This is a genomic window from Mycolicibacterium septicum DSM 44393 (assembly GCF_000455325.1).
Taxonomy (GTDB): domain Bacteria; phylum Actinomycetota; class Actinomycetes; order Mycobacteriales; family Mycobacteriaceae; genus Mycobacterium; species Mycobacterium septicum.
In genome coordinates, this window is the sequence record NZ_HG322953.1 from 528,035 (window position 1) to 569,806 (window position 41,772).

The 41,772-nt window shown below is 66.8% G+C and carries 37 protein-coding genes and 1 tRNA gene; 19 read left to right on the forward strand and 19 right to left on the reverse strand.

Annotated features, from left to right (window positions below):
• Positions 1-153: 153 nt before the first annotated feature.
• Together TX88_RS29335 and TX88_RS29340 are read left to right on the forward strand one after the other, a co-directional pair.
• A complete protein-coding gene (locus TX88_RS29335; RefSeq protein ID WP_044523221.1) occupies positions 154-2,199 on the forward strand; it encodes an ATP-binding cassette domain-containing protein in 2,046 nt (681 codons plus the stop codon).
• Positions 2,196-3,038, forward strand: coding sequence for an energy-coupling factor transporter transmembrane component T family protein (locus TX88_RS29340; protein ID WP_044523222.1), 843 nt, complete (start codon positions 2,196-2,198; stop codon positions 3,036-3,038). The genes TX88_RS29335 and TX88_RS29340 overlap by 4 nt, the downstream gene beginning before the upstream one ends.
• Here TX88_RS29340 and TX88_RS29345 read toward each other — a convergent pair.
• The 4 genes from TX88_RS29345 to TX88_RS29360 form a co-directional block, all read right to left on the reverse strand.
• Positions 2,928-3,887 (reverse strand): DUF4349 domain-containing protein, encoded by a 960-nt coding sequence (locus tag TX88_RS29345; RefSeq protein ID WP_044524282.1) that lies wholly within the window; start codon positions 3,885-3,887, stop codon positions 2,928-2,930. The two genes, TX88_RS29340 and TX88_RS29345, sit on opposite strands and share 111 nt — an antisense overlap.
• Positions 3,888-3,976: 89 nt before the next feature.
• Positions 3,977-5,302 (reverse strand): ABC transporter substrate-binding protein, encoded by a 1,326-nt coding sequence (locus TX88_RS29350; RefSeq protein ID WP_044523225.1) that lies wholly within the window; start codon positions 5,300-5,302, stop codon positions 3,977-3,979.
• A gap of 76 nt (positions 5,303-5,378) precedes the next feature.
• Positions 5,379-6,191: a carbohydrate ABC transporter permease gene (locus TX88_RS29355; protein ID WP_044523228.1), complete on the reverse strand. Its 813-nt coding sequence runs from the start codon at positions 6,189-6,191 to the stop codon at positions 5,379-5,381.
• Entirely contained in the window at positions 6,178-7,050 is an 873-nt protein-coding gene (locus tag TX88_RS29360) for a carbohydrate ABC transporter permease (protein ID WP_044523235.1), read from the reverse strand. Before TX88_RS29360 ends, TX88_RS29355 begins: the two co-directional genes overlap by 14 nt.
• 202 nt (positions 7,051-7,252) lie before the next feature.
• Between TX88_RS29360 and TX88_RS29365 the strand changes: the two genes are divergently transcribed.
• The gene (locus TX88_RS29365; RefSeq protein WP_044523241.1) at positions 7,253-8,035 is read left to right on the forward strand and encodes a cutinase family protein; all 783 of its coding nucleotides are present in this window, start codon (positions 7,253-7,255) and stop codon (positions 8,033-8,035) included.
• 59 nt (positions 8,036-8,094) lie between these two features.
• Here TX88_RS29365 and TX88_RS29370 read toward each other — a convergent pair whose 3' ends face one another.
• Both TX88_RS29370 and TX88_RS29375 read right to left on the reverse strand, forming a co-directional pair.
• Positions 8,095-9,081 (reverse strand): NAD-dependent epimerase/dehydratase family protein, encoded by a 987-nt coding sequence (locus tag TX88_RS29370; protein WP_044523244.1) that lies wholly within the window; start codon positions 9,079-9,081, stop codon positions 8,095-8,097.
• Positions 9,082-9,192: 111 nt separating this feature from the next.
• Positions 9,193-10,860: a sulfatase-like hydrolase/transferase gene (locus TX88_RS29375; protein ID WP_044523246.1), complete on the reverse strand. Its 1,668-nt coding sequence runs from the start codon at positions 10,858-10,860 to the stop codon at positions 9,193-9,195.
• Between the two features lie 33 nt (positions 10,861-10,893).
• Here TX88_RS29375 and TX88_RS29380 point away from each other — a divergent pair, with 33 nt between their 5' ends.
• The 4 genes from TX88_RS29380 to TX88_RS29395 are packed head-to-tail and all read left to right on the forward strand — an operon-like array spanning position 10,894 to position 15,061.
• On the forward strand, positions 10,894-11,448 hold the full coding sequence (locus TX88_RS29380; RefSeq protein WP_044523253.1) for a P-loop NTPase family protein: 555 nt from the start codon (positions 10,894-10,896) through the stop codon (positions 11,446-11,448).
• A 35-nt stretch (positions 11,449-11,483) separates the two neighbouring features.
• The gene (locus tag TX88_RS29385; RefSeq protein ID WP_044523255.1) at positions 11,484-13,001 is read left to right on the forward strand and encodes a TldD/PmbA family protein; all 1,518 of its coding nucleotides are present in this window, start codon (positions 11,484-11,486) and stop codon (positions 12,999-13,001) included.
• On the forward strand, positions 12,998-14,359 hold the full coding sequence (locus TX88_RS29390; RefSeq protein WP_044523258.1) for a metallopeptidase TldD-related protein: 1,362 nt from the start codon (positions 12,998-13,000) through the stop codon (positions 14,357-14,359). Before TX88_RS29385 ends, TX88_RS29390 begins: the two co-directional genes overlap by 4 nt.
• Before the next feature lie 15 nt (positions 14,360-14,374).
• Positions 14,375-15,061, forward strand: a complete 687-nt coding sequence (locus TX88_RS29395) for a YwaF family protein (RefSeq protein ID WP_044523260.1) — start codon at positions 14,375-14,377, stop codon at positions 15,059-15,061.
• Here the strand turns inward: TX88_RS29395 and TX88_RS29400 are convergent.
• The 3 genes from TX88_RS29400 to speB are packed head-to-tail and all read right to left on the reverse strand — an operon-like array spanning position 15,054 to position 19,090.
• A complete protein-coding gene (locus TX88_RS29400) occupies positions 15,054-16,529 on the reverse strand; it encodes a sodium:solute symporter family protein (protein ID WP_044523262.1) in 1,476 nt (491 codons plus the stop codon). The two genes, TX88_RS29395 and TX88_RS29400, sit on opposite strands and share 8 nt — an antisense overlap.
• 16 nt (positions 16,530-16,545) lie before the next feature.
• Positions 16,546-18,150 (reverse strand): thiamine pyrophosphate-binding protein, encoded by a 1,605-nt coding sequence (locus tag TX88_RS29405; RefSeq protein WP_044523264.1) that lies wholly within the window; start codon positions 18,148-18,150, stop codon positions 16,546-16,548.
• Positions 18,143-19,090 carry an agmatinase gene (gene speB, locus TX88_RS29410; protein WP_044523265.1) on the reverse strand — a complete coding sequence of 316 codons (948 nt, stop codon included), beginning with the start codon at positions 19,088-19,090 and terminating at the stop codon, positions 18,143-18,145. The genes TX88_RS29405 and speB overlap by 8 nt, the downstream gene beginning before the upstream one ends.
• A gap of 270 nt (positions 19,091-19,360) precedes the next feature.
• Between speB and TX88_RS29415 the strand changes: the two genes are divergently transcribed.
• Together TX88_RS29415 and TX88_RS29420 are read left to right on the forward strand one after the other, a co-directional pair.
• Positions 19,361-20,266: an Lrp/AsnC family transcriptional regulator gene (locus TX88_RS29415; protein WP_044523266.1), complete on the forward strand. Its 906-nt coding sequence runs from the start codon at positions 19,361-19,363 to the stop codon at positions 20,264-20,266.
• A gap of 22 nt (positions 20,267-20,288) precedes the next feature.
• Positions 20,289-21,116, forward strand: coding sequence for a carboxymuconolactone decarboxylase family protein (locus TX88_RS29420; protein ID WP_044523273.1), 828 nt, complete (start codon positions 20,289-20,291; stop codon positions 21,114-21,116).
• On the opposite strand, the gene TX88_RS29425 is transcribed toward TX88_RS29420, so the two are convergent.
• The 3 genes from TX88_RS29425 to TX88_RS29435 are packed head-to-tail and all read right to left on the reverse strand — an operon-like array spanning position 21,113 to position 23,772.
• Entirely contained in the window at positions 21,113-22,312 is a 1,200-nt protein-coding gene (locus TX88_RS29425; RefSeq protein ID WP_044523284.1) for a serine hydrolase domain-containing protein, read from the reverse strand. The two genes, TX88_RS29420 and TX88_RS29425, sit on opposite strands and share 4 nt — an antisense overlap.
• A 30-nt stretch (positions 22,313-22,342) precedes the next feature.
• Positions 22,343-23,374, reverse strand: a complete 1,032-nt coding sequence (locus tag TX88_RS29430; RefSeq protein ID WP_110918224.1) for a threonine aldolase family protein — start codon at positions 23,372-23,374, stop codon at positions 22,343-22,345.
• Positions 23,375-23,391: 17 nt separating this feature from the next.
• On the reverse strand, positions 23,392-23,772 hold the full coding sequence (locus TX88_RS29435) for a phage holin family protein (protein WP_044523294.1): 381 nt from the start codon (positions 23,770-23,772) through the stop codon (positions 23,392-23,394).
• A 94-nt stretch (positions 23,773-23,866) separates the two neighbouring features.
• Between TX88_RS29435 and TX88_RS29440 the strand changes: the two genes are divergently transcribed.
• Together TX88_RS29440 and TX88_RS29445 are read left to right on the forward strand one after the other, a co-directional pair.
• Positions 23,867-23,940, forward strand: a tRNA-Ile gene (locus TX88_RS29440).
• Between the two features lie 177 nt (positions 23,941-24,117).
• Entirely contained in the window at positions 24,118-24,825 is a 708-nt protein-coding gene (locus TX88_RS29445; protein WP_044523305.1) for a sensor domain-containing protein, read from the forward strand.
• Positions 24,826-25,073: 248 nt separating this feature from the next.
• Here the strand turns inward: TX88_RS29445 and TX88_RS34635 are convergent, their stop codons facing one another.
• A complete protein-coding gene (locus TX88_RS34635; RefSeq protein WP_110918226.1) occupies positions 25,074-25,229 on the reverse strand; it encodes a hypothetical protein in 156 nt (51 codons plus the stop codon).
• Positions 25,230-25,338: 109 nt separating this feature from the next.
• On the opposite strand from TX88_RS34635, the gene TX88_RS29450 reads away from it, so the two are divergent.
• Positions 25,339-25,920 (forward strand): nucleoside deaminase, encoded by a 582-nt coding sequence (locus TX88_RS29450; protein WP_084622245.1) that lies wholly within the window; start codon positions 25,339-25,341, stop codon positions 25,918-25,920.
• A gap of 16 nt (positions 25,921-25,936) precedes the next feature.
• Here the strand turns inward: TX88_RS29450 and ponA2 are convergent, their stop codons facing one another.
• Together ponA2 and TX88_RS29460 are read right to left on the reverse strand one after the other, a co-directional pair.
• Complete coding sequence (gene ponA2 / locus TX88_RS29455; protein ID WP_044523308.1) at positions 25,937-28,399, reverse strand: transglycosylase/D,D-transpeptidase PonA2; 2,463 nt, start codon at positions 28,397-28,399, stop codon at positions 25,937-25,939.
• Positions 28,400-28,573: 174 nt separating this feature from the next.
• Positions 28,574-29,062, reverse strand: a complete 489-nt coding sequence (locus tag TX88_RS29460; RefSeq protein WP_110918264.1) for a hypothetical protein — start codon at positions 29,060-29,062, stop codon at positions 28,574-28,576.
• Positions 29,063-29,316: 254 nt separating this feature from the next.
• Between TX88_RS29460 and phoA the strand changes: the two genes are divergently transcribed.
• The 6 genes from phoA to TX88_RS29485 all read left to right on the forward strand — a co-directional run bounded on the left by phoA (position 29,317) and on the right by TX88_RS29485 (position 34,207).
• Complete coding sequence (gene phoA / locus TX88_RS29465) at positions 29,317-30,816, forward strand: alkaline phosphatase (RefSeq protein ID WP_044523314.1); 1,500 nt, start codon at positions 29,317-29,319, stop codon at positions 30,814-30,816.
• A 170-nt stretch (positions 30,817-30,986) separates the two neighbouring features.
• Complete coding sequence (locus TX88_RS29470; RefSeq protein ID WP_162563231.1) at positions 30,987-31,331, forward strand: hypothetical protein; 345 nt, start codon at positions 30,987-30,989, stop codon at positions 31,329-31,331.
• Between the two features lie 74 nt (positions 31,332-31,405).
• Complete coding sequence (locus TX88_RS34405; protein ID WP_162563219.1) at positions 31,406-31,546, forward strand: hypothetical protein; 141 nt, start codon at positions 31,406-31,408, stop codon at positions 31,544-31,546.
• 92 nt (positions 31,547-31,638) lie between these two features.
• Positions 31,639-32,496 carry an SDR family NAD(P)-dependent oxidoreductase gene (locus tag TX88_RS29475; RefSeq protein ID WP_044523319.1) on the forward strand — a complete coding sequence of 286 codons (858 nt, stop codon included), beginning with the start codon at positions 31,639-31,641 and terminating at the stop codon, positions 32,494-32,496.
• A gap of 9 nt (positions 32,497-32,505) precedes the next feature.
• On the forward strand, positions 32,506-33,579 hold the full coding sequence (locus TX88_RS29480; protein WP_209447120.1) for an NAD(P)H-dependent amine dehydrogenase family protein: 1,074 nt from the start codon (positions 32,506-32,508) through the stop codon (positions 33,577-33,579).
• Between the two features lie 10 nt (positions 33,580-33,589).
• A complete protein-coding gene (locus TX88_RS29485; protein ID WP_044523324.1) occupies positions 33,590-34,207 on the forward strand; it encodes a TetR/AcrR family transcriptional regulator in 618 nt (205 codons plus the stop codon).
• A 4-nt stretch (positions 34,208-34,211) separates the two neighbouring features.
• On the opposite strand, the gene TX88_RS29490 is transcribed toward TX88_RS29485, so the two are convergent.
• Positions 34,212-35,387, reverse strand: coding sequence for an FAD-dependent monooxygenase (locus TX88_RS29490; RefSeq protein WP_044523327.1), 1,176 nt, complete (start codon positions 35,385-35,387; stop codon positions 34,212-34,214).
• Between the two features lie 79 nt (positions 35,388-35,466).
• Between TX88_RS29490 and TX88_RS29495 the strand changes: the two genes are divergently transcribed.
• The gene (locus TX88_RS29495; protein WP_044523330.1) at positions 35,467-36,027 is read left to right on the forward strand and encodes a TetR/AcrR family transcriptional regulator; all 561 of its coding nucleotides are present in this window, start codon (positions 35,467-35,469) and stop codon (positions 36,025-36,027) included.
• A gap of 69 nt (positions 36,028-36,096) precedes the next feature.
• Here TX88_RS29495 and TX88_RS29500 read toward each other — a convergent pair whose 3' ends face one another.
• The 3 genes from TX88_RS29500 to TX88_RS29510 form a co-directional block, all read right to left on the reverse strand.
• The gene (locus tag TX88_RS29500) at positions 36,097-37,032 is read right to left on the reverse strand and encodes a type IV toxin-antitoxin system AbiEi family antitoxin domain-containing protein (protein ID WP_044523335.1); all 936 of its coding nucleotides are present in this window, start codon (positions 37,030-37,032) and stop codon (positions 36,097-36,099) included.
• 126 nt (positions 37,033-37,158) lie between these two features.
• The gene (locus TX88_RS29505) at positions 37,159-40,011 is read right to left on the reverse strand and encodes an MMPL/RND family transporter (RefSeq protein ID WP_044523347.1); all 2,853 of its coding nucleotides are present in this window, start codon (positions 40,009-40,011) and stop codon (positions 37,159-37,161) included.
• A 140-nt stretch (positions 40,012-40,151) separates the two neighbouring features.
• Positions 40,152-41,772 (reverse strand): ABC transporter ATP-binding protein/permease (locus TX88_RS29510; RefSeq protein ID WP_044523354.1); only part of this gene is annotated, 1,621 nt, incomplete at its 5' end.

The window sequence follows — 41,772 nt, forward strand, 5'->3', positions numbered from 1 at the left end:
AGAGCGGTTTCGTCGGTTACCGTTACATCCTCGGTCGGGGTCGGCATGCCCACCATATTTACATAGATTCACTATGTAGTCTAGTGGCCCAGCGTGCTCTCGGTCACATGACGGGCCCCCGACGGCCGCGATCGCGGCTGGCAGAATCGAACGATGACCGCGAAACCCCCGGCGACGACGCCTCGGCGCGGCCTCACCCCAGGCGAGCTCGCGCAGGCTTCGGTGATGGCGGCGCTCTGTGCGGCCACCGCGATCATCGCCGTGGTGGTGCCGTTCGCGGCCGGCCTCTCGGTGCTGGGCACGGTGCCGATGGGGCTGCTGGCCTACCGCTACCGGCTGCGGGTGCTACTGGCCGCCACCGTCGCCGCGGGCACGATCGCCTTCCTGATCGCCGGCATGGGCGGAGCGATGACCGTCGTCGACTGCGCCTACATCGGCGGGCTGACCGGCGTGGTCAAGCGCCGTGGCCGCGGCACCGGCACGGCGTTCTGTGCCGCCATCGTGGCCGGGGCGCTGTTCGGATCCGCGATCATCGCGGCGCTGACCGTGCTGACGAGGCTGCGCAGCTTGATCTTCGACTCGCTCAGTGCGGGCATCGAAGGGATCGCCAAGGTGCTCGAGCGCATCCCGGTGGTCGACGTGGCGGCCGACCCGATCAGGACCGTCTTCGCGACGATGCTGGACTACTGGCCCGTGCTGATGCTGTTCCTCGGCATCACCAGCATCACCTCGGTCAGCATGATCGGCTGGTGGGCGCTCTCGCGGATCCTGGCCCGGCTGCTCGGGGTCCCCGACGTCCACAAACTCGACGCCGACGGCGAGGAGGACGGGGCGACGATCGCTCCGGTCCCGGCCCGGCTGACCGATGTGCGGTTCCGCTACCCGGGCGTCGAGCGCGACGCGCTGGGCCCGGTGTCGATGGAGTTGCAGCCCGGCGAGCACGTCGCGGTGACCGGCCCGAACGGCTCGGGCAAGACCACCCTCATGCTCATGCTGGCCGGACGCCAACCCACTGCGGGCAGCATCGAGCGGGCCGGCGCCGTGGGGCTGGGCCGCATCGGCGGCACCGCAGTGGTGATGCAGCATCCGGAAAGTCAGGTACTCGGGACCCGGGTGGCCGACGACGTGGTGTGGGGTCTGCCCGTCGGCGCGACCGCCGATGTGGAGCGACTCCTGACCGAAGTGGGGCTCGACGGACTGGCCGAACGTGACACCGGGGGCTTGTCCGGTGGGGAGTTGCAGCGACTCGCGGTCGCCGGGGCCCTGGCCCGCGAACCCTCGTTGCTGATCGCCGACGAGGTCACCAGCATGGTCGATCAACGGGGCCGCGACACCTTGATGAACGTGTTGTCCGGGCTGACCGAGCATCACCAGATGTCGCTGGTGCACATCACGCACTACAACGACGAGGCCGATTCGGCCGACCGCACGGTGCAGCTCAGTGGCAACGGCGGCACCGCAGACAACACCGACATGGTGCAGACCTCCGCGGTACCGGTCGCGGCCGCGCCCGTCGTTCACAGCAGTGCACCGGTGCTGGAGCTGACCGGCGTCGGGCACGAATATGCCAGCGGAACCCCTTGGGCGAAAACGGCTTTGCGTGACATCACGTTCACCGTCAACGAAGGTGACGGGGTCCTGGTGCACGGCCTGAACGGTTCCGGCAAATCGACCCTGGCCTGGATCATGGCCGGGTTGACGGTTCCCACCTACGGCGCGTGCCTGCTCGACGGGGTGCCGGTGGCTCAGCAGGTGGGCTCGGTGGCGATCTCGTTCCAGGCCGCCCGGCTGCAGTTGATGCGCAGCACCGTGGGACGTGAAATCGCCTCGGCCGCAGGCTTCTCGGCGCATGAGGACGACCGCATCGCGGGTGCCCTGGAGATGGTCGGATTGGATGCGGCACTGGCGCAGCGCCGCATCGACCAACTCTCGGGCGGGCAGATGCGTCGCGTCGTCCTGGCCGGGCTGCTGGCCCGGTCGCCGCGGGCGCTGATCCTCGACGAGCCGCTGGCCGGACTCGACGCGGCCAGCCAACGGGGACTGCTGCGGTTGCTTGAGGATCTGCGGCACAACAACGGGCTGACCGTCGTCGTCATCTCGCACGATTTCACCGGCCTGGAGGGCCTGTGCCCGCGCACGCTGCACCTGCATCACGGTGAACTCGCCCTCGCCCCGACAGCTGCCGGAGGTACCCGATGACCGCGCCGACGCGAGGACAGCGCAAGCCCGTCGTGCTGTTGCGCCCGGTCCCCGGCGACACCGTCATCCACCGGTTATGGGCAGGCACAAAACTGCTCGCCGTCGCGGGTATCGGCCTTCTGCTGACGTTCTATCCCGGATGGGTGCCCATCGCGGCTGTCGCGGTGCTGGTCCTGGTGACCGCGAGGCTGGCGCACATTCCGCGTGGCGTGCTGCCGTCGATTCCGTTCTTTCTGTGGATCCTGGTCGCGCTGGGCGGGGCGCTCGCGGCGCTGGCCGGCGGTTCCCCGGTGATCGACATCGGGTCGGTGCAGATCGGTCTGGGCGGCCTGCTCAACTACCTGCGCGTCACCGCACTGGCGATCGTGCTGTTGGGCCTGGGTGCCCTGGTTTCCTGGACGACGAACGTCGCCGACGTCGCCCCTGCGGTGGCCACGTTGGGCCGCCCGCTACGGGTGTTTCGCATTCCCGTGCACGACTGGGCGGTGACGATCGCGTTGGCACTGCGGGCATTCCCGATGCTGATCGACGAGTTCCGCACGTTGTATGCCGCGCATCGGTTGCGCCCCGTCGAACCGGCCGAGACGTTCCGCGCCCGGCGCAAACAACGGGTGTCCAATCTGGTCGATCTGCTGGCCGCCGCCGTCACCGTGGCATTGCGCCGGGGCGACGAGATGGGCGATGCCATCACCGCACGCGGTGGGGCAGGCCAGATCTCGGCGGCACCGTCACGACCCCGGTCGCGCGACTGGATCGCCTTCGCCATCCTCGTTCTCGTCTGTGGCACCGCCCTGGCCCTGGAGCTGACCGTCCTGCCCACCAGCCTGCCCCGCCGCTGACGTCTGCCGGGGACGCGACCTGGTCAGCCGGACGACGGCCACGACGATCACCGCCGCGATGACCACGGCCACCAACCACGGCAGGAGCAGGCCGAACAGCATCACGGCCCCCGATGCCATCGAGACCAGGCCGTGCCAGCCGCGTTCGACCTGACCCCAGAACCCCCGATACTGCGGGGCCGGGCCGCCGATCTGCTCGGCGGTGATGTCGAGATTGACCGTGCTGTAGTCGATCTGGTCACCGAGCTGGGTACGCTGCGCGCGCAGGCTGTCGAGGTCCGCCTGGCGCTGCGACAACGCGTTCTCGGCCTGGATCAGGGCCTCGGGATCCTTGGCGTCCCGCATGATCCCCAGCAACCGGTCCACCGAGGTCTGCAGTGCCTTGATGCGGGCGTCGAGATCGACGCGCTGGGAGGTCACGTCGTCGGCGCGGACCTCGACGGTCTGGACCGTGCCGAGCTTCTTGAACTCGTCGAGGGTGCCTTCGAGTTTGGCGGCCGGGACCCGCAGCGCCAGGGAGATATGTGCACGGCCGGAACTGGAGCCGGCATCCTCGGAGCGGCTGTCGACGCGGCCGCCGGCATCGGTGGCCAGCGATACGGCCTTGTCCGCCACCGCCGCCGGGTTGCCCGCGGTGATCGACATCGACGCGGTCTTGACGATGTCGCGCTTGACCTCGGCGGGTATCGGCGCGTTCTTCATCCCCGGGCCGGCTTCGGGTACCGGGGCCGCCGGAGCGAATCCCGCATCGCTCTGAGGTGCCGCCGGCGCCGAGGAATTGGGGGAGTGCCCGGCCGCGCAGGCCGGCGCGGCAGCCAACAAGGCCGCGGCGAACAGGGCCACCGTCATGCGGTGGCGGCGGGACGCACTGCTGTGCTGGGGCATCAGCCCAATGTAAGCGACGTGCCAGAGGTCAGGGGTCGGTAATTCACGCCGGCTCAGCGCGCTGCTGCCGAATTGGCCGCCCATTGCGCGTCGGCCAGCGACTGCTCGACATCACCGCGGCCCAGGAACATCTCGTCGAAATACGGCTTGAGGGCCTGGTATCCGGCCGGGAAGCCGGCGGCCCCCGGCGCCGGGATGCGCGGCCCGTGCAGCACCAGGAAGAAGGGGCTGACGTCGACTCCACGTGATTTCCAGTAGTTGCGGTAGACCGGCTGGGCCCGCAACACGGCCGGGATGGCGGCGCCTTTGACACCCAGGTATTCGTTGCCGCGCTTGCTGCCCATCCAGGACAACACCTCGCGTACCGCATCGGGGTGACGGGTCGCCGAGTTCGCCGCTGCGGCAATGCCATTGGTGACACTGACCCGGCCCTTGGGGCCGGCGGGCAGCATCGCCACACCCCACCGGAACCGGGCCTGGTTGGCAACGGCGGCCAGGTTGTAGGTACCGGACTGGAACAGGGCCATGCGGCCCTGCAGGAAGGCGTTACGGGAGAAGTCGCCGTTGTTGTTGGTGGCCGCTGCCGGCGGCGCGACGTGATCGTCGTTGATCAGCCGGACCAGATAGGTGAACGCCTCGACGGCCTGCGGGTTGTCGAACGCGAAGCGGTCGCCGATGGTGAAGATGCCGCCCGCAGAGCCGATGTAGTTGAGGTAGATGCCCTGAAGATCGTTGGCGGCGTTGTAGCCCCACTGGCGGATGCGGCCGACGTCGAAACCGTCGGTGCCGGCCGAACGGCCCTGCTCGTCCACGGTCAGTCTGGCCGCCAGCGACCGCAGGGTGTCGTCGGGACCGTTCGACCACCGCAGCGTGGTCAGTTCGGCGAGATCCACTCCCGCGGCGTCGAGCAAGTCGGCGTTGAAGTACACCGCGATACCGGCGTCGGTCAGTTGCGGAACCGCCCAGAGGGCGTCGTTTCGGGTGAACTGGTTGACCACCGAGGGTTCCCAGGACCGGGCGGCGTTGGCGCCCAATGTCTGTCCGATGTCGAGCAGCCGGCCGTTGTCGGCATAACCGGCGAGGTACGCATTGGACAGCCAGAAGATGTCGTCGGCACTCCCGCCGGCCACATCGGTGCGCAGACTGTCGAAGTACGCCGAATAGGCGACGGAGTTGACGCGCACCTCGATGTCGGGGTGTTCCTTGCTGAACTCGGCGAAGGACTCCCGGTAGGCCGCCGCGACCTGTGGGTCCCACAGGCGCACGGTGACCACGGTGCGCCTTTCGGGTTCGGTCGTGTGGCCCAGCAGCACGGCGAAGACGAGCAGGACGGCCATGGTGAGTGCCAGTCCCGCGGCCAGGACGGTGGAGCGACTCATGGTCGCTCCTTGCCGCGAGATGGACGCAATGGTCGATGTCGCGGCGATTTCACAACCATGGCGTTGATTTCGGTGATCATTTGATCCCCGTCACGACGATCGAACGGACGATGTTGCGCGAGAACGCGATGAACAACACGATCAGCGGGACGATCGCCACCGTGGTCGCCGCCATCACCAGCGTCCACTGGGCGTTGTACTGCGTCTGCAACCCGGCCGTCGCGACGGTGAGCACCTGCCACTTGCTGCCGCTCGTGATCACCAACGGCCACAGGAAGTTGTTCCACTGGCTCACCACGGTGATCAACGCCAGGGTCACCAGGATCGGCCGGCTGGCGGGCACCACCACATGGGTGATCACGTCCAGCGTGTGGGCGCCGTCGAGGCGGGCCGCATTGATCAGATCGCCGGGAATGGACCGGAAGTACTCCCGCAACAGGAAGATCGCGTACGGCGAGCCGAACATGAACGGCAGCACCAGTGCCCAGAAGGTGTTGCGCAACCCGGCCTCGGCCATCATCAGGTACAGCGGCACCACGGTCACCGTCGCAGGCACCATCAGCGTGGCGATGTAGACCCAGAACAACGCGTCGCGGCCGGGAAACCGCAGCCGGGCAAAGGCATAGGCGGCCAGCACCGAGAACACCAGTTGGCCCAGCAGGATGACGGCGGTCATCAAGGCGGTCACCACGATGGCGCGTCCGAACCCGGCGTCGGACAGCCCGACGTAGTTCTCCAGCGTCGGCGGCTCGGGCAGTGACAGCGGGGGATCGGTGGCGAACTGCTCGGCCGAGGTGAACGAGGTGAGCAATCCGAGGCCGAAGGGCAGCAGCGTGATGACCGCGCCGAGGAGCAGTCCCACGTAGATCAGTGCGTTACGTGAGGTCATAGCTGATCCTGCGGCGGAAGTAGACGTGCTGGAGGAGCGTGATGCCGACCAGGATGACGAACAGCACGATGGCCATCACGGAGGCGCGGCCCACTGCGGCCGCACCGAACGCCTCGGCATAGATCCGGTGGGCCACCAGGTCGGTGCGACCTTGCGGCCCGCCCGCGGTCAGCGCGTACACGGTGTCGAATACCTGCGCGGCGCTGACAATTCCGGTGACCAGGACGAAGAACATGGTCGGGCGCAGCATCGGCAGGGTGATGTGGCGGAACCGCTGCCAGTCTGTGGCGCCGTCGATCCGGGCGGCGTTGTGGACGTCGGCCGGGATGTTGAGGATGCCGGCCAGGAAGAACAGCGTCACGTAACCGACGTTGGTCCACACCACGACCGCCGACACCACCGGCAGCGCCAGCCCCGGGTCGGTGAGCCAGTCCACCTGCCGGCCCAGCACGGTGCTGAGCGCCCCGTCCGTCGGCGCCAGGATCCATTTCCACAACACCGCGATGGCCAGCGGCGCGCAGATCCACGGCAACACGTACACGGTGCGGAAAAAGCCGGTGCCGGGGAGTCCCCGGGCCAGCAGCGATGCCGCGATCAGTCCCAGCACGGTTTGGGTCGGCACCACCAGCAGTACGAACAGCAGCGTGATCGCCAGGGACCTGGCAAACGACGAATCGGTGAGTACCGACGTCCAATTGTCCAGTCCCACATACTCGATCGGGCCGAGCAGGTCCCACCGTTGCAGGCTCAGCCAGATCACCACCAGCATGGGCAGCAACAGGAACGTGACGACGCCGAACAGGCTGGGGGCGACAAGCGTGTACCCCAGTACGGTGGTGCGGACACGCGAGGTGGCCATCGAGCCATTAAAGCGGTTCGTGACCTTCGGACGCCACGCCGGGCACCCGAGCGCCCATCCTCAACGCCGGAATGCCGTCGTGCAATCCCGGCGCACGCAATTTGCTCAGATGACGTAGATCACTTGACTCCGCCGGAATCGAATTCGCTGCGTTGCGCTTGTAGCAGGTAATCGCAGCAAACAGGGACTGGGGGAGAATCTCATGAGTACACCGCAGCGAGCCCGCACGGGCGCTTCTATCAGCAAGGTGGCACAGTCCACGGTCTTCACGGTCTTCGCGCTGGCCGCCATGGTCCTCGGCTCGCTGGCCGGTCCGATCGCCTCGGCCAATGCCGCCGACGGGTGTGCCGATGTCGAGGTCGTGTTCGCCCGCGGTACCAATGAGGCACCCGGCGTGGGCGCCACCGGTCAGGCATTCGTCGATGCACTCAGCGCCGACCTGCCCGGCAAGACGGTGGACGTGTACGGAGTGAACTATCCGGCATCGCTGGACTTCGGCCAGGCAGCCGACGGCGTCGCCGATGCCAGCAATCGGATCCAGTCGATCGCGGCGACCTGCCCGGCGACCAAGATCGTGCTGGGCGGCTACTCACAGGGCGCCGCGGTGGCCGGTTACACCACCGCCGGAAGCGTGCCCGCCGGGTTCGTCCTGCCCGCCGGTATCAGTGGCCCGATGCCCGCATCGATCGCTTCCCACGTCGCGGCTGTGGCCCTGTTCGGCACACCCGACGAGTGGATCCTGGGCTTGGCCGACCGCAGCGCACCGCCCATCGCCATCGGCCCGTCGTACGCGGCCAAGACCATCCAGCTGTGTGCACCCGGCGACCCGATCTGCTTCCCCGGGGGTCTGAACCGGGCGGCCCACAGCTCCTACAAGGACAACGGGATGGCAATCCAGGCAGCTGATTTCGCGGCCCGCCAGCTCGGGGGTGCGGCACCCTCGGCCCCGATGGTGCAGACCGCAGGCCAGGTCGGCGACAACTGACGCCAACTCAACAACGGCAGGCGGCCGGAAGCAGGTCCTCGACGGACCGCTTCCGGCCGTCAGCCGTTGAGGTCTCGAAATCCGGCGACGGTGTCGGCCAGCGTGATTCGCGGATCGCGGTAGGTGATGCCGAAGTCCCGTTCGCTCGGTGAATCGTCGGAAGCCGGCATCTGCGTGTAGTACTGCATCCCGGCCTCGGTGAACGGTGTCTGGAACGGCAAGAACGGGCCCATCCGGTCGAGTACCTGCCCCGCGACCCGCAGCACGGTGTCGGGAACCGGGACGGCGAACATGGTCTTGTCGCCGACCTCGGTGAGCAGTTTGGCGAGTTGGTCCACCGGAATACGATGCCCGCCAGCCATATAGCGGCGGGGCCCGCGGCCGGGCTCGAGCAGCGCGACGTGCAGGGCGGCCAGGTCACGGCCGTCGACGATGGTCCACGCCGCACTGCGACCGGGGATCGCGCCGAGTTGCAGTGCGGCGGCGACACCCTCGCCGGCCTCGCCGAACTGGTTGCCCACCGGCGGACCCATGACCATGCCGGGATAGGTGATGTTCACCGGCGCACCGGCGTCCTGCATTCCGCGGGCGTAGATCTCGACCTGCGCCTTGGACCGCCCGTAGCCGTCGGTGCCGCCGAACACCGGCAGGTCCGCTTCCAGCGTTTCCACATCGGGATTGAACAGCGCGGTGATGCTCGATACGTGGATGATCGGATCGAGGCCGAGTTCTGCGGCGCCGCCCAGAACGTTCCGCGCACCGTCCATGTTGGTGCTCATCATCTGCGCGGTCTGGCTCGGATCGGTGGCGACCAGTGCCGCGCTGTGCAGGACGGCGTCGCAACCCTCGAGCGCACGCATGACCGAGTCGCGGTCGGTGATGTCGCCGACCGCATGGCCGGAGACGTCGACCCCGAGCTTGGCGACGCTGGTGTGCAGCCGGTCCGGATTGCGCACCAGAAATCGGACGGAATGACCAGCGTCGGCAATCGCTTTCGCGGTCCACCCACCCACAAATCCGGTACCGCCGGTGACCAACACGCGCATGACGCCAACCTCCTAGCGAACCAACGACCGTCGGAAGGACGCTAGTACGTCAGGCGCCGCGGGGAAGCGATTTCAGCTACCGGGTTCAGCCTCCGTGCTGTCTTTATCGGCTCAGCCTCCGCGCAACGTGGCGAGTTCCTTCATATTCGCCAGCCCCTGCTCTTGCGCCTCGTTGAGGAACTCCGGCAGCGGGGCTCGCAGTTCGGGCAGCACCTCGTGGTCGAGCAGTGCCTGCAGGTCGGCCTGCTTGGCACTGCGGCCGGCCTGGTTGTCGAGTTCCTGACGGCCGGAATCGGTTGCATAGTCGTATAATTCGTGCTGGACGGGCCGCGATGTGTCGATGTCCATGCTGCCGGGCTTCCAGTAGGTGTACATGCCGAGCTTGGCATCCTGGGTACGCACGGCCACGATGTGGCTGGGCGCCGACGTCGGGATCTCGGTGGGTGGGCCGTCTGTGCCGAAGAACTTCTTTGCCAGTGGGGATTTCATCAAGGCGGCCATCTCCTCCACCGACATGTCGTCGGTGGCGTGCGCGATCCACGGCCGCCCGGGTGCCGCCGCATCGGCGGCGATCCCGGCGATGTCGGCGCGGCTCGCCAGGTAGGAGTAGCGGGAATCCGACCGCCAGTCCGTGCCGCCGTGCGCGATGGTCAGCAGGAGCGGCGCCAGGTCGGCACTGGAAGTCAGCTGGGTGCGGCTGTCGCCGGGGTCGGGTGTCAGGTGACCCGACGGGTCGCGGATGTAGAGCGGCACTCGGATGCTCTCCTCGTAGACCGCGGCGCCCTTGCCGCGCAGGCCGTGTGACCCGGCGTACTCGCCGTGGTCGGAGGTGAACACGACGACGGTGTTGTCGTCGACGTCCGGCCGCGCCGCCAGAATGTCGAGCACCCGGCCGATCTGGGTGTCCACCTGCTGATGGAGCCACAGGTACATGTCCAGGCAGCGTGCCCACTGCGCGGCTGACTCGGGCCCGGTGTAGTCCATCGCGCCGGTCATCAGCGGTGACATGAAATTCATGTAGTCGATCTGCAACTGCGGCTTGCCGCGGCGGCGCAGGTCATCCGCCGTTTCGAAGTTGACCGGCTTCGCGCTGAACCGGTGCGGAACATCTTCTGGTAGAGGGTTTTTCGGCCACCAGCAGATGTCATGCGGGTTGACCAGGGACACCGTGGTGCACCAGGGGCCCTCGTTCGCGTGGGCGTCTAACCACCCTGCGAACTGATCGACGATCGACGGGTCCTGCTGCAGGCCCTGGTTCGGTGCGCCGTTGGGGGACGGGTAGGTGCCGCCGGAGAAGCCGTGGACGTCCAGGCCGTCAGGGGTGTTGTCGGCCACGCTGCCCAGGTGCCACTTGCCCCACCACCAGGTGCGGTAGCCGGCGTCGCGCAGCATCGTCCCCCAGGTCGGGAACCGGGCCGCCAGCGTCGACTCGGTGGGACCTTCTCCGGTGTACAGGCACCCGGTCTGATGGGAGTACAGCCCGGTGGTCAGCACCCCGCGCGACGGGGTGCACATGTTCGACGCGCTGTAGTGCGAGCCGAACGAGGTGCTGCGGGCGCGCAGCCGGTCGAGGCTCGGCAACAACGCGCCGAGCTGCTGGGTATCGGGGAACCATTGCGGGGCCCGCATCTGGTCGACGATGACGACGAGGATGTTGGGCCGGCCGGCTGTGCCCGGGCCGCGTCTGCCCAGCAGCTCGTAACCGCCGAATCCGACCGCGGCCGCGCCGGCGGCCACTGCCGCACCACCTAGGACTGTCCGCCTGCTGAGCTCTGCCATGTCCTCACGGTATGCCTCGCTACGATCGGTCGGGTGTTGACGGCTCAAGATCCAGTGACCTGGCAGCCGCGGCGCATCGCCGTCGCCGGGGTGACGGGGTCGGGCAAGACGACGCTCGCGACGCGACTGTCGCATCAGTTCGACCTGCCGTACGTCGAGATCGACAGTCTCTATCACGGGTCCGGCTGGGAACCCCGACCCACGTTCATCAGTGACGTCGAGCAGTTCATCGCCGGCGATTCCTGGGTGATCGAATGGCAGTACCGCGCCGTGCGCAGCCAGATCGTGACGCGCGCGGACACGCTGTTGTGGCTGGACCTGCCGACACCGGTGGCCCTGCGCCAGTTGACGCGTCGCACCCTTCGTCGACGCCTCGGCCGCCTCGAGTTGTGGAACGGCAACATCGAACCGCCGCTGCGCACGATCTTCACCGACCGTGACCACATCTTGCGCTGGGGTTTCCGGACCCGAAACAAGCTCCGCGACACCGTCCCTGCGCTGGGATCGCAGGTGCCCCATCTGCACATCGTCCGCTTCACCCGTCACCGCGATGTCGAGGCCTGGTTGCGCCGCGTTGCTCCCGCCTGAACCAAGTCGCCCGGCGGCGCCGCTACCGTAGGGGCGTGACAGCTCAACGACGCGTGGACGCCGACTTCCTGGAGCTGCCCCGGTTCGAGTTGGCTGACGCGGCACTGTCCGCGGCAGCCGCCGCCGGCGCCAGCTACGCCGATCTGCGGATTCACCGCATCACCACCGAGATCATCCAACTGCGCGACGGCGAGTTGGAGATGTCGGTGGTCAACCGCGAGGTGGGTCTGGCGGTGCGGGTGATCGTCGACGGCGCGTGGGGATTCGCCTCCCATGCCGAACTGGCGCCCGAGGTGGCGGCCGAGACGGCCCGGCGCGCGGTGCAGGTGGCCACGACGCTCGCTCCGCTGAACGCCGAGCGCATCGAGTTGGCCGGTGAGCCTGTCTACACCGACGTGACCTGGGTGTCCGATTACGGTGTCGACCCGTTCGTCGTCCCTGCCGCAGACAAGATCGCGCTGCTCGGCGAATACTCCGGCCGGTTGCTGGCGGCCGACGGTGTCGACCATGTGTCGGCGGGAGTGCACGCGGTCAAGGAGCAGACCTTCTACGCCGACACGTTCGGATCCTCGATCACCCAGCAGCGGGTGCGGGTGATGCCGACGATGGAGGCGGTCGCCGTCGACTCGGCCGCCGGGTCGTTCGAGACCATGCGCACGCTGGTCCCACCGACGGCGCGCGGCTGGGAAGCATTGGCCGGCGACGACGTCTGGGACTGGACTTCTGAGCTGGCCGAGCTGCCGACACTGCTCGCCGAGAAGACCAAGGCGCCCTCCGTGGTCGCGGGCCCCACCGACCTGGTCATCGACCCGTCCAATCTGTGGCTGACGATTCACGAATCGATCGGGCACGCCACCGAATACGACCGGGCGATCGGCTACGAGGCGGCCTACGCCGGGACGTCGTTCGCCACCCCGGACAAGCTCGGCACCATGCGCTATGGCTCGCCCGTGATGAACGTGACGGCGGACCGCACCGTGGAATTCGGTTTGGCCACCGTCGGATTCGATGACGAAGGGGTGCGGGCGCAGAGCTGGGACCTGGTGCGCGACGGCGTCTTCGTCGGCTATCAGCTGGACCGGGTGTTCGCTCCCCGCCTCGGGGAGGCCCGTTCCAACGGCTGTTCATATGCCGACTCGCCACACCATGTCCCGATCCAGCGGATGGCCAATGTGTCGCTGCAGCCGGGGCCGGAAGATCTCAGCACGCAGGATCTGATCTCGCGGGTGTCCGACGGCATCTACGTCGTGGGCGACAAGTCCTGGTCAATCGACATGCAGCGGTACAACTTCCAGTTCACCGGCCAGCGGTTCTACCGGATTCGCGACGGCCGGCTGGACGGGCAGCTGCGCGACGTGGCGTACCAGGCCACCACGACCGATTTCTGGGGTGCGATGGAGGCGGTCGGCGGACCGTCGACCTGGCGGCTGGGCGGGGCGTTCAACTGCGGCAAGGCCCAGCCCGGGCAGGTGGCCCCGGTCAGCCACGGCTGCCCGAGCGCCCTGTTCCGCGGCATCAACGTACTGAACACCCGGACGGAGGGCGGCCGATGATCGGCGCACAGCAGGTCGTCGACATCGCCTTGGCCGCAGCAGATCCGGGCACAGAAACGATTGTGCTGGTCACCGAGCGGGCCGACGCGTCGCTGCGGTGGGCCGGTAACTCGATGACCACCAACGGTGAGACGGTCAGCCGCACCATCACGGTGATCTCGATCGTGCGCCGCGGCGACACGGCGCACGTCGGATCGGTGCGCTCCACCGAAGTCGATCCGGCGGTGATCCCGGACCTGGTGGCCGCCGCCCAGCGCGCCGCGGTGGCCTCACCCGAGGCCCGTGACGCCGCACCACCGTTGCCGGGCGCAGGAACGCCTGCCGACTGGGATGCACCGGTGGTGGGCACCGGTGCGCGGGTGTTCACCGGCATCGCCGAAGATCTGGCCAAGGGCTTCGCCGGTTCCGACCAGCTCTACGGATATGCGCGCCATGTCATGGAGACGACGTTCCTGGCGACCTCGACCGGGCTGCGCCGTCGCTACACCCAGCCGACCGGATCGGTGGAGATCAACGCCAAGCGCGACGGGGCGAGTGTCTGGGCCGGGGTGAGCACCCCGGATTTCGTTGACGTGCAGGTAGATTCGATGCTGGACGAGCTGTCGCTGAAGCTGGGGTGGGCGCAGCGGACCGTCGAGTTGCCGGCCGGCCGCTACGAGACGCTCATGCCGCCCTCGACCGTGGCCGACATGATGATCTACCTGACCTGGGCGATGGACGGCCGCGGGGCGCAGGAAGGGCGCAGCGCGCTGTCGGCGCCGGGCGGCACCCGGGTGGGGGAGAAGCTCACCGATCTGGGTTTGACGCTGTACTCCGACCCGTTCGAGCAGTCGTTGGCCTGCCAACCGTTCGTCGCCGTGCCGAGTTCCTCGGAGCGGGTGTCGATCTTCGACAACGGGATGGACATCGGCCGGGTGGACTGGATCCGCGACGGGGTGGTCAACGCGCTGGCCTACCCGCGGGCCGTGGCCGCCGAATACGGCACGCCGGTCGCGGTGCCCGCCGACAATCTGCTGATGACCGGTGGCACAACCGAATTGGCAGATATGATCGCCGGCACCGAACGCGGCTTGCTGCTGACCACACTGTGGTACATCCGCGACGTCGACCCGACCGTGCTGCTGCTCACCGGGCTGACCCGGGACGGCGTCTATCTGGTCGAGGACGGCGAGGTGAGCGCCGCGGTGAACAACTTCCGGTTCAACGAGAGCCCGCTGGATCTGTTGCGGCGCGCCACGGAGGCCGGCATCAGCGAGGTCACCCTGCCGCGCGAGTGGGGTGACTGGGCCACCCGCGCGTCCATGCCGACGCTGCGGATCCCGGACTTCCACATGTCCTCGGTGAGTCAAGCGCAATGAGCTAGGGAGGCCGATGTGCTGTCGGGGCGGCAATTCACGGCTTACGGTCCGTCGCACTGGGCCGCCATCGCCGTGTTTGTCGTCGGGGCGGTGCTGGTGGTCTGGCTCGGCCGCCGTCAGACCGAACGCCAATCCCGGCTGTTCGGCCGCGTCCTCGGTGCACTGACGGCCGCGATCTACGTCGCGATGCTCGCCTACACGCTGATCCCGCCGTCCATCGAACGGTCCGTGCCATTGCGGTTGACCGACCTGGCGACTGTCGTCGGCGCCTACGCGCTGTGGTCGCAGCGACACTGGGCGTTCGTGCTCACCTACTACTGGGGTCTGGTGCTGAGCACGCAGGCGCTGATCTCACCGGTGCTCAAGAGCCCGGATTTCCCGCACTACGAGTTCCTGGCGTTCTGGTCGATTCATCTGCTCGTGGTCTGGGCGGCGATCTATCTGACCTGGGGCCGGGGCATGCGCCCCCATTGGCCTGACTACCGGTTCGTGGTCGTGGTGACGGTGGTGTGGGCCGGAGTCACCATGGCGTTCAACGGAATCGCGGGGACCAACTATGGGTTCCTCAACGCCAAACCCGCCACCGCATCGCTGCTCGATCTGATGGGTCCGTGGCCGGTCTACGTCCTGGTGGCCAGTGCGTTGGTAGCCGTGGTGTGGGCACTCATGACCTGGCCGTGGGAACGGCGCGAGGCTAGGTAGCGGCCACCTCGTCGACCTCGGCGGTGTCGCGCCCGGCCAGTCGGTCGTCCCACACCCGCAGCACCTCGGTGGACGTGCGGGGAGTCGCCAGGCTGACAACAACGTAGGTTATCAGGCTGGACACCAGGCCGTAATAGATGGGCTCGTTGGCCAGCACGTCACCGACGACCGCCATGGTGCCCAGCGTGACGAGCGTGCCGACCGCCATCGCCGCCAACGCACCGGCACCGGTGGCGCGCTTCCACAGGAACCCGCCGAGGATCGGCACCAGCAGGCCGCCGACGAGGATGTCGTAGGCGATGGTCAGTGCACCGACGACGTCGTTGAGCAGCGCGGCGATGATGATGACGATGATGCCGAGCACCGCGACGTAGCGGCGGTCGGAATGCACGTCCACCTCCGGGTTTTCGGCCGCGGCAGGGCTGCGGCCCACCATGCGCAGCAGCAGCGGTTTGATGTCGGTACGGGCCACCGTGGCGGTCGCGATCAGCGCGCCCGATGCGGTCGACATCATCGCGGCGACGGCCGCGGCGAGCACGATGCCGCTGATCCCCACGGGCAGAATCGCTTCCGCGATCTGGGCGTACACGTCGTCCTTGGCCTTGACGTCAGGCATGAAGGTCGATGCGGCCAAGCCGATCAACGCCCCAGCGATTCCGTAGAACACGCAGTAGAGCGCAGCCGTCGTTCCACCCCATCGGGCGACCTGGGGGGAGCGTGCGGTGAACACCCGCTGCCAGATGTCCTGTCCGATCAGCATTCCGAAGCTGTAGACCACGAAGAACGTGATGATGGTGTCGGTACCGATCGCGGTCAGGTCGAACACCGCATCACCGGCGCGCTCTCGGATGCCGTCGAAGCCGCCGGCCCGGTGCCAGGTGAACGGCAGCAGCAGGAAGAACACACCGATCGTCTTGAGGACGAACTGGACCATGTCGGTCAGGGTGATGGACCACATGCCGCCGATCGACGAGTACAGCATGACGACCACGCCGCCGATGATCACAGAAAGCGTTCGGCCCGTGCCGAACAGCACGTTGAACACCGTCGCGTAGGCGATGGTCGAGGTGACTGACAGCATCAGCGTGTAGGCGGCCATGACCAGGCCGGAGGCCGAGGTCGCGTCGACTCCGTAGCGCAGGCTGAGCATCTGCGCGACGGTGTAGACGCGAAGGCGCTGAATGGGTCCGGCGAAGAACAGACTCAGGGCCAGCAGGCCGATGGCGATCGCCACCACCAGCCACATGCCGGAAACTCCCCACTTGTAGCCCAGGCCCACGCCACCGACGGTCGAGGCACCGCCGAGCACGACGGCCGCCATGGTGCCGGTGTACAACGTCGGCCCGAGGCGTCGGCCCGCGACCAGGAAGTCCGCGGAGTCCTTGGTCCGGGACTTCCCCCAGAACCCGAAGGCGAGCATCGCGAGGAGATAGATCACGACGATCGCGATATCGACTGGTTTACCCACGATGTCAATCCTTCGGTCAGAGGTGAGTGGGAGCGAACATCTTCAGCACTGCGGGCAGGACGACCACGGCCGGACCCTCGGTGCCGAATGTGGCGGCCACGATCTCTCCGATGTTGTCGGGCGTGGCGGTGTGCGCGGGGATCCCGAAACTGGCTGCGAGTCGGGCGAAGTCGGGGCGGGCCAGTTCGGTGGCGGTCGCGGTGCCGAACTCGGCGGTCATGTACTCGCGAAGGATGCCGTAGCCACCGTCGTCGACGATCAGCCAGGTGATGTTGGCGTCGTGCTGACGGGCGGTGGCCAGTTCGGCGATCGAGTACATGCCCCCGCCGTCACCGGACACCGCGAAGGTACGCCGGCCGGTGGCGATCGCCGCGGCGAGCGCGGCCGGAAACGCGAAACCCAAACCGCCTGCGCCCTGGGCGGAATGGAACCCACCGTCTTGCGGGTCCCACACCGACCAGGCCCAGTAGCCGGCAATCGTCATGTCCCAGAAGGTGTGGGTGCCCGAGGGCACCGCGGCGCGGAGGTCGGCCATCAGCTGCAGTTCGGTGGACACGTCCTGACCGGCAAGCCGGTCCTGCACAGCCTTTCGCAAGTCGGCCGCCCGGGCGGTGCCCGCGGCGTTGTCGCGCGATTCGACCAGATCGGCCAGCGCGCGCATGGCCTGCGCGGCGTCCGCGTGGATGGCCAGGGCGGGGTGGTTGGCCTCCAGCACGCGCGCCTCGGCGTCGATGTGGATGAGCCGGCCCCGCGGCGCGAAGGTGAAGTAGTTGCTGGTGACCTCACCCATCGCGGTGCCGACGGCCACCAGGACGTCAGCATTCTCCAGCATCTCGGTGGTGTAGCGGTCCTCGATCCACGAGGCGGCCGACAGCGGGTGGTCGAAGGCGATGGCGCCCTTGCCGCCGACCGTGGAAACCACGGGGGCGCCCAGCTTTTCGGCCAGTGCCACCAACGCGTCCGGGCCGCCGGGGGAGCGACGTACGCCACCGCCGGCCAAGATGACCGGCCGCTGCGCGGAGTTCAGCAGTGCCGCGGCTTCCCGGATCAACTCGGACCGTGGGGCACGGTGCGTCGGCGTCACATCGAGTTCGGCCACCGGCGGCACCGTCGTCGGCTCCAGCAGGACGTCCTGCGGGATCTCCACCCAGGTCGGCCCGGCCGGCGCCGAGCGTGCCAACGTGTAGGCGTCGGCGATCAGGCTGGGGATCTCGGCGGCGTGGCGCACGGTGGCAACGCTTTTGGTGACGTTGACCGCGCTGGCCTTCTGATCATCGAGCTGGTGCAGCATGCCGCGGCGCAGGCCCATGCCCGATCGCGGTACCTGGCTGGCGATCACCAGCACCGGCACGCCGGTGGCGTAGGCCTCCTGCAGCGCGCCCAGCGCGGTCAACGCACCGGGACCGGTGGACAGGAACAGCACGCCGACCTCGTCGGTGACCCTGCTGTAGCCGTCGGCGCCGAACGCGGAGTTGTTCTCCACCCGCGAGCTGACGAACGTCAGGTCACTGCGCCGGATGGCGTCGAACAGGCCCAGCGCGTTCTGGCCGGGGATACCGAACACATGCGAGACGCCCAGCGCGGTAAGGGTTTCGACGACGAGGTCGCCGCCGTTACGCATCGGGCCCCAAGGCCAGCAGGGACACCAGGTCGTAGGCGACGTGGGATGCGGCGACACCGGTGATCTCGGCGTGGTCGTAGGCCGGGGCGACCTCGACGACGTCGGCGCCCACCAGGTTCAGCCCGCGGAACCCGCGCAGGATCTCCAGCAGCTCGCGGCTGGTCATGCCGCCGGCCTCGGGGGTGCCGGTGCCGGGGGCGTGGGCCGGGTCGAGCACGTCGATGTCGATCGACACGTAGACGGGCCGGTTCCCGAGCCGCTGCCGGAGTTTGTCGACAACCTCGCGCACGCCTTGGTAGTACACGTCGGACGAGGTGACGATGCCGAACCCGAAGCGGCGGTCGTCCTCGAGATCCTTCTTTCCGTACAGCGGCCCGCGGGTGCCGACGTGCGACAGTGCCTCGGTGTCGAGGATGCCTTCTTCGACGGCGCGGCGGAACGGTGTGCCGTGGGTGTACTCGGCGCCGAAGTAGGTGTCCCAGGTGTCCAGGTGGGCATCGAAGTGCACCAGCGCGACGGGGCCGTGCTTGGCGGCGGCCGCGCGCAGCAAGGGCAGCGCGATGGTGTGGTCACCGCCGATGGTCACGAGTTTGGTGCCGTCGGATGTGAGGTCGCGGGCCGCGCCCTCGATGGTCTCGATGGCCTCGTGAATGTTGAAGGGGTTCACCGCGATATCGCCGGCATCGGCGACCTGGATGAGCTCGAACGGGGACACGTCCATCGCTGGGTTGTAGGGGCGCAGCAGGCGTGAGGACTCGCGCACGTGGGTCGGGCCGAACCGGGCGCCCGGCCGGTAGGAGACACCGGAATCGAAGGGCACCCCGGCCACGACGACATCGGCCTTGGTCACCTGGTCGAGACGGGGCAGGCGGGCGAAGGTGGCCGGGCCGGCGAAGCGCGGGATCTTCGATGCGTCGACGGGGCCGATCGGGGCGGTCATGCTGTCACTTCCTCTGCGGTTGGGCGCGTTCAGGTCTGTCGTCACTCGCGGCGATGACGCATTGCCCGAAGTGAATGTGATGTGCGTTACGGTAAACCCGCAGATCACAGCGTGCAATCGATTCGATCGTGACTATTGCGTCGATAGTTTTGATATGCCTGCAGTGCGCGTCATTAAGATCAGAAGGAGCGTCTTCTGAGCGCTTCAGCGATCTTTTTGCCGGTAGATTTGTGAGGAAAATTCTTCGACGGAATTTCAGGCGGTGCCCCGATGGACGAGGTGGACGAGGCGATCATCAGCCTGCTCGAAGGTGATGGGCGGCTGACTCACCGCGATATCGCCCAGCGCGTGGGCCTGTCGCGATCGGCGGCGGCGGCCCGGACCCAGCGCCTCATCGACGGCGGTCAGGTCGTGATCCGTGGAGTCGTGCATCCCGCGGTGCTCGGCCGTGGCGCCCTGGCCCATGTGAGCGTGATGGTCGACGGGCCGGTTGCGCCGATCGCGGCGAGTCTGGCCCAGCGCGTCGACGTCGCGTTCCTGTCGCTGACGAGCGGTGCGTACGGGTTGATCGCCGAGGTGCGGGTCGGGTCGATCCGAGACATCGACGCTGTGATCGCGGAGTTGCGCGCGATGGCGGACGTCGTGGGTGTCGACACCCTCACCTACGTCGAGGTACTGCGCGACGTCGTCGGCCCGGTCGGTGACGTCAGCGTCGAGGTCGACGATCTGGACCTGGCCCTGCTGCGCGCGCTGCAGGACGACGGACGGGCCTCGTATGTGGATCTTGCCGAGACGGTGGGACTTTCACCCGCGGGAGCGCGACGGCGGGTGGTGCGGTTGGTCGAGTCGCAGGTGGTGCGCATCGGTGCCGTGGTCCGGCACTCCGGGCAGGACCGTCAGAGTGCGCTGGGCCTCGGTATCCGGCTGACCGGAGCGGGGGACGAGGTGGTGTCGGCACTTCGGGGCATGCGGTCGGTCATCTTCGTGGCTCGCACGCTCGGCCGGTTCGACCTGCTGGCCACGGTGCGGGCGTTTTCGGCCGCGCAGTTGGTCGAGATCCTCGACGCCATCCGGGCGCTGCCCGGGGTCGGCGTCGTCGACAGCTGGGTCCACCTGGACGTGGTCAAGGAGAGTTACGCCTCCGGTTTGGAGGTGCTGGAATCGGGGCCCGGGTAATCGCACGACGGCGCCCGTGTTGATGGATACTGCCGGTGTGTCTGCCGATGTGCTCAGTGAGTTGACGGGCCTGGTCGCGGTATCGCCGCCGCGGCTGGCCGATATCAATGCCGCGGTGCGTGAAGTGTGTGCCTCGACGCTGGGGCTGCCGCCCCTGCCTGCCGAGACCCGCGGCGGCGCCGTCGACCCGCTGGTGACCGAGTTCGCCGAGCAGTTCAGCATCGACGTCACGGGCATCAACACCGCGCAGCGGGCCGCGTTCGCCGATCTTCTCGGGCGGGACGTGTTCACGGTGACGACGCTGATCTATGTGGCCGACTTCGTGCCGCGGATGCGTGCCGGGCTGTCCGCCCTGGGCGTGGCCTGGCCCACCGGCCCCGTCGTCTGGGACCACGACACCAACCCGGCGGACCATGTGCTGGACACCTTCGTCCCCGCCGTCGGCCGGCTGCGTGACCTGGACCCGGTGACCTCCGAGATCGTGCGGCTGCGCGGGGCGCGCCAGCACAACTGCCGGCTGTGCAAGTCGCTGCGGGAGGCCGCAGCACTGGAGGCCGGCGCTACCGAGTCCGACTATGACGGCATCGACGACTTCGAGAACTCCGAGCTGTCCGATCGCCACAAGGCCGCGCTGCGCTATGTCGACGCGCTCATCTGGACCCCGGCCCAGGTGTCCGGCGACGAACTACGTCAACACTTTTCGCTGGAAGAGGCGGTCGAGCTGACCCTCGACGTCATGCGCAACGCGTGCAACAAGGTGGCCGTCGCACTGGGCGCCGACGCGGCGCGCATCGACGAGGGCACCGAAGAGTACCGGCTCGGCGCCGACGGGCAGCCGATCTACAGTTAACCCAGGTTCAAACCGGTGTAGACCTGGTCGAGCACGGTGGGCAGCAGCGCGTTGGCCGTGGTCTTACCCTCCGGGGACAGCGTCAGGTTCGTCCAGATCACCAGCGCCACATCGTTATCCGGGTCGAACCCGATGAACGAGTTGAACCCGGGAAGTTCGCCGCCGTGGTAGTACATCGCCGCGTGCGGCCCGAACCGCTGATAGCTGATGCCGTAGCCGTACTGCTGGCCGTCGGGGTGGTCCGGATCCTCGGGGCGCAGGCTCTCGCGCCATCGCTGGGTGAACTGGTCGTCGAAGACCGTGCCGGTGACGAGTGCCCGGATCCAGATGGCCAGGTCGTCGGCGGTGGAGATGGCACCGCCGGCGGCGGTGGCATAGGACGGATTCTGAAGGGTGTAATCGATCGGCTGCAGCGTCCCGGCTTGCGCCGCGGCCACCAGATCCGCCGGATAGGGCTCATCGACCAACGCGTACAACGTCTTTCCGTACATGTAGCCGTGCGAGTAGGGCTCGGGCATCGAGGTGTCGCCGGCGGCAGGCAGTGTGGTGTCGTGCATCCCGAGCGGGCCGAACAAGCGGCGGTCGAACTGCTCGGCCAGGGGGCTGGCGCCGGCCTTTTCTGCCGCCAGGCCCAGCAGCGCGTAGTTGGTGTTGCAGTACTCATAGGTGGTGCCGGGCGGCGCATTCGGTGGATGGGCGAACGCGATGGCCAGCACCTGTGCCGGGGTCCAGGGCCCGGCCGGGTCGGCGTCGAGTTGGGCCGACAGTTGCGGGGCGAACGTGTAGCAGTACAGCCCGCTACGCATCGTCAGCAGATCGGCCAGCGTGATGGCGTTGCCGTTGGGTACGTCGAGGACGTAATCCGAGATCGGATCGTCCAGCGTGAGCTTCCCGTCTTGGGCCAGCAGCAGGATCAGCGCGGCCGTCATGGTCTTGGTATTGGAAGCGATCCGGAAGTGGGTATCGGGTTGTGGGGGTGAGGTCGTGCCCAGTTCGGTGGTGCCGGTCTTGGCGGTGAACGTGCCCTGCGGGGTTTGCAGCAGAGCCAGTGCTCCCGGCACGCGCAGTGCGGTGGCGGCGTTCTCCACGACCGTCTGAAAGTTGGCCGCGTCGATTGTTTTGAGGGCGGGCGGCGCCGGCGCTGAACAGCTCACGAGGGCCAGTGCTGTTGCGACGACGAGGCGCGACGCCTTCATGGCTTCATGGTCCCGCGCCGGGGTCCGGTGCTACACCGTTTTCGATGCCAACAGTCCTAGAACACCGTCGACTTCGGCTTCGGTGGTCGCCCACGAACAGACGAACCGCACGGTGGGCTGCAGGGGGTCGGGCCGATGGACGGCGTAGCCGGACGCGACCGCGGCGTAGGCGGTGGGGTCGAGGTCGACGAATATCTCGTTGGCTTCCGTGGGGGAGGACAGCCTCAGGCCGAGTGCCTGCAAGCCCGCGCTGAGCCGGGCGGCCATCCGGTTGGCGTGCGCCGCCGTCTGCAGCCACAGCCCGTCGTGCAGTATCGCCTCGAACTGGGCCGCGATGAAACGCTGCTTGCTGGCGAGCTGACCAATCTGCTTCTGCACGAAGTGGATTCCGTCGAACAGCTCAGGGCGGCGGACCAGGATCGCGTCGCCCATCAACATACCGTTCTTGGTGCCGCCGACGGTGACGATGTCGGCGTCGGCGATGGCAGCCGGCGCAGAGATGTCCAGCGCGGCAATCGCATTGCCGAGGCGGGAGCCGTCGATGTGGACCAGCAGGTCCAGATCGTGGGCGTGGTCGATGAAGTCCTTGATGGCCTGCGGGGTCCAGACGCGGCCGTTCTCGGTGGACTGGGTGATGGTGACGATGCGCGGCTGCGAGTGGTGCACCGGCCCGCGGCGCGCCACCTGGCTGTCGAGCAGGGCCGGGTCGATCAGACCGTTGTCACTGGGCAGCTTCGTCACCGGAGCGCCGGACAGTCGGACCGGGCCGCCGGCTTCGTCGACCAGCGAGTGCGCGATATCGCTGCACAGGATCTCCTGCCACGGCCGCACTGCGGAGGCCAGCGCGATGATGTTGGCCGCCGTGCCGGTGAGCGCGAACAGCACCTCGGCGCCGGGGGAGTCAAACGCAATCTTGATGGCCTCGGCCGCACGCCGGGTGACGGGATCGTTCCCGTAGGACGCGACGGCGCCGTCGTTGGCCGCGACGATCGCGTCGATCACCTTCGGGTGTGCGGGCGCGGCATTGTCCGAGGCAAACGCATGAGAAGGCACGTCCGCCATGATCCCACCGACGAGCGCTACTTCGAGGCGACCTTCTTCTTGACGAACAGCGCCGGCAACACGACCGTGGCCACGGCCGTGACCAGCCAGACCACCACGGTGGCGGCGATCCAGGAGCCGATGCCGCGGATGCTCAGGCCGTGGGTCAGCACCGAGGCCAGGATCAGCGCGACCAGCGTGGAGACCAGCCCGATGCCGCCCAGGAATGCCGAGGCGTAGCGGCTGGCCATCTTGAGCAAGAACGGCGACAGGATCGCCTGTGCGACGGCGAAGATCACCACCGCGGTGACGAAGCCCCATGCCGACACCGAGACCCCGGGGACCAGCCACGCGGCAACGAGCAAGCCGATGGCCGACGAGCCCAGGAAGATCGCGATGCGCAGCAGAAAGCGGATCATGGGGTGAGCGTAGCCGCGACAAGCCTGCCTGCGGCCCCTGATTGGCGTCTGTGCCTGCGGCGTGTGCGACCATATTGCCGCGCAGATGCGCTCGGGGGCGGTAGCTCAGTTGGTTAGAGCCGGGGACTCATAATCCCTTGGTCGCGGGTTCGAGCCCCGCCCGCCCCACTTAATAGCCTGTTCCACCTCGCGGTTGGTGGTGTTTCGATAACGGTTTCGGAAAGTCTTTGACGATTACGACAAATGTTCTGCGGTAAGTACGCTTTCGCTGTTTCCCTGGATTTATCCATTACGGGTCGACACCACCCTGGCTCGATGTGGCGGCGCAGAAATGGGGGAACGAGAATGCGCACAGCGACCACCGTGATCACCATTGCTGCTGCTTGCGCCCTTGCCGCAGGCTGCGGTCAGTCAACGGAACAAGCGGCCGAGAATACTCCGACCACGCCGATGATCACGTCGTTTCCTCCAACACCGCTCAGACAGAAAACGCTGCCCCGATTGTTGCTTGCGCCCGAACAGATCAACGCGGCAATGGCCGCGGGGGGAATGGCCGTCACGGGTACCGACTCTCGAATGTCAGATGACAGCGGAACGATGGCGCCCCGTGAGTGCCTCGCGGTCGACGGCGCCGCGCAGGCGCCCGTGTATGCCGACAGTGGGTTCACCGACGAGCAAGAGGTGTCGCTGAGCGAGCCGGACGCCCTCGCTCACTATGCCAAGCAGGCTGTGGTTCGATTCGCCGACGCTGATCAGGCCAGGGCCTTCTACAACTCCTCGGTTCAACAATGGCCGGCGTGCAAGCACTACACCCACACGCAGACCGGCACCCTGTGGGACGTGGGGCCCATCTCGACCGACGGCGGTGTACTGAGCACGGTCACCACCCAGTCCAACGCCCAGGCGGGCGGGTGGGCTTGCGGTAGGGCGTTGACCGCGAACAACAACATCGTGGTCGACGTCAATACCTGCAGCGCCAACCCTGCCGACTCGGCTGTCAAGATCGTCAAGCAGATTTCCGCACGGATCGACGCACCGCCGATAATTTCGTAGGCCTGCCCTCCGAGTCGGGCTCTGGTGTATCTGCTTACGAATGCTGTGGCGAGTGTGTAGGTTTCGTCGCCGATCCACGGCGATCGCCGAGTTAACCTACACACTCGCCACCGGATTGGCTCCGACATATCCGGTCACCGTTCCGGAATGACTGCGTAACCGCAGATCGTGAAATCTGTTGCTTATCGGCAGGTTACGGTCCAGGTGGAACGGGGCCGGGAGCCGTCACGCGGGCGTTCGCAAACCCGCTAGAACCAGACTTTTCGCCCACCCACCGGACGCCCGACGGCGCCGAGTATCCACAGGATGATCCCGATCACCAGGAGGATGCCACCGATCGTGTAGAGGATCGAGATCCCGGCGAAGTAGCCGATCAGTAAAAGAACGATGCCGAGCACAATCATGGTCTGTCCGATCCTCTCGAGAGCAACTGAAGTGTTGTCGGCGACAGGAATTGCCAGAACCGTCGATATTCAAACCTACGGCGCTTCGGCGCCGCTAGCATCCTCGACCATGGCGAATCTGCACCGGCGGACGGTGTTGCTCGGGGCTGGGGCGTTGGTCGGGCTGGCCGGGGCGACGGGCGTGGGTTCGGGGCAGGCCCATGCCGAGCCGGCTCCCAGCGATGCCGACCTTGCGCTGCTGCGGCGCACTTTCGCATTGGCGCAGGACGCCCGGCGGAGCGGCAGCGCTCCCTACGGTGCGCTGGTCGCCGATGCAGGCGGCGCTGTGGTCGTCGAGCGCGCCAACACGTCGGCACTCACCGACGGTGACCCGACCCAGCACGCCGAGCTGATGGCCTCCGCGGAGGCATGGCGGGTGCTGGGCAACGACGGGATGAATCACGCGACGCTGTATGCGAGCACCGAGCCGTGTGTGATGTGCTCGGGTGCTGCCTACTGGACCGGGATCGGCAGGGTCGTCTACGGCTTGTCGGCACGCCGGCCGTTCGAGTTCACCGGCGACAACCCGAAGCAAGGCTCGTTCGCACTGCCCTGCCGGGACATCCTTCTGCACGGTCAGCGGGCGATCACGGTGATCGGCCCGCTGCTGGAAGATGAAGCGGCGCAGCCCCATGAGGGTTATTGGCGTTAGCGCCCGGCTCCCGGCGTCACGCAGGGGGCGGCGGAGGTGGTGGCGGCGGCGGTGGCGCCGGCAGGGTTATCGGCGGCAGCCCGGGGATCTCGATGACGTTGGGCGGTGGGGGTGGCCCCAGCTCGTTGAGCGTTGGTGGCGGCGGCAGTTCGGGTCCGGGCACATATACCGGCGGCGGCGGTGGCACATACCCGGTGCTGGTGTTGATCGTGATGATCGAGCCGGGAATGGTCCTGCCGCTCGGCGTCGTCCCGATCACCGAACCCTTGGTTGCGTTGCTGTTGACCGGAGTGGTTCTGTCGGCGACGCGGAAACCGGAGTCCAGCAGGCGTTTACGGGCATCGTCGACCTTCATTCCCGTGACGCTCGGTACCTCGCCGCCCGGGCCACCGTCGACATAGCGCGGGTCGGTGGGAGGCAGGGCGATGGGACCGAAGTCGTCGGCGACGGGACTCATTGCGGCATACCAGGTCAAGGCCGGCTCCGTACCGCCGAACAGGGTGCCGTCGCCGCATTTGCGTAACGGGTACGAACACAACCCCGACGGGTTCGAGGAGTCGTCGAAGACGTAGTTTGCGGCCGCGTACTGGTTGGTGAAGCCGAGGAAGCCCGATGACCGGTGGGCCTCGGTGGTGCCGGTCTTCCCGGACATCGGCAGTTTCCAGCCGACCGAACTCGCTGCGCCGGTGGCGGTTCCGCTCGAGTGATCCTTGCCCAGCGCGTTGGCCAACGTGTTGGCAAGGCCTTCGGGTACCGCCTGGTCGCAGGGGACGGTCTGCACACCCACCTCACGGCCGTTCCGATCGAACATCTTGTCGATCGGGTTCGGTGGGCACCAGGTGCCGCCCGAGGCGAGGGTCGCCCCGACGTTGGCCAACTCCAGCGCGTTGAGCTCGAACGGGCCGAGGGTGAAAGATCCGATGTTCTGCCGCTTGACGTAATCGGCGATGCTCTCGTTGGAGTCGGGGTTGTAATCGCGGGCACTGCCGGGTTCGGCATAGGACCGCAACCCCAATCGGACAGCCATGTCCACCGCACGCGGCACCCCGATCTGTGAGATGAGTTTGGCGAACGCGGTATTGGGCGATTGCGCCAGGGCGTCGGTGACACTCAGTGGGCTCTTGAAACCGTGCGCGTTGCGCACACACCAGGTTTCCCTCGGGCAACCGGGGGTGTCGCTGCTGCCCAGGCCCTTGCCCATGAATGTTCCGGGAACGTCGAGCTGAGCGTTGATGCCCATTCCCATGTCGAGGGCGGCGGCCGTGGTGAAGATCTTGAAGATCGATCCGGCGCCGTCACCGGCCAACGAAAAGGGTTGCGGTTGCACGGTCTGGTTGGCATCGAGATTGAGTCCGTACGTGCGGCTGTCGCCCATCGCAATCACTCGGTGGGTGTCCTTGCCCGGCGTGATCACACTCATCACGCTGGCGACTCCGGGGGCGTTGGGGTCCGCGTACTTCTCGATGGCCGCCATGACACTGTCCTGCACCTTGGGATTGAGCGTCGTGCGGATCAAATACCCGTTGCGCGCGACGTCCTGCATGGTCAGGCCTGCGCGCGCGAGGTAATTCAGGACGTATTCGCAGAAGAAGGCGCGGTCGCCCGCGGCGATGCAGCCCTGCGGAAGCGGGTCGGCCTGGGGGAGCACTCCCAGCGGTGCCGCCTTCGCGGCGCGCAGCTCCTCGGCCCGGTCCGGCAGATAGTCGATCAGGGTGTCGAGCACGAGGTTGCGCCGGGCGAGGGCACCGTCCGGGTTGGTGTAGGGGTTAAGTGCGCTGGTGGACCGCACCACGCCGGCCAACAGCGCGGCCTGCGGCCACGTGAGGTCCACAGCGTCGACACCGAAGTAGGTACGCGCCGCGTCCTGAACCCCGTACGCGCCGTTGCCGAACGACACGAGGTTCAGATACCGAGCCAAGATCTCCCCCTTCGGGAGTGTCTTGTCCATCGCGAGTGCTATCCGGATCTCCCGCAGCTTGCGTGCGGGACTGACCTCGACCGCCGCGCGCCGCTCGGCATCGGTCTTCGCCTTGACCAGGAGGTTGTAGTTCTTGACGTACTGCTGCTCGAGGGTCGACCCGCCGCGCACGTCGTCGATGCCCCGCATGTAGCCGAAGAGCCCGTTCAGCGTTCCCTGGACGTCGACGCCGTTGTGCTCGGCGAAGCGCTTGTCTTCGACCGACACGATCGCCAGCTTCATGGTGTCGGCAATCCGGTCGATGGGCACCACCCACCGACGCTGCTCGTACAGCCATGCGATGGGTTGGCCCGAGGCGTCGACCATGGTGGTGACGATCGGTGCGTCCCCTTTGAGGACCTCCGCGGAATCCTGTGCCACCGTGTCGGATAGCCGCGCCGTCATGATCCCGACACCGCCGACGACGGGGAACATCAACACCGCCGCGAGCAATCCGGCCAGCACACAATGCATGGCCAGGTTGGCAACCGTAGACCGCGACCGCGGAGACGGGCCGGACATGCCCTCTAGCGTAGGGCGATCAACCGTGGTCGATGTATAGATCGCACGCAACACGTTGGCTACGTTGTGATTTCAGAACGCCCGACGGGCGAATCTGATGGGCTGTCGGCGGCCGGCATCCACCGCTATCGGTGTCGCGGTAATCTGCCGCGCAACTGGCGCGAGAGTGCGTCGCTAACGATCGCTGCGACTGCAGTTGGGATTCGCCGGCTTCGCGGGCCAGGTGCACACGTCGATGTAGGTGCTGTTGGCATATCCGCCGCCGTCGAAGACGCCGTAGGCGTCACCGTGCGTGCCGGTGTAGGTCGCCCCGCCGCCTCCGCCACCGCTGGAGGAGATGATGGTGGTGAGCGCCCAGCCCTTGCCCTGCAGCGCGTTCTTGTACGCGGTCATCACGGCGTCCGGAGCGCCGTTGACCTGGTAGTGCAGGTGGATGCCGCCGTCGGCGATGTCGTCGGGACCTTTGGTCTGCTGGACGTCGGCCGGTGTCGGCAACAGAGACGTCAGTGATTCACCGCCCGCGGCCGCGCTGGTGGTGACAGTGGTGGCCGGAGGCGCTGTCGTGGTCGTGGCTGCGGCCTTCTCGGTCACCGGGCTGCACGCCGTGGCGGCCAGGCCGATCGCGATCGCCCCGAAGAGGCAGGTTGTGGTGCGCTTCGTCATGGACATCCCCGTTCCTGTTTGCCGCACGGTATCAACGCGGGCAAAGGTGGTTGGACGATATTGACGCGACCAATTGCCAGGTAGTTCCCATGGCAAATACGTGTCGCGGCTGTTGTGGCAACTGTCGGTCCCGATAGCCCGGCTATCTGTTTGATTGCCGTTACCCGGGTGTCGACTGTCGGGCAAACATCGGTTCACATGCAGCTTCAACCATGTTTGGGCTTGACGGAGATGACGAGGATACGGAGACATGGATGACTCGCAGGCGGTACGTGGTGGCGGCGTTGGTGTGTACGGCAGCCCTGGCTGCGGCCTGCGGTGGAGGCAAGAACGACGACGCGTCGTTGCCGCTGCTCGACCCCGCCGCCAAGGGCACGTTGTCCGAGCGCGGCGGTGCAACCCGCGCCGGCGATGATCGCGCCGCACTGATCGCCGACTCCATCAAGAACTCCGGCGCGAAGAACGTCATCCTGCTGATCGGCGATGGCATGGGTGATTCGGAGATCACCGTGGCCCGCAACTACGCGCACGGCGCCGGCGGCGCCTTCCCGGGGCTGGACGCGTTCCCGCTGACGGGGCAGTACACCCATTACTCCTTGGACAAGAGCGGCAAGCCGACGTACGTCACCGACTCGGCGGCCGGCGGATCGGCCTGGGCCACCGGCACCAAGACCTACAACGGTGCGATCGCGGTGGACATCCACGGCAAGGATCAGAAGACGCTGCTGCAGTTGGCCAAGGAGGCAGACAAGGCCACCGGCGACATCACCACCTCCGAGATCCAAGACGCCACCCCGGCAGTTCAGCTCGCCCACGTCACCGAACGGGACTGCTACGGACCTGACGAGACGACCAAGGACTGCCCGTCCAACGCCCTGGAGAAGGGCGGTAACGGCTCGATCACCGAGCAGCTGCTGGCAACGCGCGCGGACGTGGTGATGGGCGGTGGCGCCGAGACCTTCGCGCAGGTCGCCAAAGCCGGTGATTACCAAGGCAAGACGCTGGAAGTTCAGGCCAAGGAGCGCGGCTTCACCATCGTGCGCAACGCCGACGAACTCGACAAGGCGGACAAGGCCGACCAGGACGCGCCGTTGCTCGGCCTGTTCGCCGATGGCAACATGCCGACCCGTTGGAGCGGACCGGTCGCCGGCAAGGGCGGCTATCTGGAACCGGCTGCCGAGTGCAAGGACAACCCGGACCGCGGTGCCTCGGTGCCCACGCTGGCCGCCATGACCAAGAAGTCCATCGATCTGCTCAAGGGAGACGGGGACGGCTTCTTCCTGCAGGTCGAGGGCGCCTCGATCGACAAGCAGGACCATGCCGCCAACCCGTGTGGGCAGATCGGCGAGACCGTCGATCTCGACGAGGCCGCCAAGGTGGCCCTCGATTTCGCCGAGGAGAACAAGGACACCCTGGTCATCGTCACCGCTGACCATGCGCACAGCAGCCAGATCGTGGAATCCATGAGCGTCGAGGATGTCCATGACGCCGCCACCGAGGCCAAACTGCCCTTCGAGGTCACCCGCGGCGCCATCTACCCGGGTCTGACGCGGGTCCTGCGCACCAAGGACGGCCAGAACCTGACCGTCTCCTACGGCACCTCGGACAACCTCGATGCGATGGACCAGGGTCACACCGGATCCCAGCTGCGCATCGCTGCCTACGGTCCCGGCGCAGCCAACATCGTCGGTCTCAGTGATCAGACCGACCTGTTCTTCACGATGGTCCGCGCGTTGGGCCTGAAGGAGAACTGACCTCCTGCGAGCGCGGCAGCGTCTCACAGCCGCTGTCTGGCAAAGACAAAGGCACGCCATAGGGTGCGATTTGTGACGGTGTCGTGCCCCAAATGTGACCGTTGCAGACCAGTGTTTCCAAAGTGACTCAAGTGCAACAAATGCACTTCACGTCAGATCGGGGAAACCAGATGTCTGCATACAGCACCTTTGGCCGACGACTCGGGTATGCGGCGTTGATCCTCGCGGGTCCGTTGGCGGTCCTGGCGGTGAGCAATGCGTCCGCGGCAGCCGCACCGCGGACGCCGCTCGCCACCGACGAGCAGGCGCCCGCGGTGCCGTTCGACCCCGGCGCGTTGGTCAACGCCATCGATGACTACGCATCGCTGTTGTCGATACTGACCGGCGGTCACAAGGCTCAACCCGGTCTCGGCGCCCCGGTCGGTACCGTCCGACAACCGGCCGGCATCGTGCAACAACCGGCCGGCGCCTACCCGATGATCCCCGGGGTACCGATGTTGCCAGGGGAGCCGTGAACCCGATGCCCCCACGCACCGTGTATCCGATACCAAGCCGACAACGGTCAACCAGAGGAACGGAGTGAGCCGCCGTGTACATCAGCCGAACAGTTGACGCGCGCACCGCGCGGATCGCCCTCTCGCTGATCCGTTGCCCCATCAAGAGCCGGCGGTATCCCGCCAAGCAGGAGCGCTTGGTCACCCCGCAGGAAGCGGCGCTGCTCGCGCGGTAGCCACCGGCGAACCGGTGAGGCCATCCCGCTCCATGGTCAGGCCGGTAGTGCACCATTGCCGCCAAAACATTAAACGTGTAATTTTCTGGCTCGTGGCAGCACTCGAAGGCAAAGTCGCCATCGTCACCGGAACCAGCCGCGGTGTGGGCGTCGGCATCGCGCATGAACTGCTTCGCGCCGGGGCGACCGTCGTGGGGTGCTCACGGTCGGCACTGCCGGAAATTCCGGGGATCGAGGATGCCTGGCGGGATCGGTCTGCCCAGTTGGTCTGCGACCAAGGCGATTACCGCGCGATCGATACCTTCGTGCAGCAGGTGACCGACACCTACGGCCGGATCGACATCCTGATCAACAACGCCGGCGGCACCGTTCCCTCCCCGCACGCCGAGGATGTCCCGGCCCTGGTGTCGCGGATTCAGGGTGCCCCGTCCTCCGATGACGACTTCGAGCGCACCGCGCTGTTCCACGCGTTCGCCGTTCAGATGAACCTCATCAGTCCGATGTGGTTCGCCGTGAGGGTGTTTCGCCAGATGAAGACCCAGGACGGCACCGGGTGCATCGTCAACATCTCCAGCGGTGCGGGACACCCGGCCGGATCGCCGACCTTGGTGTCGTACGGCGCGGCCAAATCCGGCCTCAACCAGCTGACCCGCTCCCTGGCCGAGGAGTGGGGCCCCACGGCACGGGTGAACTGCGTTGCGCTCGGGCCGACGATCACTGAGAACTTCCGCTCCTTCGTACTGCCCAAAGACGATCCGACGGGAACGAAGTACTTCGACGCCGTCCCCATGAAGCGCGGCGGCGAACCGGCCGAGGTCGGCCGGACCTGTGTCTTCCTCGCCTCCGGCGCAGCCGATTTCATCAACGGCACCACCATAGAGATCGACGGCGGCATGCTCCCCGGGGTTCTCTACGAGGCCGGTCTCAAGACCATCACCGACCTGCTCTGAGGAGATCCCTTGTCCCGTCGCGTCATCCAGTTCTCCACTGGCAACGTGGGTCGGCACGCGCTGCGCAGCCTCATCGAACGCCCCGATCTCGAGCTCGTCGGAGTGCATGCGTCCGGTGCCGGAAAGATCGGGCGCGACGCGGCAGAACTGTGCGGCATCGACGGAGCGACCGGGGTGATCGCCACGGACGACATCGACCGATTGGTCAGCCTGAGCGCGGACTGTGTCGTCTATACGTCACAAGCCGAAACCCGCCCTGCCGAGGCGCTTTCCGACATCACCCGGTTTCTGCGGGCCGGCACGAACGTCGTCGGGACCTCCTTCGTCTGGATGGTCGCACCCGATCAGGCCGGGGAATGGTTGAGCGGACCGCTGCGGGAAGCCTGTGCCGCGGGGAAATCGACCCTGTACATCAACGGGATCGATCCGGGTTTCTCCGGGGACACGCTCGTCTACACCGCCCTGAGCCTGGCGGCGCGCGCCACTGCCATCACGGTGCAGGAGGTCTTCGACTACGGTTCCTACGACGACGCCGAATTCACCGGTGCCAGTTTTGGTTTCGGAGAACCTGCTGACCACAGCCCGGTGATGTCCCTGCCGGGCGTGCTTGCCTCCATGTGGGGCGCGCAGGTTCGCGCCCTGGCCGACGACCTGGGTGTGACGCTCGACGAGGTCCGTGAGCGCTGGGAGCCCTGGGTCACCTCTGAGCCCATCGAGTGCACCATGATGAATGTCGACCCAGGGCAGGTGGCAGCGGTCCGGTTCGGCGTCGAGGGGATGCGCGACGGCGCAGCGGTCATCACGATGGAGCACGTCAACCGATTGACCGAGGCGGCGGCGCCGGAATGGCCGTACCCGCCCGACGGCCACCCCGGTGTGCATCGCGTCGTCATCGAGGGCAGTCCCGGCGTCGAGATCAACACCCACGTCGGCGGGCCGGGCGTCGACCACAATGAGGGTGGCGTGATCGCCACTGCGGCGCGCGCCATCAACGCGATCGACACGGTGTGCACCGCGCCGAGCGGCATCCTCGCCGCGCACGACCTGCGCCCGCTGGATCACCTCCGCGGGGTGATGTGGTGACATCGCGACCATGACCGCGCCACGTCGGCCCGCCACCGGAAGCCAGGCCCGTGCCGAACGCACCCGTGCGGCGGTGATCGCCGAAACGGTGCGCTGCATCCTGGACGAAGGATTCACCCCACCCAGCGTCCGGCACATCACCGGGCGGGCCGGGGTGACGTGGGGTGTGGTCCAGTACCACTTCGGCGACCTCGACGGTCTGCTGATGGCCGTGGTGGACAAGGGATTCGGCGATCTGGCCGAAACGCTGGCCGACCTACCCGCCTTCGATGAGGGGATGACGACCCGGGCACGCACCGAGCTGATCGTCGACACCGTCTGGCGCGCATTCTCCAGCCCGGTGTCGATGGCGGCCCTGGAGATCCTGATCTCCACGCGGGGGATGCGTGACAGTTCGGCCAACACCCACCTGGCCGAGCTGATGCAGCATCTCAACCGGCTGGGCTCCCATCTGGCCGAAGGACTGTCCGCGCCGAAGGGCGCCGGGATCGGAAATTTGATCTGGGCCACCCTGCGGGGCCTGGTCGTGGCGCAGATGGTGTGGCCGACGCCGGTCGACTCGTCGAGGGAGCTCGGGACATTGGTCGACGTCCTCGCCGCCTACATCGAGACGGAGCAGCCTTCCTGACGGCTCAGGCGGCCTGGCCTGCGTTCTCGGCGACCCGCTCGGCGTCGTAGGTGTTGATGGCGACGCTGTCGAGGATCGCTTGCAGTTGCTCCGCCTGTGCGTGCGGGGTGAGTTCGGTCGAGCGGTAGATGTGTCCTGCGGCGCGGGCCTGCCGGCGCACGTGGCCGGTGCGGTCGATGCGCAGGTTCTCGTAGTGCCGCAGCCGCGTGCCGATCTCGCCGGGCCGCGCGTCGCGCAAGACGACGGCCAACGTCATCGCGTCTTCGATGGCCTGGTTGGCGCCCTGGCCGAGGTGCGGCGTGACCGCATGGGCACTGTCGCCGAGAAGGGTGATCCGATCCGTGGACCAACGGTCCAACGGTTCCCGGTCGTAGATTCCCCACCGGAACGTGGAATCCATCGCGTCGATGATCGATGACACTCTCGGGTCCCAGCCCCGGTAGGCAGCCGCGAGTTCGGCCACATCGCCAGGGGCGGTCCATGATTCGGTCACGGTGAGGTTGGTGGGGACGAATGCGACGATGTTGATCAGCTCGCCGGCGGACACCGGGTAGGCCAGGAAACTCTGCCGGGGGCCGAGCCACATCGAGCTGGCATTCATGTCGACCACTCCGCGCAGCCGGTCGGCGGGAATCAGCCCGCGGTAGGCCATGATTCCCTCGCTCACGGGTGCGGCCGGGCGCGTCACCTTGCCCTGCAGCCGCGAGTGGATGCCATCGGCGCCGACCAGGAGGTCCGCGTCGACCGTTGTGCCGTCGGAGAATTCGACCCGGACCCCGTCGCCGTGCTCGGTGGCCCCGACGCAGGATCGGCCCAACTGCAGGGCGTCGGCGGGCAGCGCGTCGGCCAGCACTTTCTGGAACTCGCCGCGGTGCAGACACCAGGTGCGTGCCGGGTCCCCGAAGCCGAGCGTCGACGGCTCGCCGGCTATCGGCTCGGCCTGCCAGGTGCGGAACTGATAGTGCGTGACCGGACCGGCGATCGCTGCCACCGCATCGCCCACGCCGAGCTTGTTCAGGATGCGGGATCCGTTCGTGGCGATGGCGACCCCGGCGCCGAGCGCCTTGAGCTCGTGCGCCTGTTCGTACGCGGTCGCGTCGATGCCATTGGCTCGTAGAGCAATTGCGGCGGTCAACCCGCCGATACCCGCGCCCACGACGGCAACTCGAAGTCCGGTCATGAGGCCCTCCTCAATCCGCAACAAATGTACCGATCGGTACGCTATTGACTATAAATGTACCGATCGGTACAGTCAAGGGGTGGCCCGCACAGCAGATCCCGTGAAGCGTGAAGAGCTGCTGAACGGTGTCGTCGGGTATCTCGAACGGCACGGCATCGGCGAGATGTCGCTGGCGCCGATGGCCGAGGCCCTGGGTACGAGCAAACGCATGCTGCTGTACTACTTCGGCGACCGGGCTGAGCTGCTGGCACAGGCCCTGGATGCGAGCCGTCCGCAATTGGGGGAGATGTTCGCCCGTGTCACCACCGCAGACGAATTCGTGGCTGCGGCACGGACCCTGTGGCGGGAACTGACCCGGGGCGGCGAACGCCGCAATGTGCGCCTGCTGTTGCAGGTCCTCAGTCTGGCGGTCACCGACCCCCAGACTTACGGCGAGGCCGCCCGAAACGCGGTCGAAGTGATGATCGCCCCGATCGCGCAAGCGTTGTCCGTGATCGGGTATCCCGCCGACAGCGCCTGCGCGCGTGCCACATTGGTGGTTTCCGGCCTGCGTGGACTGTGCCAGGACGGCCTGGTCACCGCGGACAGGCCGCGGGTCGACGCCGCCGCCGAGCTGTTGATAGCGGCATCAGTTGCCTAGGTCTCGGCGGCGAATATCCAATGCGGCGGATCACTGCTTGATATTGACTGCAATCCGCCGCTTGGACGGCTACGCGGCGCGGTCGAGTCGTGTGAACGCACACCCAGGCCCGCATGGGCGACCGGCTACCGCGATCCCGTGCCGGTGCAGAATCTGAGCGATCTTGGCTGCGGTCTGACACGGCCGGTCGAAGACCTGCCCATAGGACAGCCTGACGGTCGAACGGCCGTCGACCGCGGCATCCAGATCCCGTTCGAAATCCGCATCTCGCCTGGTCGCCGAATCATGAAACGCCCTGCCGTCGAGCTCGACGACGAGCTGTTCTCCGTACTCGGCGTCGCGATAGCAGACGCCGAGCGATGAGGCGGACCGCTGCTGGCGAGTCGCTCGCGGCAGACCGTGAGGACGCTCGACGCGGACAAGATAGCCGTGCTCAAGAACCGAGCAGGTGCCCTCGGCGATGTCGACGAGTGCCGCCCGCAACCAGCGACGACGCCGCAGCCGACCACGCGAGTCGAGGGCTTTCAGCAGCCGCCGCGCAGTGGTGCGCCGAGATTGGCAGGCATTGGCCAGCACGGCTATGGCATCGAGTTCGCGCGCAGAACGGCCGGCGACGTCGAGAGCGGCTTCCTCGTAACGCGTCCGCGGCGGGCCCGCGTTCCACAGCACACGATCATCGAGGTGGGCGACACGGTGAATGCGGACGCCGACCGGCTCAGCCGATGTCGACCGTTGCCGATCGACGGCGACATGGATCGGCAACGATTGCGCACCCAACGCCGATTCGAGGCAAAGGGCGGCCGGGGCCGCGTAAAGCACTGCAGCCCAAGCCCGTTGTATCCAGCTCAGCGGGCCGGTGTGTTCTACATAAACGCCGGCGTGCACCCGCGCCCACTCATTGCGTCTGAGCAATCGTCGGATTTCATGCTCAGCCAGCCCCGCGTCCAACGCCTGCCGACGCGAGATCACCCCATCCTGCTGCCGAAGAACATCACCGACGTCCACAGAATCGATGCTCGTCGACCGGCGCGATCCTCACCAGAGCCGTTCGGCGATCTGTGGATAACCCCTAGGCGGCGGATCACTGCTCGATACTGACTGCAATCCGCCGCAGTGCCGGCTCGGCGTGCTCTAGGCGTTCGACCGTTCCCGATCCATCGCCCGCGCCACCACGCCGCGCGCCGGTCGCTCGCGCACCAGCTGTGGCCACCAGAACCAGCGGCCCATCAACGCCGCAATGGACGGTGTCATGAACGACCGGATCACCAGTGTGTCGAACAGCAGACCCAGTCCGATCGTGGAACCGACCTGGGCGACCACGATCATCTCGCTGACCACCATCGCCATCATGGTGAAGGCGAACACCAGACCGGCCGCAGTCACCACGGACCCGCTGCCACCCATGGCCCGGATGATGCCGGTGTTGATACCGGCAGGCAGTTCCTCTTTGAGTCGTGCCACCAACAGCAGGTTGTAGTCAGCGCCGACGGCCAGCAACACGATCACCGCCATCGCCATCACCATGAAGTGCAGTTCGATCCCGATCAGGTGTTGCCACACCAGAACCGACAAACCGAATGACGTTCCCAGCGATATCAGCACCGTGCCGACGATCACGGCGGCCGCCACCAGGCTGCGGGTGATGATCAGCATGATGATGAAGATCAGGCACAGCGCCGAGATCCCGGCGATCAGCAGGTCGTAGTTGTTGCCCTCCTGCATGTCCTTGAACGCCGAGGCGGTACCGCCCATGTAGATCTTGGAACCCTCCCACGGAGTGTTCTTCATGGCTTCCTTGGCGGCCAGCTTGACGTCGTCGATGATGCCGATGCCTTCCGGCGTCAGCGGATCACCATCGTGAGAGATGATGAAACGCACGGCTTTTCCGTCCGGAGAGATGAAGCTCTTCATGCCGCGCTTGAAGTCGGCGTTGTTGAAGGTCTCCGGTGGAAGATAGAACGTGTCGTCGTTCTTCGAGTCGTTGAATGCCGTACCCATGGCGGTCTGGTTGTCCTGCATCTCCGCCATCTGATCCTGCAGACCCTTTTGGGTCTGATACATGGTCAGCATCATCGTCTTCATGGTCCGCATGGTCTCGATCTGCGGCTGCATCATCGTTGCCATCTGCGGCATCAGTTCGTCGAGCCGATGCATGTCGGGCATCAGTTCCTGGATGCTGTCGGTCAGCGTGTCGACACCGTCGAGGCCGTCGAACACCGAACGCATCGACCAGCACACCGGGATGTTGGCGCAGTGCGGTTCCCAGTACAGGTAGTTGCGCAGCGGACGCAGGAAGTCGTCGAAATCGGAGATGTGGTCCCGCAATTCGGCGACGTCGACCACCATCCGGTCCATCTTGCCGACCATGTTGTGGGTGATGCCGCTCATCTCCTGCATCAACGCGATCATCTGATCCATCGTGGTGATGGTCTTCTGCATCTCGTCGGCCTGCAGCAGCATGTCATCGGCGCGGTCCAGCATGTACTTGCGGTTCATCGTCTGCATGACCCCGCCCATACTCATCTGGGCGGGAATGGTGCTGAATTCCAGCGGCTCACCCTGCGGGCGGGTGATGGCCTGCACGCTGCCGACCCCCGGCACTTCGAAAACTCGCTTGGCGATCCGGTCGATCACCAGGAAGTCCGCCGAATTGCGGACGTCGTGGTCGGTTTCGATGAGCAGCAACTCGGGGTTCATCTTGGCCGCCGAGAAATGCCGGTCCGCCGCCGCGAACCCCTCCTGTGCCGGCAGATCGGTCGGCAGGTAGTTGCGATCGTTGTAGTTGGTCCGGTAGCCCGGCAGCGTGAGCAGGCCGACCAGCGAGAGCAGGATGGTGCCCAGCAAAACTGGCCCCGGCCAGCGCACCACGAAGGCCCCGAGTCGCCGCCAGAAGCGGATGCGCATGGCGCGCTTGGGCTCGAGCACCTTGCCGAACCGGCTGGCCACCGTGATCACCGCCGGGCCCAGCGTCAGCGCGGCCAACACCGTGACCGTCATGCCGACGGCCATCGGGATGCCGAGAGTCTGGAAATACGGCAGCCGGGTGAAGTGCAGACACAACGTCGCGCCGGCGATCGTCATACCGGAGCCGAGCACCACGTGCGCCGTGCCGTGGAACATCGTGTAGTACGCCTGTTCGCGGTCCTCGCCCACGCTTCGGGCTTCCTGATATCTGCCGATCAGGAAGATCGCGTAGTCGGTGGCCGCGGCGATCGCGAGCGTGACCAGGAGCTGCGTCGCGAAGGTCGATAGTCCGATCAATTCGTGATAGCCGAGGAAAGCCACCACGGCGCGGGCAGCCGAGAGCTCGATCACCACCATCGCCAGCACCAGGATCACCGTGATGATCGACCGGTAGACGAGCATCAGCATCGTGATGATCACGACGAAGGTGACGCCTTCGATGATCTTGACGCTGCGGTCGCCGGAGATCTGCTGATCGGCGGCCAGGGCGGTCGGCCCGGTGACGTACACCTTGAGGCCCGGGGGTGGGGTCAGCCCCGCGATCAGCTTCTGGACGGCCTCCACCGATTCGTTGGCCAGCGCCTCACCCATGTTGCCGGCCAGGTAGACCTGCACATAGGTGGCTTTGCCGTCGTTGCTCTGCGCGCCGGCCTCGGTCAGCGGGTCACCCCAGAAATCCTGGACGTGCTCGACATGCTTCTTGTCGGCTTCCAGCTTGTCGACCATGTCGTTGTAGAACCGGTGGGCGTCGTCGTTGAGCTTGTCCTCGGCCTCCAGCACGATCATCGCGGAGCTGTCGGAGTGGAACTCGTCGAACACCGTGCCGACGCGCTTCATCGCGATCACCGACGGTGCGTCGCTGGGACTCATCGACACCGAGCGCATCTGGCCCACCACCTCGAGCGGAGGGACGGTGGCGCTCAGGTATGCGAGCAGTGCGATCCAGCCGACAATCACCGGAATGGCGAATCGACGGATCCATCGAGCAACCCCCGTGTGGGGGGCTCTGGAATCGGCCATCAGGAACCCTTGGTGGTCGGTGAGGGGAGCACGATGCAACGGTCGGGCATTGTGCGAAGGCTTACCTTACTACGTACTGTCGTGCCACCGTCCTACCAGACGCGGGACAGGGGTGGGCTGCCAGCGTGCTTCAGCAGGCATTACACGCCGACAGGTTCGGTCTCGTCGACGGGCCCCAGTCGCCACTGTCCCTCGCCGAGCAGTTCCAGGTGCGTGTTGTGGTGCCGGTGCACCGTGGAGCGGTGGGTGACGCTCACCAAGACGGTGTCGGGCAGTTCGCGCCGAATCAGGCTGTAGATCATGAACTCGAGCGGCTCGTCGAGCGCCGAGGTCGCCTCGTCGAGGAACACCACCTTCGGCTTGGTCAGTAGCACTCGGGCGAATGCGACGCGTTGCTGCTCGCCGGGCGAGAGCACCTTGGCCCAGTCGCCGTCCTCGTCGAGCCGGTCCACATAGCGCGGCAGCGCGACCGCGAGGAGGGCATCCTGCAACGCCTCGTCGGGCAGCTCCCCGGGCTGGTGCGGGTAGGACACCACGGTCCGCAGATCGCCCAACGGAACGTAGGGAACCTGCGACAGATACAGCGTCTCGTTGTCACCCTGCGGGCATTGCACCGTGCCCGACGCGTACGGCCACAGCTGGGCGATGCTGCGCAACAGTGTGGTCTTGCCGGTACCCGACTTGCCGGTGATGATCATCGCCTCGCCGGCTGCCAGGGACAGGCTGAGATCGTCGATCAACTGCTCGCCGGCCGGGTTGCGCACCTCGACGTCATCGAGCTCGACCAGGCTGGTGGAGCCCTGGGCGAGTTCTGCGACCTCCAACTTGGGCAGCTCGCGGCTCTGCTCGTCGGCGGTGACCAGGCCGTGCAGGCGGATGATCGAGGCGCGGTAACCCGCGAACGTGTCATAGGAGTTGCGGAAGAACGACAACGCATCCTGGATCGCGCCGAAGGCGGCCACCGACTGATTGACCGTGCCGAGCTGGATCTGGCCGGCGAACAACCGCGGGGCCTGCAGCGCCCAGGGCAACGGGATGATGATGTGGCTCATCGACAGGTTCCAGCCGGTGAACACCATGGTCCGGTTGACGAAATGTTTGTAGTTGGCGACGACCGCGGCGAAACGTACGCGTAGCTGCGATCGTTCGACCTTCTCGCCGCGGTACAGCGCGACCGACTCGGCGGCGTCGCGCAGGCGCACCAACGCGTAGCGGAACGCCGCGTTGAACTTCTCGTTGTTGAACGACAGCCGGATCAGCGGGCGGCCGAGGGCAAAGGCGATGACGGTGGCGAAGGCGACATAGACGAACACCGACCAGAACATCGCGCGCGGAATCTGGAGCCCGAAGACGCTGAGGTCACCCGAGAGGTTCCACAGGATCGAGGTGGACGAGACGACCGAGACGACCGACGAGATGGCGCCGAACGGCAGTGTGCCGTTGCTGGTCTGGTGCGGGGTGTTGGGCTGCGGGCCCGACAGCGCGGTGAACACGTCGATGTCGGACTGGATGCGCTGATCGGGGTTGTCGATGGTCTGATCGATGAACCGGGACCGGTAGTAGGCGCGGCCGTCGAGCCAGTCACCGGTGAGCCGGTCGGTCAGCCAGGTGCGCCAGGCCAGCATGAAGCGCTGGGTCATGAACAGGTCCACCAGCACCCGGGTGACCAGGATGGCGGCCAGCACCGAGAAGATGAGCAGTGCGATCCAGAAGCCCCGGATCCCGGAGTCTTTGACCGCGTCGTTGCCGGTGGCCAGGCCC

Excerpts from the sequence above, each read along its gene's own strand:
- TX88_RS29335 (WP_044523221.1), top strand. The coding sequence starts at position 154 with ATGACCGCGAAACCCCCGGCGACGACGCCTCGGCGCGGCCTCACCCCA.
- TX88_RS29340 (WP_044523222.1), top strand. The coding sequence starts at position 2,196 with ATGACCGCGCCGACGCGAGGACAGCGCAAGCCCGTCGTGCTGTTGCGC.
- TX88_RS29345 (WP_044524282.1), bottom strand. The coding sequence starts at position 3,887 with ATGACGGTGGCCCTGTTCGCCGCGGCCTTGTTGGCTGCCGCGCCGGCC.
- TX88_RS29350 (WP_044523225.1), bottom strand. The coding sequence starts at position 5,302 with ATGAGTCGCTCCACCGTCCTGGCCGCGGGACTGGCACTCACCATGGCC.
- TX88_RS29355 (WP_044523228.1), bottom strand. The coding sequence starts at position 6,191 with ATGACCTCACGTAACGCACTGATCTACGTGGGACTGCTCCTCGGCGCG.
- TX88_RS29360 (WP_044523235.1), bottom strand. The coding sequence starts at position 7,050 with ATGGCCACCTCGCGTGTCCGCACCACCGTACTGGGGTACACGCTTGTC.
- TX88_RS29365 (WP_044523241.1), top strand. The coding sequence starts at position 7,253 with ATGAGTACACCGCAGCGAGCCCGCACGGGCGCTTCTATCAGCAAGGTG.
- TX88_RS29370 (WP_044523244.1), bottom strand. The coding sequence starts at position 9,081 with ATGCGCGTGTTGGTCACCGGCGGTACCGGATTTGTGGGTGGGTGGACC.
- TX88_RS29375 (WP_044523246.1), bottom strand. The coding sequence starts at position 10,860 with ATGGCAGAGCTCAGCAGGCGGACAGTCCTAGGTGGTGCGGCAGTGGCC.
- TX88_RS29390 (WP_044523258.1), top strand. The coding sequence starts at position 12,998 with ATGATCGGCGCACAGCAGGTCGTCGACATCGCCTTGGCCGCAGCAGAT.
- TX88_RS29405 (WP_044523264.1), bottom strand. The coding sequence starts at position 18,150 with ATGCGTAACGGCGGCGACCTCGTCGTCGAAACCCTTACCGCGCTGGGC.
- speB (WP_044523265.1), bottom strand. The coding sequence starts at position 19,090 with ATGACCGCCCCGATCGGCCCCGTCGACGCATCGAAGATCCCGCGCTTC.
- TX88_RS29415 (WP_044523266.1), top strand. The coding sequence starts at position 19,361 with ATGGACGAGGTGGACGAGGCGATCATCAGCCTGCTCGAAGGTGATGGG.
- TX88_RS29420 (WP_044523273.1), top strand. The coding sequence starts at position 20,289 with ATGGATACTGCCGGTGTGTCTGCCGATGTGCTCAGTGAGTTGACGGGC.
- TX88_RS29425 (WP_044523284.1), bottom strand. The coding sequence starts at position 22,312 with ATGAAGGCGTCGCGCCTCGTCGTCGCAACAGCACTGGCCCTCGTGAGC.
- TX88_RS29430 (WP_110918224.1), bottom strand. The coding sequence starts at position 23,374 with ATGGCGGACGTGCCTTCTCATGCGTTTGCCTCGGACAATGCCGCGCCC.
- TX88_RS29435 (WP_044523294.1), bottom strand. The coding sequence starts at position 23,772 with ATGATCCGCTTTCTGCTGCGCATCGCGATCTTCCTGGGCTCGTCGGCC.
- TX88_RS29445 (WP_044523305.1), top strand. The coding sequence starts at position 24,118 with ATGCGCACAGCGACCACCGTGATCACCATTGCTGCTGCTTGCGCCCTT.
- TX88_RS34635 (WP_110918226.1), bottom strand. The coding sequence starts at position 25,229 with ATGATTGTGCTCGGCATCGTTCTTTTACTGATCGGCTACTTCGCCGGG.
- TX88_RS29450 (WP_084622245.1), top strand. The coding sequence starts at position 25,339 with ATGGCGAATCTGCACCGGCGGACGGTGTTGCTCGGGGCTGGGGCGTTG.
- ponA2 (WP_044523308.1), bottom strand. The coding sequence starts at position 28,399 with ATGTCCGGCCCGTCTCCGCGGTCGCGGTCTACGGTTGCCAACCTGGCC.
- TX88_RS29460 (WP_110918264.1), bottom strand. The coding sequence starts at position 29,062 with ATGACGAAGCGCACCACAACCTGCCTCTTCGGGGCGATCGCGATCGGC.
- phoA (WP_044523314.1), top strand. The coding sequence starts at position 29,317 with ATGACTCGCAGGCGGTACGTGGTGGCGGCGTTGGTGTGTACGGCAGCC.
- TX88_RS29470 (WP_162563231.1), top strand. The coding sequence starts at position 30,987 with ATGTCTGCATACAGCACCTTTGGCCGACGACTCGGGTATGCGGCGTTG.
- TX88_RS29485 (WP_044523324.1), top strand. The coding sequence starts at position 33,590 with ATGACCGCGCCACGTCGGCCCGCCACCGGAAGCCAGGCCCGTGCCGAA.
- TX88_RS29490 (WP_044523327.1), bottom strand. The coding sequence starts at position 35,387 with ATGACCGGACTTCGAGTTGCCGTCGTGGGCGCGGGTATCGGCGGGTTG.
- TX88_RS29505 (WP_044523347.1), bottom strand. The coding sequence starts at position 40,011 with ATGGCCGATTCCAGAGCCCCCCACACGGGGGTTGCTCGATGGATCCGT.